The organism is Moritella sp. JT01 (assembly GCF_001574435.1).
Classification (GTDB): Bacteria; Pseudomonadota; Gammaproteobacteria; order Enterobacterales; family Moritellaceae; genus Moritella.
This window is the reverse complement of the sequence record NZ_LOCN01000013.1, coordinates 1-57,491: the sequence shown is the minus strand read 5'-3', so window position 1 is coordinate 57,491 and position 57,491 is coordinate 1. Positions and strand designations below refer to the sequence as shown.

Annotated in this window: 50 protein-coding genes and 1 tRNA gene; 15 read left to right on the top strand and 36 right to left on the bottom strand. The window is 40.7% G+C overall.

Annotated elements, in window-relative coordinates; genetic code table 11:
• Positions 1-73: 73 nt before the first annotated feature.
• Both AKG98_RS12440 and AKG98_RS12435 read right to left on the bottom strand, forming a co-directional pair.
• Entirely contained in the window at positions 74-1,150 is a 1,077-nt protein-coding gene (locus tag AKG98_RS12440; protein ID WP_067046183.1) for a methyl-accepting chemotaxis protein, read from the bottom strand.
• A gap of 260 nt (positions 1,151-1,410) precedes the next feature.
• Positions 1,411-2,049: a hypothetical protein gene (locus AKG98_RS12435; RefSeq protein ID WP_067046173.1), complete on the bottom strand. Its 639-nt coding sequence runs from the start codon at positions 2,047-2,049 to the stop codon at positions 1,411-1,413.
• A 472-nt stretch (positions 2,050-2,521) separates the two neighbouring features.
• On the opposite strand from AKG98_RS12435, the gene AKG98_RS12430 reads away from it, so the two are divergent.
• Complete coding sequence (locus tag AKG98_RS12430) at positions 2,522-4,993, top strand: plasma-membrane proton-efflux P-type ATPase (RefSeq protein WP_083543959.1); 2,472 nt, start codon at positions 2,522-2,524, stop codon at positions 4,991-4,993.
• 200 nt (positions 4,994-5,193) lie between these two features.
• On the opposite strand, the gene AKG98_RS12425 is transcribed toward AKG98_RS12430, so the two are convergent.
• Positions 5,194-5,745: a cytochrome b gene (locus AKG98_RS12425; RefSeq protein WP_067046171.1), complete on the bottom strand. Its 552-nt coding sequence runs from the start codon at positions 5,743-5,745 to the stop codon at positions 5,194-5,196.
• A gap of 309 nt (positions 5,746-6,054) precedes the next feature.
• Positions 6,055-6,139, bottom strand: a tRNA-Leu gene (locus tag AKG98_RS12420).
• A gap of 269 nt (positions 6,140-6,408) precedes the next feature.
• Here AKG98_RS12420 and AKG98_RS12415 point away from each other — a divergent pair.
• The gene (locus AKG98_RS12415; RefSeq protein WP_067046169.1) at positions 6,409-6,966 is read left to right on the top strand and encodes an RDD family protein; all 558 of its coding nucleotides are present in this window, start codon (positions 6,409-6,411) and stop codon (positions 6,964-6,966) included.
• A 114-nt stretch (positions 6,967-7,080) separates the two neighbouring features.
• Here the strand turns inward: AKG98_RS12415 and lptG are convergent, their stop codons facing one another.
• Positions 7,081-8,148 carry an LPS export ABC transporter permease LptG gene (gene lptG, locus AKG98_RS12410; protein WP_083543958.1) on the bottom strand — a complete coding sequence of 356 codons (1,068 nt, stop codon included), beginning with the start codon at positions 8,146-8,148 and terminating at the stop codon, positions 7,081-7,083.
• Positions 8,141-9,259, bottom strand: coding sequence for an LPS export ABC transporter permease LptF (gene lptF, locus AKG98_RS12405; RefSeq protein WP_067046166.1), 1,119 nt, complete (start codon positions 9,257-9,259; stop codon positions 8,141-8,143). Before lptF ends, lptG begins: the two co-directional genes overlap by 8 nt.
• A gap of 194 nt (positions 9,260-9,453) precedes the next feature.
• Between lptF and pepA the strand changes: the two genes are divergently transcribed.
• The 5 genes from pepA to AKG98_RS12380 all read left to right on the top strand — a co-directional run bounded on the left by pepA (position 9,454) and on the right by AKG98_RS12380 (position 17,379).
• The gene (gene pepA, locus AKG98_RS12400) at positions 9,454-10,977 is read left to right on the top strand and encodes a leucyl aminopeptidase (protein ID WP_067046165.1); all 1,524 of its coding nucleotides are present in this window, start codon (positions 9,454-9,456) and stop codon (positions 10,975-10,977) included.
• 219 nt (positions 10,978-11,196) lie between these two features.
• Positions 11,197-11,517: an EthD family reductase gene (locus AKG98_RS12395; RefSeq protein ID WP_067046164.1), complete on the top strand. Its 321-nt coding sequence runs from the start codon at positions 11,197-11,199 to the stop codon at positions 11,515-11,517.
• A 169-nt stretch (positions 11,518-11,686) separates the two neighbouring features.
• Positions 11,687-12,130 carry a DNA polymerase III subunit chi gene (locus tag AKG98_RS12390; protein ID WP_067046163.1) on the top strand — a complete coding sequence of 148 codons (444 nt, stop codon included), beginning with the start codon at positions 11,687-11,689 and terminating at the stop codon, positions 12,128-12,130.
• 33 nt (positions 12,131-12,163) lie between these two features.
• Complete coding sequence (locus AKG98_RS12385; protein WP_067046161.1) at positions 12,164-15,025, top strand: valine--tRNA ligase; 2,862 nt, start codon at positions 12,164-12,166, stop codon at positions 15,023-15,025.
• A gap of 236 nt (positions 15,026-15,261) precedes the next feature.
• Positions 15,262-17,379, top strand: a complete 2,118-nt coding sequence (locus AKG98_RS12380; RefSeq protein WP_067046159.1) for a GGDEF domain-containing phosphodiesterase — start codon at positions 15,262-15,264, stop codon at positions 17,377-17,379.
• 8 nt (positions 17,380-17,387) lie between these two features.
• On the opposite strand, the gene rraB is transcribed toward AKG98_RS12380, so the two are convergent.
• On the bottom strand, positions 17,388-17,750 hold the full coding sequence (gene rraB / locus AKG98_RS12375) for a ribonuclease E inhibitor RraB (RefSeq protein WP_067046157.1): 363 nt from the start codon (positions 17,748-17,750) through the stop codon (positions 17,388-17,390).
• Between the two features lie 311 nt (positions 17,751-18,061).
• Here rraB and mrdA point away from each other — a divergent pair, with 311 nt between their 5' ends.
• Complete coding sequence (mrdA, locus tag AKG98_RS12370) at positions 18,062-19,990, top strand: penicillin-binding protein 2 (protein ID WP_369814926.1); 1,929 nt, start codon at positions 18,062-18,064, stop codon at positions 19,988-19,990.
• A gap of 76 nt (positions 19,991-20,066) precedes the next feature.
• Here mrdA and AKG98_RS12365 read toward each other — a convergent pair whose 3' ends face one another.
• The 7 genes from AKG98_RS12365 to dusA form a co-directional block, all read right to left on the bottom strand.
• A complete protein-coding gene (locus tag AKG98_RS12365; protein WP_067046153.1) occupies positions 20,067-20,480 on the bottom strand; it encodes a phosphate ABC transporter substrate-binding protein in 414 nt (137 codons plus the stop codon).
• An 11-nt stretch (positions 20,481-20,491) separates the two neighbouring features.
• Positions 20,492-21,718 (bottom strand): porin, encoded by a 1,227-nt coding sequence (locus AKG98_RS12360; protein WP_067046151.1) that lies wholly within the window; start codon positions 21,716-21,718, stop codon positions 20,492-20,494.
• A 357-nt stretch (positions 21,719-22,075) separates the two neighbouring features.
• The gene (locus AKG98_RS12355) at positions 22,076-22,489 is read right to left on the bottom strand and encodes a substrate-binding domain-containing protein (RefSeq protein WP_067046149.1); all 414 of its coding nucleotides are present in this window, start codon (positions 22,487-22,489) and stop codon (positions 22,076-22,078) included.
• A gap of 11 nt (positions 22,490-22,500) precedes the next feature.
• Positions 22,501-23,685 carry a porin gene (locus AKG98_RS12350; protein WP_067046147.1) on the bottom strand — a complete coding sequence of 395 codons (1,185 nt, stop codon included), beginning with the start codon at positions 23,683-23,685 and terminating at the stop codon, positions 22,501-22,503.
• Between the two features lie 243 nt (positions 23,686-23,928).
• On the bottom strand, positions 23,929-24,072 hold the full coding sequence (locus AKG98_RS22250) for a hypothetical protein (protein WP_157534124.1): 144 nt from the start codon (positions 24,070-24,072) through the stop codon (positions 23,929-23,931).
• Positions 24,073-24,123: 51 nt separating this feature from the next.
• On the bottom strand, positions 24,124-25,743 hold the full coding sequence (locus tag AKG98_RS12345) for a methyl-accepting chemotaxis protein (protein WP_067046145.1): 1,620 nt from the start codon (positions 25,741-25,743) through the stop codon (positions 24,124-24,126).
• A 320-nt stretch (positions 25,744-26,063) separates the two neighbouring features.
• Positions 26,064-27,056 carry a tRNA dihydrouridine(20/20a) synthase DusA gene (gene dusA, locus AKG98_RS12340; protein ID WP_067046143.1) on the bottom strand — a complete coding sequence of 331 codons (993 nt, stop codon included), beginning with the start codon at positions 27,054-27,056 and terminating at the stop codon, positions 26,064-26,066.
• 409 nt (positions 27,057-27,465) lie between these two features.
• Here dusA and zur point away from each other — a divergent pair, with 409 nt between their 5' ends.
• Together zur and AKG98_RS12330 are read left to right on the top strand one after the other, a co-directional pair.
• Positions 27,466-27,906 (top strand): zinc uptake transcriptional repressor Zur, encoded by a 441-nt coding sequence (gene zur / locus AKG98_RS12335; RefSeq protein ID WP_067046141.1) that lies wholly within the window; start codon positions 27,466-27,468, stop codon positions 27,904-27,906.
• Between the two features lie 24 nt (positions 27,907-27,930).
• The gene (locus AKG98_RS12330; RefSeq protein ID WP_067046139.1) at positions 27,931-28,395 is read left to right on the top strand and encodes a chemotaxis protein CheX; all 465 of its coding nucleotides are present in this window, start codon (positions 27,931-27,933) and stop codon (positions 28,393-28,395) included.
• Positions 28,396-28,504: 109 nt separating this feature from the next.
• Here AKG98_RS12330 and AKG98_RS12325 read toward each other — a convergent pair whose 3' ends face one another.
• From AKG98_RS12325 to AKG98_RS12295, 7 genes are all read right to left on the bottom strand, one after another.
• Positions 28,505-29,107, bottom strand: a complete 603-nt coding sequence (locus AKG98_RS12325) for a peroxiredoxin C (protein ID WP_067046137.1) — start codon at positions 29,105-29,107, stop codon at positions 28,505-28,507.
• 261 nt (positions 29,108-29,368) lie between these two features.
• Positions 29,369-30,256, bottom strand: a complete 888-nt coding sequence (locus AKG98_RS12320; RefSeq protein WP_067046135.1) for a radical SAM protein — start codon at positions 30,254-30,256, stop codon at positions 29,369-29,371.
• Positions 30,257-30,409: 153 nt separating this feature from the next.
• On the bottom strand, positions 30,410-31,048 hold the full coding sequence (locus AKG98_RS12315; RefSeq protein WP_067046134.1) for a TetR/AcrR family transcriptional regulator: 639 nt from the start codon (positions 31,046-31,048) through the stop codon (positions 30,410-30,412).
• 346 nt (positions 31,049-31,394) lie between these two features.
• The gene (alr, locus tag AKG98_RS12310; RefSeq protein ID WP_067046132.1) at positions 31,395-32,468 is read right to left on the bottom strand and encodes an alanine racemase; all 1,074 of its coding nucleotides are present in this window, start codon (positions 32,466-32,468) and stop codon (positions 31,395-31,397) included.
• A 9-nt stretch (positions 32,469-32,477) separates the two neighbouring features.
• Positions 32,478-33,905 (bottom strand): replicative DNA helicase, encoded by a 1,428-nt coding sequence (gene dnaB / locus AKG98_RS12305; RefSeq protein ID WP_067046131.1) that lies wholly within the window; start codon positions 33,903-33,905, stop codon positions 32,478-32,480.
• Between the two features lie 181 nt (positions 33,906-34,086).
• A complete protein-coding gene (locus tag AKG98_RS12300; protein WP_067046129.1) occupies positions 34,087-34,407 on the bottom strand; it encodes a cytochrome c in 321 nt (106 codons plus the stop codon).
• Between the two features lie 119 nt (positions 34,408-34,526).
• Positions 34,527-35,555, bottom strand: a complete 1,029-nt coding sequence (locus tag AKG98_RS12295; protein ID WP_067046124.1) for an AraC family transcriptional regulator — start codon at positions 35,553-35,555, stop codon at positions 34,527-34,529.
• A gap of 173 nt (positions 35,556-35,728) precedes the next feature.
• On the opposite strand from AKG98_RS12295, the gene AKG98_RS12290 reads away from it, so the two are divergent.
• Genes AKG98_RS12290 through AKG98_RS12280 form a run of 3 tightly spaced genes read left to right on the top strand, consistent with a single transcriptional unit; the run spans position 35,729 to position 40,727 of the window.
• Positions 35,729-37,426 (top strand): FAD-binding oxidoreductase, encoded by a 1,698-nt coding sequence (locus AKG98_RS12290; protein ID WP_067046122.1) that lies wholly within the window; start codon positions 35,729-35,731, stop codon positions 37,424-37,426.
• A gap of 8 nt (positions 37,427-37,434) precedes the next feature.
• The gene (locus tag AKG98_RS12285) at positions 37,435-39,102 is read left to right on the top strand and encodes a glycerol-3-phosphate dehydrogenase/oxidase (RefSeq protein WP_067046120.1); all 1,668 of its coding nucleotides are present in this window, start codon (positions 37,435-37,437) and stop codon (positions 39,100-39,102) included.
• A gap of 20 nt (positions 39,103-39,122) precedes the next feature.
• Positions 39,123-40,727 carry an FGGY-family carbohydrate kinase gene (locus AKG98_RS12280; RefSeq protein WP_067046118.1) on the top strand — a complete coding sequence of 535 codons (1,605 nt, stop codon included), beginning with the start codon at positions 39,123-39,125 and terminating at the stop codon, positions 40,725-40,727.
• Positions 40,728-40,831: 104 nt separating this feature from the next.
• Here AKG98_RS12280 and rplI read toward each other — a convergent pair whose 3' ends face one another.
• From rplI to AKG98_RS12260, 4 genes are all read right to left on the bottom strand, one after another.
• Entirely contained in the window at positions 40,832-41,284 is a 453-nt protein-coding gene (rplI, locus tag AKG98_RS12275; protein WP_067046116.1) for a 50S ribosomal protein L9, read from the bottom strand.
• A gap of 48 nt (positions 41,285-41,332) precedes the next feature.
• On the bottom strand, positions 41,333-41,560 hold the full coding sequence (gene rpsR / locus AKG98_RS12270; RefSeq protein WP_006030173.1) for a 30S ribosomal protein S18: 228 nt from the start codon (positions 41,558-41,560) through the stop codon (positions 41,333-41,335).
• An 82-nt stretch (positions 41,561-41,642) separates the two neighbouring features.
• Entirely contained in the window at positions 41,643-42,017 is a 375-nt protein-coding gene (gene rpsF / locus AKG98_RS12265) for a 30S ribosomal protein S6 (protein WP_067046114.1), read from the bottom strand.
• A 453-nt stretch (positions 42,018-42,470) separates the two neighbouring features.
• The gene (locus AKG98_RS12260; protein WP_083543957.1) at positions 42,471-42,947 is read right to left on the bottom strand and encodes a GNAT family N-acetyltransferase; all 477 of its coding nucleotides are present in this window, start codon (positions 42,945-42,947) and stop codon (positions 42,471-42,473) included.
• A gap of 173 nt (positions 42,948-43,120) precedes the next feature.
• Here AKG98_RS12260 and AKG98_RS12255 point away from each other — a divergent pair, with 173 nt between their 5' ends.
• Positions 43,121-43,687: an RDD family protein gene (locus AKG98_RS12255; protein ID WP_067046112.1), complete on the top strand. Its 567-nt coding sequence runs from the start codon at positions 43,121-43,123 to the stop codon at positions 43,685-43,687.
• A 193-nt stretch (positions 43,688-43,880) separates the two neighbouring features.
• On the opposite strand, the gene rlmB is transcribed toward AKG98_RS12255, so the two are convergent.
• The 8 genes from rlmB to artP all read right to left on the bottom strand — a co-directional run bounded on the left by rlmB (position 43,881) and on the right by artP (position 52,538).
• Complete coding sequence (gene rlmB, locus AKG98_RS12250) at positions 43,881-44,633, bottom strand: 23S rRNA (guanosine(2251)-2'-O)-methyltransferase RlmB (protein ID WP_067046110.1); 753 nt, start codon at positions 44,631-44,633, stop codon at positions 43,881-43,883.
• A 41-nt stretch (positions 44,634-44,674) separates the two neighbouring features.
• Entirely contained in the window at positions 44,675-47,212 is a 2,538-nt protein-coding gene (rnr, locus tag AKG98_RS12245; protein WP_067046108.1) for a ribonuclease R, read from the bottom strand.
• A 183-nt stretch (positions 47,213-47,395) separates the two neighbouring features.
• Positions 47,396-48,193: a tetratricopeptide repeat protein gene (locus AKG98_RS12240; protein ID WP_067046107.1), complete on the bottom strand. Its 798-nt coding sequence runs from the start codon at positions 48,191-48,193 to the stop codon at positions 47,396-47,398.
• Positions 48,194-48,349: 156 nt separating this feature from the next.
• On the bottom strand, positions 48,350-49,288 hold the full coding sequence (gene mdh / locus AKG98_RS12235; RefSeq protein ID WP_067046105.1) for a malate dehydrogenase: 939 nt from the start codon (positions 49,286-49,288) through the stop codon (positions 48,350-48,352).
• A 252-nt stretch (positions 49,289-49,540) separates the two neighbouring features.
• A complete protein-coding gene (gene artM, locus AKG98_RS12230) occupies positions 49,541-50,206 on the bottom strand; it encodes an arginine ABC transporter permease ArtM (RefSeq protein ID WP_067046103.1) in 666 nt (221 codons plus the stop codon).
• Positions 50,203-50,877 (bottom strand): arginine ABC transporter permease ArtQ, encoded by a 675-nt coding sequence (artQ, locus tag AKG98_RS12225; protein WP_067046101.1) that lies wholly within the window; start codon positions 50,875-50,877, stop codon positions 50,203-50,205. The genes artM and artQ overlap by 4 nt, the downstream gene beginning before the upstream one ends.
• Before the next feature lie 135 nt (positions 50,878-51,012).
• The gene (locus AKG98_RS12220) at positions 51,013-51,756 is read right to left on the bottom strand and encodes a transporter substrate-binding domain-containing protein (RefSeq protein ID WP_067046099.1); all 744 of its coding nucleotides are present in this window, start codon (positions 51,754-51,756) and stop codon (positions 51,013-51,015) included.
• A 41-nt stretch (positions 51,757-51,797) separates the two neighbouring features.
• On the bottom strand, positions 51,798-52,538 hold the full coding sequence (gene artP / locus AKG98_RS12215; protein WP_067046175.1) for an arginine ABC transporter ATP-binding protein ArtP: 741 nt from the start codon (positions 52,536-52,538) through the stop codon (positions 51,798-51,800).
• A gap of 308 nt (positions 52,539-52,846) precedes the next feature.
• Between artP and argR the strand changes: the two genes are divergently transcribed.
• Complete coding sequence (gene argR, locus AKG98_RS12210) at positions 52,847-53,308, top strand: transcriptional regulator ArgR (RefSeq protein WP_067046097.1); 462 nt, start codon at positions 52,847-52,849, stop codon at positions 53,306-53,308.
• Between the two features lie 78 nt (positions 53,309-53,386).
• Here the strand turns inward: argR and AKG98_RS12205 are convergent, their stop codons facing one another.
• The 3 genes from AKG98_RS12205 to AKG98_RS12195 all read right to left on the bottom strand — a co-directional run bounded on the left by AKG98_RS12205 (position 53,387) and on the right by AKG98_RS12195 (position 57,236).
• On the bottom strand, positions 53,387-54,439 hold the full coding sequence (locus tag AKG98_RS12205) for an ABC transporter ATP-binding protein (RefSeq protein WP_369814925.1): 1,053 nt from the start codon (positions 54,437-54,439) through the stop codon (positions 53,387-53,389).
• Positions 54,439-56,070: an iron ABC transporter permease gene (locus AKG98_RS12200; RefSeq protein WP_067046093.1), complete on the bottom strand. Its 1,632-nt coding sequence runs from the start codon at positions 56,068-56,070 to the stop codon at positions 54,439-54,441. Before AKG98_RS12200 ends, AKG98_RS12205 begins: the two co-directional genes overlap by 1 nt.
• Positions 56,071-56,216: 146 nt before the next feature.
• Positions 56,217-57,236 (bottom strand): Fe(3+) ABC transporter substrate-binding protein, encoded by a 1,020-nt coding sequence (locus AKG98_RS12195; RefSeq protein ID WP_067046091.1) that lies wholly within the window; start codon positions 57,234-57,236, stop codon positions 56,217-56,219.
• Positions 57,237-57,491 lie beyond the last annotated feature (255 nt).

The window sequence follows — 57,491 nt, the reverse complement described above, 5'->3', positions numbered from 1 at the left end:
GCAATAATGACTTACATCACCGCCCTAAAGGACAGTGTTTTTCGTCAAAGGTGATAAAATGAGACCAAATACATTATAGATCATCAAGATATTTCATCACCATTTTGCTCGCCTCTTCCATAGCGAGTAAATGTTCAATTGCCCGTTTTTTATCACCGTTAGATATTAAAACTAAAGCAGCAACTCCGTTTTTATGTACTTCTCGATGTGGTTCATCTAGCTTTCTAAACGCTGATGTATTGCCATAAATTTCAGCTCCCACACTTTGATACCATTTACCTAATCGGCACATAGTATGATCTGTAAAGTCATCAATTGACTTATTACTAACACCCGATGCAACGGCATAAACCTCCCCCTTCCAAACAATATGATCTAATTTCACAGTCTGAATAAAAGTGCGTAATGAGGCATGGTTAATTGTTTGGTTCATTGAAGTGCAGTGGCTCACAATCGAAGTATAATCATCATTTAATTTCTCGACACCACCTGATAATTGGCTATTACTATTTTGGATATCATTTACTGAACCGACTGTCTCAGACGTCGATTCAATAATGCCATCCACCAATTCAGCCACCTCGTTTGCAGATGAATTAGTATTGTTGGCTAATGCTCTAACTTCATCTGCGACAACACTAAATCCTCTTCCAGCATCGCCAGCGCGCGCAGCTTCTATGGCAGCATTCAGTGCAAGTAAATTAGTTTGGTCCGAAATCTTTGAGATTGTCGAAACGAAAGTACTTATACTCGCGGCCATTTTTGACAGTCCAGAAATATTATCCGTCATCCCCCTCATTTTATGGGTTAAGCCTTGCATTTCAGAAACAATATGCTTTAAAGAATGACTTGAAACATCAAGTAACTCTTTAATATTGTCACTCGATTGATTTTCTAACTCAATTGCTTGATATGAAGATAATACGGTTTCTCTAACCCCTTCGACATGGTTGATACACTCAATCGTACATTTCAGAAGCATATGTTTAAATTCGATATCAGGATTATTCAATGCTTTATCCAACTGCTCAGATAGCTCTTGGTTTTTTAATTCCAAATTTCTATTTTGCAATTTTAAATCATTAACTTGATCCTTCAAATCCCCATTTTTTTGAAACAGAAAACTATATTTTGATTGTAAAACAAACATCTGACCCCATAAAATATATCGAAAAAACATAAAGATACCACTTTATATATATACACTTATAGTGAAATAAACAATTAAACATCAACAAAGAGGTGTTTATCACAATTATATAACATACATATAGCCGTCATCGAAGAAGCTTATATTGTCAGTTTTATTGGAGGGGGATTGGGGATGTGAATGAAGGGAAAGTAGCGTAAATGTTTGATTCTGCTAAAAATAACAAAGCCCCAACTAACGTTGAGGCTTTGTTATTTTAATTAAAATCTAACTTTAATATTAGCTCCAGCGTAAGTACTATCAAACTTATCATTAAACCCTGCAGTATAGAAAGCACCAACGCCAACATTTTTGGTCACATAATATGATATCTTTGTTGTCACGAGTGTTGTTATTAATGAATACGAAGAAGAATCAGATATAATCACTTGTGTCAGGCCTTCAAATTTATCGGTAAAACCATACCTGAGCCCAAGATGAGCACCTATGTCATAATTATCATAGCTATAATCAGTATCTGTATCTGTATCTGTATCACCACCTTCTAACGCTAACCAATCAAACTCAACTTCACCACCAAGTACAACGTCGACTTTTTCAGCCAGTGAGATTCGATATAATAACCCCATGTTTAAGCTTATAATTTTTGATACATCATTTATTTCTTCACCTGAAAATGAATACTTCATTATCACTTTTTCATTCAGCATTAATTCACTACCGATAGAAATAACTTTCATATTATCCTTATTGCCATCGGATTTATAAGTTTTATAGCCGACTTCGACTTCTGCGAAGTTATAATTAACAGGTGTATTGTAAGCCCTATAATCAAGATTTAAATCTGCATTAGCAACATTTGAAACTAATAATGCACTTAAGAATAATATCTTTTTCATAGAGTCCTGCTTGATGTTATGTATATTTATAAGTTAGATACGTTAGCGAATAAATTGAAGAAGTTAAACTACCACCAAATGGTATTAAAGACAATGAATCACATTTAAATCAATCGTATAGAAACTTAATAACTAACTACGACAAAATAACGCGACGACCTTCCGCATTAATAAACCCATCGAATTACGCATACCAATTCCAAAGGACAGAAGCTCTATTTTTATAGAAAAGGCCGCTAGTTGATTAAAATACTCATAATACAAAAAGCGACAAGTTTATTGATAACACCTAGCAACAAGAGTAAGGTAGTTTCACTTGAAACAATGACGAAAGGCCAAGCGAAATGTAAAGCGAATGTTTTAACCGTATAAAATAAGTAAAACGAGCAATTATAAAATGGATAACAATCAATACGGAAGATAAAAAACAGTCAATTGCATGTAATTAAAACTTTATGACACAGGCAAACCTATGAGTGACAAAGAAAGTAAAATCATAGACTTAAAAGCAAAACTGAAAGAGCATAATACATCGAAAGATGGCTTAACAAATAAAGAGGCCACAGAACGCCTCGCAAAGTTTGGTCGAAATGCGATTGAAGAAAAAGAAGAAAGTCGTTGGAAAATTTTACTTGCCGGATTTTGGGGGCCAATTCCTTGGATGGTTGAAGCGGCTGCTATCTTATCTGCTGTGATTCAACATTGGTCCGATTTCGCTATTATTTCATTTATGCTACTTCTTAATGTATTTATTGAGTTCATGCAGCACGGTAAAGCACAAAGTGCGCTGGCTGCATTAAAAAATTCAATGGCTTTAGAATCACGTGTAATGCGAGACGGGAAATGGGTAGACATCGAAGCCGCAGAACTTGTTCCTGGTGATATAGTTCAAATCGAAAACGGTGATATTATCCCTGCCGATTTGATCACATTAGAAGGCCAATACGTTAGTGTAGACCAAGCAGCATTAACAGGTGAATCGCTTCCTGTAATGCGACACCCTGGCGAAGAAATTTACGCCGGTACTATTGTAAAGCAAGGTAGTATGGTATGTATCGTTGATAAAACTGGCGGTAATACATTCTTTGGTAAAACAGCAACACTCGTTAGCTCTGCAGGTAACGAATCACACTTCCAAAACTCTGTAATGACGATTGGTAAGTTCCTCATTTATGGTTCTTTAATTCTTGCTGCTACAATCATCTTCAAAGAATTAGTAATAAGTAATAAATCACCGCTTGATGTAATAGAGATGGTATTAATTCTTATCGTGGCTTCAATTCCGGTTGCGATGCCAGCTGTATTATCGGTAACAATGGCCCTCGGTGCATTTATGCTATCGAAGAAAAAAGCGATTGTAACTAAGCTATCAGCTATTGAAGAAATGGCTTCTGTGGATATTCTTTGTTCTGATAAAACAGGTACATTAACGCTTAATGAATTAACATTAACATCGCCGGTATTATATGATGCTAAAAGCGAGTCAGAACTGACTTTAATTGCTTCTCAAGCGTGTAACTTTAACAGTTCAGACGCAATTGAAAACGTCATCATGGATGCGGTCGGTAAAGAAGAAATAGCTAAAATTAAACAGCTTGATTTTACGCCTTTTGATCCAACAAGAAAACGTACTGAAGCACTTATCGATTCTGACGGGGGTCAATACAGAGTACTAAAAGGGGCACCACAAATCATCATCGATTTATGTGACATGTCCGATGAAGAACGTACTGAAGCATTAGGCAATGTAGACGAGCTAGCAAGTCGTGGGTTACGCGGTCTAGGTGTGGCTCGCAGTTACCCTGAAAACCCAGATAAACTTGTATTAGTCGGTATACTTTCGTTATACGATCCACCGCGTCATGATACAAAGCACACCGTTGATGAAGCCCGTGCTCGTGGTATCGATGTTCGAATGGTCACTGGTGATGACTTGGCTATTGGTAAAGAAATTTCAAGACAACTCGATCTTAGTACTAATATGCTCGCTGCTTCAGACCTTTTCCATGGTGGATTATCTGAAGACGAAATTAATGAAAAAATCGAAAATGCAGGTGGCTTTGCACGTGTTTTCCCTGAACATAAATACGAGATTGTAAAACGTCTACAAGATATGGGTCACGTTGTTGCAATGACGGGGGATGGTGTCAATGATGCGCCAGCATTAAAACAAGCAGATATCGGTATCGCTGTTGACGGTGCTACTGATGCCGCACGTGGTGCAGCGGATTTAATCTTAACCTTACCTGGTTTGTCCGTTATTATTGATGCTGTAGAAGAATCTAGAAAAATATTCCAAAAAATTATCTCTTACGTGAAATACCGCGTCGCGATGACAATTAACATCATGTTGTTCGTGACACTGTCTATATTGTTCTTGGATTTCTCACCACTGAGCGCTGTAATGATTGTATTACTTGCTTTGTTTGATGATCTTCCTATCATGACAATTGCCTATGATAACGCAGGTGTCGAGCGCTTCCCCGTAAAATGGAATCTCAAGCGTGTTCTCACATTATCGTCAATTCTTGGTGTTGTATCTGTTGCTCAAAACTTTGGACTAATGGCTATTGCACAACAATTATATTCAACTTCAGCTCCTATTCAAACAATGTTGTTCTTACAACTCGTTATCGCTGGTCACCTACTACTATTCGTTGTTCGCAGTAAAAACCACTTCTGGGCTAAACCTCGTCCAGCAAAACCGCTACTAATTGCAATTTTTGGTACACAGATCCTTGCAATTATCATCGCTAAAGTGGGCTTCCTAATGGCACCAATAAGCTGGGAAGCAATTGGTATTGTTATTGTCTACGGTATTGTATGGATGTTTATTCTTGATATATTCAAAGCCGCATTTGAAAAAGCAGCTGACAAAAAAGAGAAACATGCAGTTTATACTGAAGGTCTAAACGTACCACGTAAAGAAGTATCAATTAACTAAATTAGACACAGTTAATTCACTCTACATCGAGTTAATAGACTTATATTAACTCGATGATCTACTTTAATTGCTGCCATTTAAACAGACACCATCACTACAACACCCTATGGCATAGACACTTCCCACAATAACCAATGACGAAACAATCACGCTGTAGCCTTCACTATTAATACATGTACCAGCACAGCTTAAAGTTCAAGCTACTTCTTAAACCAAAACATGCGTTTCAGTGTGCTGTCTTTATCAATATAATGATGTTTCAATGCCCCTACGACATGCATAACAATAGCAAAAATAATTATCGGCATTAAGGTACTATGTATATAGAGACCTATATTCACAACACTTTCATTTAACACCATCGGATTTTCAGTTACCGGATCAATACTGGCTGCAATCAACTCCAACCCAAAAACAGATAAACCATGACCACCGCCTACTGACATCATCAAACCTGATATAGGAAAGAGTAGTGTTGAGATAATCAAAACCCAATGAATCACCTTTGCTGCAATATGTTCAATCGCCTTGCCTCCAGCAACCTCTGATGGCCAACCCTCCCTAATACGCCAAACGATACGGATCGAGGCAAGAAATAAAACTAAAAAACCCAACGATTTATGAATATTATACAAAGGGTACGCTTTATTTTCGGTCATATAGATGCCAACTATGATCAATCCAATCATGGCAACAGCAATAATTATATGCAATGAACGAGTTACGGTTGATAGTTCTTGATCTGGTTTCATCTGCTTAATTCTCTCTCTTAAATTTACACCGCAAGATTACAAATTAATCTGGTTAAACTAGGGTTAAAAAAGCGAAGCAAGAGCATAACAAGCTAAAATTAATCTTAGTCGATATATTTGCTATAGGATAGTTAAGCTAGATTATAACAATGGTATTCACGATTCGAAGGTTAAGTGTATGGGGCGATTTTAGGACTAAGTTTAGGAATATGACGTAAGGAAAGACAGCTTAACTTGTTTTAGAAATAAATAGGATTGTGCCAGATACAACAAAGCCCCAACTTTCGTTGAGGCTCTATTACTTAAATATGGTGCCCGAGGGCGGACTTGAACCGCCACTCCTTTCGGAAGAGGATTTTGAATCCACCGCGTCTACCGATTTCACCACTCGGGCATAGGTCAACATTATACATAGCAAACGATGCCAAGCAAGCCGTTTTTCATGATCGTAAATCAACTGTTCAAAATTAAAGCAAAGCGCTGTATTAAGTCATGATTCTATACGCCAACAAACACTCAACATCTTAAATATCAGCACAGTTAGCTTTGCACTATGGCTATTGATATCCACCAGCACTAACTATTTAGCACGACTAAGACTCACTTTTTTTGCTACACTGTTTCCACTTTCGAGATAACCCTGAAGACATGGCTGGATTCATAATGGCGAAGAAAAACAAACTCAGAAAACCAAAACACACACCTAAAATTGAAACAGGTGAAACCGCATCCATTGCCACTTTTGGCCCGCGTATTGGTGCGCTTGTGTATGACGCACTTATTGTTCTTGGTATCGCGGCGATTGCCAGTGCAATAGGACTTGGTATTGCAGAAGCATTAATTGCATCGGGCATCGTCGATATTGCCGGCCGTTATGTTGATAGCGCCGCGTATGCAGGCAGCCAAATTTGGTTTGCGATATTAGTATGGGGTTCAATAGCAGGATTCTATTTATGGTTTTGGACGCACGGCGGTCAAACAGTTGGCATGCGCGCGTGGCGTTTACGCGTACAAAATGCCGATGGCAGCGCAATTAGCTTAACGCAAGCCCTTATTCGTCTCGCGACCGCTGCATGTGGTTTAGGTAACTTACAAGTACCGTTTGATATGAAAAACCGTGCCTTTCAAGATCACTGGTCAAACTGTAATGTATTACGTTTAAGTAAAGAGCAAAACGGTTCATTACTGCGTTATGCAGACAAGCTAAAACAGAAAAAATAATCGATGCTTAGTGCCTAACGCTAAGGTGATAAACCGAAACAAAAATGGCAACCAATTGGTTGCCATTTTTACATCCATCCCTAAAGATAGTCTATCTAAAGTAAAATCGTCACGTTAACCATGTTTCCTTAACTGCACAATCGCAATCAAGGTAAAGATGGCACTGGGGACAACCGCCCCAAGAAACGGAGGTAACGAATACACCAAACTAATCGGGCCAAAAGTTTCACTGGCGAGGTAGAAAGTAAAACCAGCAACCACCCCCATCAAAATACGCGCGCCCATGGTTACCGTTCGCAATGGTCCAAATACAAACGACAAAGCCAATAAAACCATGACACCAATCGATATCGGCTGGAATATTTTACGCCAGAAGGCTAACTCATAACTTCCCGAATCCTGCTTATTACTGTCCAAATAAGTCATATAAGAGTACAAGCCTGATATTGATAAATCCTCAGGATCAATCGTTACCACATCTAACTTTTCTGGTGTCAGCGTAGAATCCCAACGCAATTTAGACTGTGTTGTCACCGTAATACTGTCACTGTTGAAGTGCGTGATTCGTATTCCAGTTAACTCCCAGTGCTTGTCTGTATAAATTGCTTTACGCGCCTGGGTCGTTTTAACTAAACGCTGATTTTCTGAAAATTCATAAATCGTTACATCATGTAATTCACTGCCGTTATTCACTTTACCGATATTAATAAAGTTTTCTTTATCCTTTGCCCAGACCCCTTTTTGAGCCCGAATAATAGATTGACCAGAGATAGACTCAGCACGAAGCTGAATCGCTTTTTGTTCTGTATAAGGCGCGACGTACTCTCCCATAAACATAACGACTGCCATCATAGGGATCGCCGTTTTCATTGCGGATAACACAATTTTGAAACGCGACTGCCCAGCAGCTTGAATGACCACTAACTCAGAAGAACTTGCGAGTGCGCCCAAACCAATCAGCGCACCTAATAACGCAGCCATCGGAAAGAAAATTGTAATTTCGCGGGGCATTTTCAGCATCACAAACAATAACGCCTCAAGTAAACCATACGAACCACGACCGACGGATCTTAATTGTTCTACATATTTGATCACCGCAGATAAACCGACTAGGGTAAACAAGCAGATCATAGTGGCAAATAAAATAGCCTTACCAATATAGATGTCTAAAATTTTAATCACTGTTCTTACCTCGAGAAAAACGAACTTTCATCTTCTGCACTGCATGGTGATACCAAGAGTAATTAGCGAGGTTAAACCAAATAGCCAAACTCAGCACCCCGAGGTGCACGATCCAAAAACCAAACGCTAGCGGTAATTTTTCATCTAAAATAGATGAATGTGCGGCACTCAATAGCATGAAATAAGTTAGAAACAATAATAACGCAGGGAATAGTTTCGCATAACGACCTTGACGCGGATTCACCCTCGCCAGCGGTACTACTAATAACGTCAGTAAAGGAATAGCGACAACTTGGGCAATACGCCACTGTAGTTCCACTTTGTGTTCAAATTCAGTCGAATTCCATAACTCAGACGTAGGTAATGCCTTGGTTTTACGGCCACGCTCACTGACGTCTTGTTGCTGAATAAATACCCGGTACTCACTAAAATCAACAATACGGAAATCACGTTGTGAAAATTCACCTTCATAACGCAGACCTTGGCTTAACTTCAACCATTGAGAGCCATTGTCGTCAGACTCCACGTTGCCTTTATCTGCCAACACAATAGAAGGACGCTCTCCCTCCTGCGAAGGGGATTTAGCAATAAATATCTTACGCATCGATTTATCACTATCATAAGACTCAACATAGACCACCGCGAGACCACCATTAAGCGACTCAAAGCGCCCTTGTTTCAGTGTCGCTAAACCGACATCCGCGTCTACATTTTCTAATAATTGAACACGGCCTTCTTCCGCTATTGGTGCATAAATGAACGCGTTAAAAACCACCAGACCAATTGTCACCGATGACACTAACAATGACGACATTAATATCCGGCTCGGGGTATACCCACAGGCCGTTAAGATCACCATTTCACTTTCGGCGTACAATCGCCCATGTGCAAACAAAATACCAATGAATAAACTCACGGGTAAAATTAATGTGCCTAACGTTGGCATGGTATACAACAACATCTCTATCACTAAATTAGCAGGTAAAGCCCCTGTCATTACCTTTGAGAGCAGTGCAACAAACTGCTGGCTCACAAAGATAAGTGATAAGATGAATAAAACAGCAATTTGTGATTTCACTGTCTCAGCAAATAAATATCGGAAAATTATCACTTAAAACCTATATTAGACTAATGTTTTGTATGAAATGCAGCTCATAATTAGGTAAACTCAGCTACAAATGCAGTTTAAATAGTTAACTGCACACCCATTTTATCTGAAAATGTTAGTTTTTAATTAACTAAATACGTATAACCCCCTATTATGTTATAAATATTTGATTTTGTCTTTAGGAAACCGGAGAGTCCATGGAGTTCAATGTAAAAAGTGGTAGCCCTGAGAAACAACGCAGCGCTTGTGTTGTTGTCGGAGTATTTGAACCACGTCGTTTATCACCTGCAGCAGAACAACTAGATAAGATTAGTGACGGCTATTTAAGTTCCCTACTACGTCGCGGTGATATCGAGGGTAAACCAGGTCAAGTATTATTGCTTCATCATGTGCCAAATGTACTTAGCGAACGTGTATTATTAGTTGGCTGTGGTAAAGAACGTGAATTAGATGAGCGTCAGTACAAGCAAATCATCACCAAAACAATGAATACCTTGAACGAAACTGGTTCTATGGAAGCAGTTTGTTTCTTACCAGAACTCAATGTTAAAGGCCGCGATACCTACTGGAAGATTCGTTTTGCTGTTGAAACAGCTCGCGAAAGTCGCTACCGTTTCGATCAGCTAAAAAGCAATAAAGAAGAAACACGTCGTCCATTACGCAAAATGGTATTCAATGTTACTTCGCGTCGTGATTTACCAACAAGTGAAAAAGCCATTGCTCACGGTTTAGCTGTAGCCAGTGGTATGCGTCTATGTAAAGACGTAGCAAACATGCCACCAAACATCTGTAATCCCGTTTACCTTGCTAATCAAGCACGCCAACTTTCTGATGAAAGTGACAAGATCACAACACAGATCTTAGGTGAGCCTGAAATGAAAGAGTTAAAAATGGACTCTTACCTTGCTGTATCACAAGGTTCAGCGAATGAAGCTAAGATGTCGATTATTAATTATAAAGGTAATCCAGATCCTGACGCAAAACCGATTGTACTGATTGGTAAAGGTCTGACATTCGATTCAGGTGGTATTTCATTAAAACCAGGCTTAGGTATGGACGAAATGAAATATGATATGGGTGGTGCTGCAGGCGTACTTGGTACCATGAAGTCACTCGCTAAACTAAATTTACCACTTAACGTTATCGGTATTCTGGCCGGTTGTGAAAACATGCCGGGTAGCAATGCTTACCGCCCAGGTGACATCCTTACTACCATGTCAGGACAAACCGTTGAAGTACTTAATACCGATGCTGAAGGCCGTTTAGTATTATGTGACGTATTAACCTATGTTGAACGTTTTGATCCAGAGCTTGTTATTGACGTCGCTACCTTAACGGGTGCGTGTGTTGTTGCACTTGGTCATCACATCACAGGTTTACTATCTACGCATAACCCACTGGCACATGAATTATTAAATGCGTCGGATCAAGCCGCAGATAAAGCATGGCGTTTACCAATTACTGACGACTTCCAAGAACAAATTGAAAGTCCATTTGCTGATTTAGCGAACATTGGTGGCCCTGCTGGCGGTACGATCACAGCAGCCTGTTTCTTATCACGCTTTACTAAAAAGTATAACTGGGCGCATTTAGACATCGCCGGTACTGCTTGGGTAAGTGGCAAAAACAAAGGGTCTACAGGTCGTCCTGTACCAATGTTAACGCAGTTCTTACTTAACCGTACAGAACGAAATGAAGTGCAGCAAGCTGACGAAGCTTAATTAATTTCATATCATCAATATCCAAAGGGTCGCTGTAGCGGCCTTTTTTATTTCACTACTGATCTAAAACCCCACCTTATTAATCAACTTTAGTATGAAAAAATACTGAATTAAAGGTTTCTAAAATGGTTGTCATATAAAGTTAGCGTATGGTAATAAATACATAAAAAGTATAACGATTTATACTAATGCCATTAATAAGGATATTAAGGTTACATCATGATAAACATCGCTAGTATTTATGAGAAAATGGACAATTACCACTTCGATTTTGACTATTATCTTAATACCCATATGCCAATGTCGATTGAGATATTATCAAACGCAGAAGGATTTAAAGGCGTAAAAGTGGAACGCGGTATCGATATATCTAACACTATCGACTCAACTTATGTCGCGATGTGCTATTACTATTTCGATACCTTAGAAAATTTCATGGCCGCTTTTATTCCTCACGCCGAAGAACTACAAGGTGACGTGAGAAATTACACTAATATCGAACCAACAATTCAGATCAATGAGGTTGAAATAACCCTTTAACGTCTCCCTCAACACAAGGAACAGACTTGGTTTAGTATTAATTCCCGTAAATAACACAAAACACAGTATTCCCGCCGACAACTCTATTTTTCATCACTATCCTTTGTGATACTATGTGCTGTTATATTTATAATTGGTAAATGACTCAGTCATTGGCGCAAAACTACAGATGAAAAAAGTCACTTTTTATATCATGCAAGACCCCAAGAATGACGTTGAGGCGAGTATGCCCCGACATCATGAACTTGCCTGTAAACTGGCTGGTGAGTTTTATCAGCAAGGACAACGCGTCTATATTTACACCAACGATGAATCGGCAGCCAACCAGGTTGACGAATACCTTTGGCAATTAGATGCGAGCAGTTTTGTACCACATAATTTACAAGGTGAAGGTCCACGTAATGGCGCGCCCGTTGAAATCGGTTTTCAACCACCTCGCCATCGCTATCAGGTACTAATCAACCTACACGACCAGACACCGCAATTTGCAGTCAACTTTAATCAGATTATCGATTTTGTACCGCATCCAGACGAGCTAAAACAACAAGCTCGAGAGCGTTACAAACATTATCGTCAAACAGGGTTACAACTGTTAACTGTGAACGCCGAATAATCAATCAACCATTGAGAATTAGAAAGCAGACCTATGGAAAAAATATACAATCCCCAAGCCATTGAGCAAGCGCTTTACCAAAACTGGGAAGAGCAAGGTTACTTCAAGCCAAACGGCGATCTAACTAAAGATGCATACAGCATCATGATCCCACCGCCAAATGTCACTGGTAGCCTGCACATGGGTCATGCCTTCCAACAAACAATCATGGATGCGTTAACGCGTTATAAACGTATGCAAGGTAACAATACGTTATGGCAGGTGGGTACCGATCACGCCGGTATCGCAACGCAAATGGTTGTTGAACGTAAGATTGCTGCTGAAGAAGGTAAAACACGCCACGATTATGGCCGTGATGCTTTCATCGAAAAAATCTGGGATTGGAAAAACGAGTCAGGCGGTACAATCACTCGCCAAATGCGTCGTTTAGGCACATCGGTAGATTGGGATCGTGAACGTTTTACAATGGATGACGGTCTGTCTGAAGCAGTAAAAGAAGTATTCGTACGTTTATTTAAAGAAGACCTTATTTACCGCGGCAAACGCCTGGTGAACTGGGATCCAAAATTCCACACTGCAATCTCTGATCTTGAAGTTGAGAGTAAAGAAAAACAAGGCAGCATGTGGTACTTCCGCTACCCACTAGCAGATGGCGCAACAACTGCTGACGGTAAAGATTACATCATTGTAGCAACCACACGTCCAGAAACGATGCTAGGTGACTCTGCTGTTGCAGTACACCCGAAAGACGAACGCTACCAAGCGCTTGTAGGTAAAGAAATTATTCTGCCTATCGTTGGTCGTCGCATCAAGATCGTGGCTGATGATTACGCTGATATGGAAAAAGGTTCTGGTTGTGTGAAGATCACACCAGCGCATGACTTTAACGATTACGAAGTTGGTAAGCGTAACAACCTAGTGATGTTCAACATCCTAACTGAAAACGCTGATATCCGTGAAGAAGCGGAAATCATCAACTCAGACGGCACAGAAAACACCGAACTAACTTTCGTGATCCCTGCTGAATACCAAGGCCTGGAACGTTTTGCTGCACGTAAAGCTATCGTGGCTAAGTTTGAAGAACTTGGTTTATTAGACAAAATTGAACCACATACTCTGCAAGTACCTTACGGTGATCGTAGTGGCGTGGTAATTGAGCCACTACTAACAGACCAATGGTATGTAAGTGTTGGTCCAATGGCGAAAGTAGCCACTGACGCAGTAAAAGACGGCGAAATCCAATTCGTACCAAAACAATACGAAAACATGTACTTCTCGTGGATGAACGACGTACAAGACTGGTGTATCTCGCGTCAACTTTGGTGGGGACATCGTATTCCAGCTTGGTACGACAACGAAGGTAATGTATTCGTCGGTCGTGATGAAGCTGAAGTACGTGCAGAAAACGATTTTGGTCCTGAAGTCGAATTACGTCAGGACAATGATGTGCTTGATACTTGGTTCTCATCTGCGCTTTGGACATTCTCAACGCAAGGCTGGCCACAGCAAACGCAAGATCTTAAAGTGTTCCACCCAAGTGATGTTCTGGTAACGGGTTTCGACATCATCTTCTTCTGGGTTGCACGTATGATCATGATGACTATGCACTTCATCAAAGATGAAAACGGCAAACCACAAGTACCATTCAAAACGGTTTATGTGACTGGTTTAGTACGTGATGAAGCTGGCGATAAAATGTCAAAATCAAAAGGTAACGTACTTGATCCACTCGACATGATCGACGGTATCGACCTTGAGTCGCTAGTTAAAAAGCGTACTGGCAACATGATGCAGCCAAAACTTGCGCAGAAGATCGAAAAAGCCACGCGTAAAGAATTTGAAGGTGGTATCGAAGCTCATGGTACTGACGCACTACGTTTCACATTAGCAGCAATGGCATCAACTGGTCGTGACATTAACTGGGACATGAAACGTCTTGATGGTTACCGTAACTTCTGTAACAAACTATGGAACGCAAGCCGTTACGTATTAATGAACACAGAAGAACATGATTGTGGCCAAAATGGCGGCGACATGGAATTCAGCCTAGCTGATCGTTGGATCCAAGGTCAATTCCAAGAAACCATCAAAACATACCGTGAAGCAATTGATACTTACCGTCTCGATCTTGCTGCAAACATTGCTTACGAATTCACTTGGAACCAATTCTGTGATTGGTACTTAGAATTGACTAAACCCGTATTCGCACACGGCACAGAAGCACAACTGCGTGCTACGCGTCATACGCTAGTAACAATTCTAGAAGAGTTACAACGTTTAATGCACCCAATCATGCCATTCATCACTGAAGAGATCTGGCAGCGTGTTGCACCACTTGCAGGTAAGCACACTGAAGGCGCAACAATCATGCTACAGGCATTCCCTGAATATGATGCGGCTAAAGTTGATGCACAATCAATGCAAGATCTAGAATGGGTTAAACAATTCATTATCGCTATCCGTAACATCCGTGGCGAAATGGACATCAGCCCAAGCAAGCCAATCTCAATTTTGCTTAAAAATGTAGGCACTGAAGAACAACGTCGCCTAGACGAAAACCAACAGTTCCTTAGCTCACTAGCAAAACTAGAAGCAATCACATTACTTAGCGAAAATGAAGAAGCACCAATCTCAGCAACATCACTATTAGGCAACATGGAAATCTTAATTCCAATGGCTGGTCTAATCGATAAAGATGCTGAAATTGCGCGTATCAACAAGCAAATGGAAAAAGTACAAAAAGACTTAGACCGTGTTGCAGGCAAACTAAACAACGAAAAATTCGTTGGTAAAGCGCCAGAAGCTGTTATCGCGAAAGAACGTGAGAAACAAGCTGAATTTGAAAATACGATTGCTAAATTTAAAGCACAAAAAGCACGAATTGAATCGATCTAATCGTTAATATCGTACTTACCTACAAAGGGAAGGTTGAACACTCAGCCTTCCCTTTATTATTTTTAGATTCCGCTAAATACTAAATCAACGTCACAATTACCTATACCTTTCCCGCAAAAACATTTCCATCCCTCGACATACAATGTAACATCTTTGTTAATAACAGTGAGTTATGGTTATGGAAGACAACATCGCTTAACTATAAATGTCGACACCAAGGAATGGAGTGATAGATTATGGGCAACAAGGATCCGCTGAATCACGTATTAATTGCCGCTATTCAGCATTTACCCATAGGTATATTCTGGAAAGACATACATGGCCAATATCTCGGCTGCAATAAGCACTGCCTAGAGTTATTCGATCTGCCTTCTGAACAATTTATTATTGGGAAAACAGACGCTCAGCTAAAACCTGCATTCAAAGAAAAAAAACTCCCCAACGACGAACTCTATCAAACCGACCAGCAAGCGTTAAAATACGGCCGTAGTGTCATTGCAAAAAAAATGACAATGGAAACCATATACGGCGATGGTCAATATGAAATAACCAAGATCCCCCTTAACAACAAAGCAGGTAAAATCACTGGCTTACTTGGCATCGCCGTGGATGTCTCCAGTAAATTTCGCTCCGAGCAGAAGCTACAAGAAAAAACCGCATTACTTAATTCTATTTTTGATGCCCTGCCTGATTTTGTCATATATAAAGACATGCAAGGACGAGTGGTCGAATGCAACCGTGCAGCGCTTAAGTTGGCCAACAAGAAAAAAGCAGATGTGATTGGTAAAACCATTGAACAATTATTACCTGAAACAACAGCTAAAATAAGTATCAGTTATGATAGCCAGCTTAAATCAAATTATAAAAGTGCCAACTACAAGATGGAATTCACGCTCGAAGGCCGAGACGTATACGTGGATGTACATAAGCACCCAGTCATTAAGAATAATGAATTAGTCGGGACGGTCAGTATATCTCGCGACCTTAAAGAACGCCGTATAACCTTACAAAAAATTGATGCATTAACAAAACACGACCAACTAACAAACCTATTAAATCGCACCACATTCCTGAAAAAACTTGATAAAATAAAACCCGATTCTAAGTGGGGTATACTACTCATCGATATCAAAAAGATGGGGTATATAAACAGCCATCATGGTACCGACATTGGGGATCAAGTACTTTTTTATGTCGGCGAGGCCATTAAAAAAATAGCACCTGAACATGCTCACTTAGCGCGAATTCAAGGTGATCGCTTTTCGATTCTCAGTGACCAAGTCAGTTCCTCTCAACAACTTGATGATTTATGTAATACATTAACGAATAAGCTTAACAAAAAAATTGCGATTCAAGGACATGTGATTGATCTGGCTATTTGTATTGGCGCAGCCAATTACCCCGATAGTATTCAAAATACCAAACAACTGCTGACTTGCAGTGAACAAGCCTTACAGCGTTCACGTAAACACCCTGAACAGAGCTACAGTTTGTTTGATCCCGTCTTAGAAGCGCATGCCGACGCAGAAAGACGACTGACAGAAGACTTAAAATACGCCATACAAAAGAAGAATATCGACTTATATTACCAACCCATTATTGATAGTAAAACGAAAGTAGTATTGGGTGTTGAAGCGCTTTCGCGTTGGCATCATCCTGAACAAGGGCTGATAATGCCGATTAAATTCATTGCACTTGCCGAAAAAAACAACTTAATTGGACAGCTTGGTGAGCTCGTATTAGAAAAAGCCTGTCAACAATTGGCCCAATGGCGCGCCCACGATATCGATATCTTTATGGCGGTCAACTTGTCACCGATTCAATTTAACGACCCACAACTGATCAATAAAATTAAACACTGTATCGACTATTACCAGATACCAGCACACAGACTCGAAATAGAAGTCACTGAAAGCGCCTTAATGGAATCAAACAAGACCGCAGACCAAATGCTAGAAGAATTAATAAAACTTGGCGTGCGTCTTTCTATTGATGATTTTGGTACAGGTTATTGTTCATTGTCTTATCTAAAAAATATGCCAGCACATAAAATAAAAATAGATAAATCCTTCATCGATGAATTAGAAATCGATAAAACGACAACAGCAATAACACGCTCTGTGATCAGTTTGGCAAGAGAATTAAACATTACAGTAACAGCAGAAGGGATCGAAGAACAATCACAAATGGAATGGCTACAAGCACAACAATGTGATCAACTTCAGGGGTATTTATTTAGTCGCCCGTTACCGAGCGACACATTTTGTCTATGGTACAAAAAACATCATGCCACACACAATAATATGACTTATCTACAACACACAGACACAACGCTGTCTATGCCAGTACTATGATGTAAATACTATGATGCGTCGTCTTCGAAGTGAGTACCCCAACCATCATAAGTAACATCTTGTTCGATAGACATTTTAAGTAGTGCTTCGATATCACGGGTAATTGTATCGATATCAAGTTCAGTTTCAACAATACAATCGAATGCGAATACTGTTTGTCCGTCTTCAAGTTCAACTTCTTCTGGATCTGATACATCGTAGCCCAGTTTAAATGCTGCAATAGCGGCTTTTTCTAACTGTGCAAAATCATCCCCAGCAAAGTGATGCTCAATTGAATACACAGCATCAGGATCACTGCCATCTTCTAATAAGTTATCAATGATCTCTTCAGCTTCTACTTTCAGCTCGGCAAATTCTTTTTCAAAATCCACTAGGTTAATCTCTTTAGTTATGATGTATGAAAGAATACTCTGGTTTTAATATTCATGCCATTAAATTATACCCAAAAAAAATGCTAAACATAGGGCTACATAACACGGCAGCACTAAAGTAAAGGTCATAATGCCGTGGATAAATACTGGTAATAGCGTAGCTTGAGAGTATTATTAGAACTCTTTATATCTGTGACGGCACTTAAGTAAAACAATATTGTCTATACCTCAGATTTATATTGTTTCACATTATCCAAATACAGACATAAATGATTTGGTGTGTTGCATAATGTATTAGAGTAAGAGTAATTGTGATAAAAAAACGCATTGAAATCCCAAACCATCAAGCAGAGTTAGCACTTTTTTCACGCAGAACGGCAGCTTCTTTTGTTATGATACTGCTAATGACTGCTGCTCTCTTAGCCAATTTATACCATTTACAAGTATCTGGTTATCAAAGATATATTGGTCGCGCGAATAACAACCGAATTAAGATCGTGCCAATAGCGCCCAACAGAGGGCTAATTTACGATCGTAACGGTGTGCTGTTAGCGAAGAATGTGCCTATTTATTCTCTTGAAATCATACCTGAAAAAATAAAGGATATAGAACCGACCTTAATTAAATTAAAAAATCTGCTTGGGTTGAGTGATAACGATATCATCGAATTTAAACAATCGATGAAGCAAACAAGGCACTTTAAATCCATTACGTTTGCAGGTCAGTTAACAGAAAAACAAGTGGCAATGTTTACCGTTCATCAACATCAATATCCTGGCGTGTTCGTTGATGCTTTTCTTGAACGCTATTACCCGTATAGAGAAAATTTAACGCATATTTTGGGCTACGTAGCAAAAATTAATGATCGGGATATAAACCGATTAAAGCAACAACATAAATATAAGCAGTATAAAGCGACGAGAACGATCGGTAAATTGGGTATTGAACGGTCTTATGAAGATATTCTTCATGGTCAATCAGGCTTTGCTAAAGTCGAAGTTAATAGCCAAGGCAGAGTAATACGGACATTAGAGACAGTACCGCCAATTCCGGGTAAAGATATAAAACTGAATATTGATATTAACCTGCAGCTATATGCAAATAAATTACTTACCGAGAAAAAGATTGACCCAGCAACAGGAAAACTAATTCTGAAGCATAAACGTGGTGCCTTAGTGGTATTAGATCCGAGAGATGATTCAATTCTCGCGATGGTATCAAGTCCAAGCTATGATCCAAATTGGTTTGTTCATGGTATTTCATCTGCAAGGTATAAAGCCCTGTTATCTGACCCCGATAAACCTTTATTCAATCGCGTTACTTTAGGCGCTTACTCGCCCGGTTCTACTGCTAAACCTATGATTGCAGCAGCAGCCTTAACCGAAGGGGTAATTACACCAAATACAACAAGAAATGACTCAGGTTGGTGGCGGATCCCCAATACGAAGAGTCGAAAGTGGCGTGATGATGTGCGCAGGGGGTTTGGTGAGGTTGATATTTACAAAGCGATAGAGAAATCGGTGAACACCTACTTTTACCCAATCGCCTTTGACATGGGCATTGACCGATTATCGGTCTGGATGAATAAATTTGGCTATGGGCTACCCTCAGGGATTGATATTAAAGAAGATAGCCGCGCGAATATGCCGACCAGAGAATGGAAACGTGCTCATTACCATCAATCTTGGTATCAAGGCGATACTATCCCGATTGGCATTGGGCAAGGCTATTGGACGGCAACACCATTACAAATTGCCAAAGCGACATCCGTTATAGCCAATAAAGGCTTGGTACATAGACCCCATATCGTCAGAAGTATTATTGAAAACGATGTTGAAACCGATATTGTATTCAATGATTTTTCTAAAATGGACAGTGTAAAACAAGAAACATGGAATATTGTGCAAGAAGGGATGCGACGTGTACTTGTGACAGGTACCGGTCGGCGAGCGTTTAGTCATATTTCATATGACGCAGCGGGAAAATCAGGTACAAGTCAGGTATTTGGTCTTGCTCATGGAGAGAATTATAATGCAGAGGAATTAACGGAACGTTTGAGAGACCATGCATTATTTACTGCATTTGCGCCACTAAAATCACCTAGAGTATTAGTTACCGCGGTTTTAGAAAATGGCGGCTGGGGAAGACATGCTGCGCCAATGGTCAGAAAGATAATGGATTATGTGTTAATTAAACCGACACTGGATCCGCAATCTACACTTGGGCATAAAACAAGTTGAATAAAAAAACCTCCGTATTAAGCGGAGGTTTTATCGTAAAAATATGCCAAACCGATAATTTAGCAATACACTAATATTACGGTGTAAAGACCACTTTTACTGAGTCATCGACTTCTGACGAATCGATATAAGCAATTGCATTAGCACGTGATGCCACTTGGCTTTTGATCAGTGCTGATGAGCCAATTGTCTTCGGCGGCTTGCCTTTACCAGTAAATATTAAACGTGACCAATAAGCTTGTAACTGTGAATCACTCTTACCTGTAACACTGGCGTGAAATTCACCGCGGATAAAACTACCTGTCGCTTGCTCAATCACTTCAGCTTTTGCGCCGTTTGGTAATTTTTTCGACTTACCTAAATATAATTTAGATACTTGTGATTTCGATAACGAGTCAGGACCAGTTGGGTTAGCAATAACCACAACACCCGCTTGTGCTACGCCAGATATCAATGCTGCTGTTAAGGCAACTTTAGCTAATAATTTCATCAAAGTTCTCCTTAAAATACTGCATCAAATGATACGGTGTAAACGATAGTGTCTTCATGATTATCAATACTATGAGGTAATGCACCATCAGTATCACCAAAATCAGTTGCATAAGTCACATCTAATTTTAACGCTAAGTTCGAGTTGATGTCGTAACGGCTACCTACGCTGTAAGTCGTGCGTTCCCAATTAAGGGCTGTTTCAGCATGAACGTCTCCTTCCCTATCTTCATTGTCCGTTGTTTTCAAGAACGAATAATTAACATAAGGGGTAAACGCATCAATGCGATAACCTAATGTGATATAAGCTGATTCGGTATCCGAGTAACCGCCTTCTACTTTAGATAGCGTATATTCAGAAATTGCTAACAATGAACCGTTATCATAGCTAATCCCAACACCCGCAAATTGCGCTTTCTCATCTTCAAAGCTTTGTAATGAACTTAAAGAACCAACATTAGGTGTTGATGGATCACCATCATGATCAACAGGTTTTATTAACCCGGATTTCAACTCACTTTGGAAATAAGTACCACGGAATACCCACTCTTCATAAGAAAGCGTCGCAGAAAAACCGATCGTATTATCAAACTTAACATCCACACCTAATGGGTTATGCTCAGCATCATCGGTATCATGACCATAACTCGCTTGTAATGATAAACTTGCATCACCTAGGTCAGTATCATAAATAATATCGATACCGTCATACGAGCTTACTGGAACAATTGAGTAAACATCAGCCGGTGGATTAGCCCAAGGTTGTGCATAGCCTACTTCTAGGTAATCTGAATACATGTACAGTGGCACACGTAAACGACCGATACGCGTAGTGAAACCGTTATCAAATTCATGGCTTAAAAAAGCCCATTCCATCTCAGGTGTCCAATCATCAGCTCCGCGCGAAACAAGTTGGCCCACAATTTTAGTTTGCTCTGTTAGCGAAAACGTACCTTGTAAACCAAGCTTACTGCCTAACGAGAAATTAGGATCCGAAGTGTAACCTTCTACACCAGGACGGTTACCGTAACCCGCATCATTATTCGCAACACCCATTTGGCCAGTGAAGAAACCATTAATAGACATGCGGTCAGATAACGAATCATAAGTACTCGCCTCTTGTAAGATCGCAAGTTCTTGTTCGAGCTGGGCAAGACGCTGTGCATCCGTTGTTGCCGCAATCGCAAATTGCGAAGCACAGGCAACGGCCAGCGGTAGCATTATAAATGCTTTTTTCATCAAAACACTCCTTGTATTAAACATTTCATCCATATGGAATTTATCAGCAAGTCGCCGTAAAACATATAAACTTACTATTAATCAATTCATTAGTATGACGGGATTGTTGATGGTTATCGAGTTTACTTGCGTGATATAGATCACACAGAGACAAGTTGTGATGAAATCATCAGTATTTAAGTTGAACTTATTGCAATTTACTTCTAAGGGCTACCATTTAACCTACTGATTTTAAATACCACCAACGCGATAACCAACAAGTTGATAACAATCATGCTATCAAAATACAGAATCAGATAAAAAAATACCGCGCATAAAGCACGGCATGTTAAAAATACAAAGCATTAAATCAAGACGTTAAAGCTTGAATAACACTTTAACAGAACCATCAACGTCAGCTTCGTCAATATAACCAATCGCCGCAGAATTCGCTGCAACCTGATTTTTGATTAATGATGCCGAACCTAATATTTTAGGCGGTTTGCCTTTGCCAGTAAAAATAAGACGCGACCAATACGCTTGTAACTGAGACTCACTCTTTCCTGTTATCGCAGCATGAAACGCTTGACGTTCTGCACTGCCATTAGCGCGCTCGAACACTTTAACTTTCTCACCACTCGGTAACCTTTTAGACTTACCTAAATACAGCTTAGAAACCTGTGATTTAGATAATGTATCCGGACCTGACGGATTAACAATAACAACCAATCCAGCTTGTGCAACACCCGAAAATAACGCTGTCGTAAGTACGATTTTAGCTAAAAATTTCACTTTTACTTTCCTTAAAATACAGCGTCAAAAGAAACGGTATAAACGATAGTGTCGTCGAATTCTTGCGTATTCGCATACGTTTTAGAATCAATGTTTGATGTTAACGCACCGCTCGTATCACCAAAATCATCCGCATAGGTTACATCTAGTTTTAACGCTAAATTAGCGCTAATATCATAACGTGTACCTGCACTATAAGTCGTACGCTGCCAATTAAGTAACGCCATATCAGGAGGACTTCCTGCACGCTTCTCATCATCCGTGGTTTTCAAATAAGAATAACTCACATACGGAGTGAAAGCCTCAATGCGATAACCTAGTGTAATATAAGCAGACTCAGTGTCCGCATACGCACCTTCTACTTTTGATATGGTATATTCTGAAATAGCAATTAACGAACCGTTATCATAGCTAATACCGGCACCAATAAACTGAGCTTTATCCTTTTCGAATGCACCAAGTAAAGGCAATCCTGTATCTTTCGAATTTAAATCGGTTTGGAAATAAGTCCCGCGAAATACCCACTCTTCATAACTTAATGTTGCAGATAGACCGGCAATATCGCTAAAATCAACATCAGTACCCACTGAGTTATCTTCGCCCGATGAACTGTCATTACCGTAACTTGCTTGCAGCGCCAGTGTCGCTTCACCCACATCGCGTTGATACGTAACATCAACGCCATTAAATGAGGTAATAGGTGCAATGGTATAAACATCAGCAGGAGGTGTTGCCCAAGGTTGTGCATAGCCCACTTCTAAAAAGTCAGAATACATATATAGCGGTAAACGTAAGCGACCCACACGCGCCAAGAAACCGTTATCAAAATCGTGACTTAAAAAAGCCCATTCCATTTCAGGTGTCCAACCATCTGAGCCACGACCAACAATTTGAGCGACGACTTGAGTTTGATCTGAAATCGCAAATGTACCTTGCAGACCCAATTTACTACCGTCGCCAAAGTTTGGGTTAGTAGTGGCATGTTCAAAACCAGCATCATTATTAGCGGCAACCATTTTACCGGTAAAGAAGCCATTAATAGACATACGATCGCCTAATGAATCATACTCATTTTGTTCTTGTAACATCGCAAGCTCTTGTTCAACTTGCGCTAGGCGCTCTGCATCCGTTGCTGCATGAGCAAATTGCGTTGCACAAACTACAGCCAGTGGTAACAACGTAAATACTTTTTTCATCCATCTATCCTAGGTATATAACGAATATAAATGACTTACTCACCTCATAATAAAAATATATAAAGATGAATATAGCCATTCCAAACAATAACTTATACTAAGATAACAGAGGTCACAGGTGAGGTGACACCCGCTTACAAAAATGTTGTATAATTACTCTAAACATACGCTATACGCATATAAAACAAACAAGGAAGTTAACGGGGTAGCACTAGATAAGTCGAGTAATTGAACGCGACGTAGTTACTCTGCCGAGGTATAGGTTGAGAATAGCGCTGCTGAAATACAAGCAGCTAAAGATAGTGTTGCGGTGGTGTTCTGTAATAGGGTTGATCTAACTGTTTTTGATAAAATGTTTGATCCATCAATAGCAATTTGCTTGCTCATAAAATTTCTCTCCTTAGAAATTTCGTGTAGCAAGCAAATTGTCATTACTCACTACACACTAAATTGATTTGTCGCTTGCCTTAAATGTTGTGTTGCAACCTCGATAGCGCGTGTTATCTCGTCAAGCACTTCGGTATCTTGGGATACTTTTGTTGCTATCGCATGGGTTTCATCGATATAACCATTTATCAATTTGCTGGTTTGCGCTTGCTCTTCCGTCGCCGACGCAATTTGCTCGTTGACTACGTTAATCGCTTCAACTTTACTCGAAATACTGATGAGAGAGTCACTCGCACTTGATGATTGCTCTACGCCTATCTCCGCTTTACTCATCCCACGTTGCATCGCTTCCACAGCACCTCGTGAAGCGCGTTGCAATTCTTCCAGTACTTGTTGGATCTCTTGGGTTGAGTCTTGTGTGCGAGATGCTAAAGTCCGTACTTCATCAGCAACTACAGCAAAACCACGTCCTTGTTCGCCCGCACGCGCCGCTTCAATGGCAGCATTTAATGCTAACAGATTGGTCTGATCGGCGATACCACGGATAGTGTCAAGAATAACCCCTACATTACTAGTATGAGAGTCTAATTCGTCAATCACTTTTGATGCTGTTTTAACCTCATTAGCCAGGTCGTGTATGGCTTCAATGGTCTTCTCTACAACCACGGTTCCGGTCTCTGCTTCCTTGTTTGCACTACTCGCTTCTAAAGAAGCATTAGATGCATAATCAGCAATGTGCCTGACAGTATCAAACATTTCGTTCATCGAGCGAGATACCTGATCAATCGACTTGCTTTGCTCTTGAATTCGAGATTTAGACGTGCTGCTTGATGCCGCTAATTGCGTCGACACTTGTGATAACGAATCAATCGATTGGATAGTTTCGGAGATACTGCCATGCAGCTTATTCAAGAACTGATTAAACCAATGCACTAGGTCACCGATTTCATCTTTATTGGTGTAATCAATACGTATTGTCAGATCACCATCACCTTGTGCGATCTCTTTTAAAGAATCAGATACTTTACGAATGCTACCCGTAATAGACACAGTTAGCCAATAACATACTGCAAGCACTAAAATAATAACGCCAACACCCAATAAAATCCCTTTATTACGGCTGCTATCTGAGCTTTCTAATGAGGCATCAATTAACGCGGTAAAGTCAGATTGGCTGTCTTGTTTAAATTGATCCAGCTCCGCCAATAATTTTTCTAATTTAAGACTATTTCGCTCTGCTAATACAGATAAGCTATCAATAGAAATCGAGCCACTAATCAAGCCATTAGCCAAATATTTAGCTGATTTGTAATATTCAGCCGCTTCATTTTTAATTAATAGTAATTCACGATTTTTATCGGGATGGATCGAATTAATTAAATCGAGTTGCGCAATCAGATCAACATAAACATCGTCTGCACTCAGCAGCATATCTTCATCGCCAATCGTGACTGATGTTTCAATTGCTTGCGTTAATTCAGCAATTTTACTGTTACTAATCGTGGCGGCTTCAAGTACTGGATAATAAATAGCAGACAATTGTGATAAACGTTCTTTGTTTTCTTTTACAACGAGAATATTCGCGAAAAGATAAGTTAAAAAACTAACGACAACAACCGCCGAAAGAATGCCGATTTTATGCTTAATTTTTAGTTGGGTTGATAGTCCCATTTAATACCTCTGTAGCGTTTACAAGTTAGTTTGATAGCATCATTACAATACCAATCCCGTCCCTCTGATCTAACTTATAGATCGGACAACGTCCTTAGAATCCTAATAGCTTATCGGCCTCATAATCAAAATCATGACCATTTTTTGGATCTTTATCTTATTAAACCATTAGCATTAGTGCTTTCATACTACCTGAATAAACTAGCCCAAACGAGAGACATTAGTTAATAAGTAACCTTACTCTTACAATTCATACAAAAAAAAGCTTATTATATAAATCATAATAAGCTTTTTTATTTTTGAAGTTTTAAATCAATGCGTTAGCATTTCGGCACTAACTTTAGCGCGGCTTCAACAACATCAACACCCGCCCCTTTTTTATGCCCTTGTTCACTTAAGTAACGTTTCCACGCTCTCGCGCCAGGCTGACCAAGGAACAACCCCAATATATGACGATAAATATGCGTTAAGCTCCCGCCATTGCGAATATGATTATCAATATACGGTAGCATCATTTCAGCATAATCATGACGACTATAAGTCGACTTCTCAGCACCGTAAACAAGTTCATCAACTTGGCTCAATAAATAAGGATTATGATACGCTTCACGCCCCATCATCACACCATCAATGTGCGTAAGGTGCGACTCTGTCTCTGCTAACGTTTTAACGCCACCGTTGATCGCAATAAACAATCCCGGAAAATCCTGCTTAATATCGTAAACACGTTGATAATTAAGTTCTGGGATCTCACGGTTTTCTTTCGGGCTTAAGCCACTTAACCAGGCTTTACGAGCATGTAACGTAAAGTCTTTACAACCCGTTGCCGCAACGGTATCGATAAATGTTTGTAAAAATTCATACGAATCTTGATCATCAATACCAATACGGGTTTTAACGGTAATTGGTATATCAACGACGTCTTGCATCGCTTTAACGCAATCCGCCACCAGCATAGGTTCCGCCATTAGACAGGCACCAAATTTACCACTTTGAACCCGATCTGACGGACAACCCACGTTCAGGTTAATTTCGTCATATCCACGTTCTTGTGCCAATTTCGCGCTTTGTGCCAGATCCAACGGGTTGCTGCCACCTAACTGCAAAGACACAGGGTGCTCTTCTTGGTTATAGGCAAGATAATCACCTCGGCCGTGAATGATTGCACCGGTTGTCACCATTTCTGTATACAGTAAGGTGTTTTTGGTCAGAAGGCGATGAAAGTAACGACAATGACGGTCTGTCCAATCCAACATAGGGGCAATAGAAAAACGCCCAGGGGCATGAACACGGGTGGTAACTGGCTTAGTCATTGCTTTATTATCTCTTATCTCGATGCGCGTCGCGCTAAATTACGTTAAATTGCTTTTAAATTCGTGCAGCAGCGTGGTAACTACGACGAAAAACAAGGGGGCGATCATACACCTTGCGCGCTGAACTTTCAAAAATAAAGATCTTGATCAACAATGGGGCCCCACCACAAGCCCGCGTTAGCTTAAGGCAACGCGAGTTCTCTGATGAAAACAGTATCTTTTATGCCAAAGGTGGCAACTCAACTATAAACTGAACCACCACTAATTTATTAATACGTTAAGTAATCCAATAAATCACCCACAAAACCACTATAAAGATCGCTTGCTTTGCTATTTTTAGTGTATTGCAATTAGAAAAGCCCTTCTAGTGTGTTAGCATTATCCTTTCTCAGCTACTTGAATGATCCCTATGACAGATTCAGCGAACAATTTACTCTATAGAGCACAACAACTCTGTATTACTCGTGCAGTTCGCTTCACCCCAATTAGGCAGCAAATTTTTCTGTTAATGGCACAGCACAACGCTATGATCAGCGCTTACGATCTGCTTGCTCAGCTGCAGCAATTAGAACCAAACGCAAAACCACCGACCGTCTATCGCGCGCTCGATTTTCTACTCGAAGAAGGTTTTATTCATAAAATAGAATCGAGTAATGCATTTATTTTGTGCCCACATTTTGGTGAAAAACACCCTTCTCAACTACTCTTATGTAAGAGTTGTGGTGGTGTTATTGAATTACATAATGAAGAAATAGAAGAGTTACTACAATCACTTGCCGATGAGCACGGTTTTGCAATTACGACTAAGACAGTCGAAGCACACGGTATCTGTGCTGATTGTCGTGAATAATTAAATTTTCAGGAACAACAAACTATGCGCGTAGAGTTTATCAATCCATTTATCTCATCTTTATTAAATGTATTAAATACCATGGCACAAGTGGAATTAACACCCGGTAAGCCAAGACTTAAAAAAGATGATAAAGCCAAAGGTGATATCACTGGTATCATGGGCATGATGTCAACGCAAGCAAAAGGCTCATTTTCACTCACCTTTGATGAGTCATTAGCTTTAGCGATCATGAATAATATGCTGGGTGAGAAACCCGCTAAAATTGACGCCGAAGTCATTGATATGGTAGGTGAGATCACCAACATGGTCACAGGTGGTGCAAAGCGTATTTTAGCTGATAAAGGCTTTGATTTTGATATGTCGACACCGATTGTGGTATCAGGTAAAGGACATACCGTTACTCACAAAGCAGAAGGGCCTAAATTATTACTGCCACTAACCAGTGCATTCGGTAGTGCGTCTATTGAGATATGCTTTGATAGCTAACTCAACTTAAACGTTATTTTTAAAAAAATCATTCAATACTAAAAAGCCAATCTCACTGAGATTGGCTTTTTTATTAGACTTAATTTTTACTTAATAAGTTAAGTATAAATTATAGGCCTTTGGCATTTTTGCTTAGGTATTTAGCAACGCCTTCTGGAGATGCTTCCATTGCTTCTTTACCAGCTTCCCATTGTGCAGGACAAACTTCACCGTTTTTCTCGTGGAAGTTTAGTGCATCAACCATACGTAGCATTTCATCGATGTTACGGCCTAATGGAAGGTCGTTAACAACTTGGTGACGAACAACGCCATTAGTATCGATTAGGAAAGAACCACGGAAAGCCACACCAGCTTCTGGATGTTCAACACCATATGCTTGACAAATATCGTGTTTAACGTCTGCTACTAGTGGGTATTTAACTGGACCGATACCGCCATCTTCAATAGAAGTGTTACGCCAAGCGTTGTGGCTGAATTGTGAATCGATTGATACACCGATAACTTCAACACCACGTTTTTGGAATTCTTCTAGACGGTGATCAAAAGCGATTAGCTCTGATGGGCAAACAAATGTGAAATCAAGTGGGTAGAAAAATACAACCGCTGATTTACCTTTAGTGAATTCAGCAAAGTTAAAGCTATCAACGATTTCGCCGTTACCTAGTACTGCTGCAGCTGTAAAGTCTGGTGCTTGACGTCCTACTAAAACCATTTTAATCTCCTAAATTAATTAAATATTTGCTTATTTACGGCATAATTTTTACATTAAATATAATCTTAAACCAATTGCTTTAGACAATCGTTTTGATAGGTAAAAGCTATCGACTACTTGGTGATTATAAGATAAACGTTATTGAAATATAACCATAGCACCGCACTTTCTGGTTGTCATCTTGTGTAGTCTATTTTTGTTAACGTTGTGATAATAGCAGCGCTTAATGTTGTTATTGTGACAATGCCTGTAATCGTAAAATTACAATCCACGTTGCCACTCTTTTCGTAGCGGGCTCAGCTCTGGCGCTTCAATGGCACTGCGTACTTGCGCTAACAACTGTGCTTTATCCTTCCCTAACGTTCCTTTTAAAGACAGGTAGTTAGAGGCGTGATCAGATCTGAACACGGTATTTTTTAGATCTAGATTTTCGAGCAACATTTGCATTTCCAAAAACAAGCCATGCTGATCAGGTAACTGGAAACCATTAACAAAATTTTGGGAAAACTTAGCTTGCCCTAATGGAAAAGACACCACTAACGTCGATAAATAGTCAGGCTGTGCAGCATTCATTAAGCGCGCAGAGTTTAATGCATGTTGCTCGGTAAACTCAGTACCTCCCAGACCATTGAGTATCATCACTGACGTTTTAATACCCGCACCTTTCAGCTTGTACAGGGCGTCAAGTTGCGAATCATAAGTCTCCCCTTTCTCTACTAATGCGAGAACCTCATCATCACCGCTTTCACAACCAACATAAACAATGCCCAAACCTAAATTACATAACTCATAAAGCTCTGCTAATGATTTGCTTTTAATATTACGTGGTAAGCAATATGCACTGACTCTTTGCACATGTGGCATGTGTTTACGAATAAGTAACAAGATCTCTTTTAACCGTTTAAACGGTAATGTCATGGCATCACCATCAGCCAGGAAAACGCGCTGATGTTTTTGCCCGCTGGCAACCACACTCAAAATTTCGGCTTCGATATCAGCTATCTTTTTAGCCCGAAATTTTTTCTGAGGTTGCGTATACATATCGCAAAAAGTGCAGTTATTCCAAGAGCAACCATTTGCGACTTGTAAGATCAACGATCGCCATTCACTCGGCGGACGAAATACGGGTTCAACATAAGAGATAGGCATGTCACAGTTCCATAATTTGAGAGTCAGCATCCACTGCTAATTTTAGATGAGAATCTAGCAGCGACTATATTATTCAGCACTGCTAGTTTATTCGGTTTTAATGCTCACATAGAGTGTAATGATAAGGGTAATTGCAAACTGATTATCTTAATATTAGCCTAAGTTAGCCTTAAGATCGTAACCCGTAAGATGAGCATAATGAGTCAAGTATACCGTCGCTAACACTTTTGCTTCGCGTACGTATTTATCTGCCGATTCAGGTTCTTGCACTGCCAAGCGTAAAATAGAACCTACGGTACGTGGTAGGATAACCGAGATCATTTTAACTTGCTCGCTACTGATATCATCAGAAACAATACTCGCCATTTGCTTTTGAATGACAGTAGAATGAAAATCAAGTGCTGACTGATCAATACTTTTCAGTTCTGGCAGTGAATCAACGCCCGACCAAACGGCCATGTAACCCGGTTCGTTACGATAGAATTCAGCGTATGTTTCGATAACCAACTCAATACGCTCTTCAAGCGGTAAATCACTTGGCACTGCTGAGAAGCGTAATTGCAACGCTTGTAAATGGCGTTCTGCCAGCGCACGGATAATCGATGCTTTGTTCGGAAAGTAACGATATAGCGATGTTCTCGTTAAACCCGATGCTTTGGCAATATCTGAAGGCGTCGCATTAGCAATACCAATTTCATCAAATAAGATTGCTGCTGAATCAATAATTTGCTTTACTCTTTCAAGGCTTCTTTCTTGTCTAGGAAGATTTCTTTGTATCGTATTATCTGTCATATGCCGCCTCTTACTGCTATACAAACTAAATGATAAAGGTGAGATTAAATAAGTTTAGTCGTAGCTACTAGTCACATAAATCAATTTTATACTTATTAGTAAATTCAGAAATAAAACAATAAGTTACTTTATAGATTCAAATCCCTGTCAAACCCACGATAGAGCTTGAACTCTAGTTAATCATAACGTAATTAATCAGTAAATTGCAGATGGAGTGCGCATATTTTAATCTACTTAAATGTATTTTAATTCATGACTCTATGTTACCTATAACATAATGCCTTGATATAATTTAACTTTCGTTGGTCGAAGTAATAAAAATTAAGGCTCCACGGTCAACTAATTTTTATAAATATTTAAGTGTAACCCGTTGTGTAAGCTTAGTAACAAGTTCATATGCAATGGTTCCTATGTGTTCTGCCACTAATTCTGCTGGTAAACCAGCACCCCACATAATCACTTTATCTCCGACTTTATCTTGGCATTCGGCCCCTAAATTAACCGTTAACATATCCATAGAAACACGGCCAACAATTGGCACAATACGGCCATTAATTAACACCGGTGTACCTTCTGGTGCCATGCGCGGGTAGCCATCACCGTAACCCACCGCAACAACGCCTAAGCGTGTATCTTCCGATGCACTCCAGATTCCGCCATAACCCGTTGTTTCACCTTTTTTAATATCGTGAACGGCAATCAAGTCTGTGGTTAATGTCATCACTGGCTTCAGGTTATGTTCTACCGCAGTAGCACCGATCATAGGTGACACGCCATATAGCATAATGCCAGGACGGATCCAGTCCCTATGTGCACTTGGCCAAGCCAACACGCCCGCAGAGTTAGCAATAGAATGTTCCCCCTCTTCACCAGCAACTAACTCATCAAATAAATCAATTTGGCGTTGGGTGATACTTGGATCGGCTTCATCAGCACAACTAAAATGCGTCATCAACCGTGCAGGTTGCACTACATTAGTATTATTCTTTAATCGCTCAATCGCACGTTTACAGTTGTTAGGACGTATGCCCAAACGATGCATACCGGTATCCATTTTCAACCAAACATGAATAGGCGCATCTAAATCTGCTTGTTCTAATTCATCAAGTTGTTGTTCGATATGTACCGATGTTTGGATATTATTCGCCACCAAGATCGGTAATTCATCAGTCGAGAAGAAACCTTCCAGTAATAAGATCGGTTTTACAATACCGCCACTGCGCAGAGTTAAGGCTTCTTCAACACGAGCAACCGCAAATGCATCGACATCAGTAAGCGCAGATGCGACTGCAAGTAGACCATGGCCATAAGCATTCGCCTTCACAACAGCCATTATTTTACTGCCCGGGGCAATGTTTTTTATTTGTTGAACGTTATGCTGCAATGACTGCAAGCATATTTCAGCCGTTGCTGAACGCATAGCTATTCCTTAATAATCATCATCATAAGCAGGACCGGTAAAGTTGTCAAAGCGCGAAAACTCACCGTTAAAGGTCAATCTTATTTTACCAATCGGGCCGTTACGTTGTTTACCGATAATGATTTCGGCGGTGCCTTTATCTGGTGAATCGTCGTTATAAACCTCATCACGATAAATAAACATAATTAAGTCGGCATCCTGCTCAATAGAGCCTGATTCACGAAGATCCGAGTTAACCGGGCGTTTATCTGCACGTTGCTCCAACGAGCGGTTCAACTGAGATAAGGCAATCACAGGACATTTAAGTTCCTTAGCAAGGGACTTCAATGAACGAGATATTTCAGCGATCTCCAAGGTTCTGTTTTCACTTAATGCTGGTACCCGCATTAATTGTAGGTAGTCAATCATGATCATACTGATGCCGCCATGATCACGTGCAATACGACGTGATCGCGAACGCACTTCGGTCGGCGTCAAACCAGAGCTGTCATCAATGTACATTTTACCCTGCTCAAGCATGCTCTTCATGGTCGCCGATAAACGCGCCCAATCATCATCATCTAATTGACCAGTACGTACTTTGGTTTGGTTAATTTTACCCAGTGACGCGAGCATACGCATCATAATCTGTTCTGCAGGCATCTCTAGTGAGAAAATAACTGCGGGTTTATCTTCATTTAGTGCAGCGTGTTCACATAAATTCATCGCAAAAGTCGTTTTACCCATGGATGGACGCGCAGCAACAATAATCAAATCTGATGGTTGGAAACCAGTCGTCATGGCATCGAGATCGCCATAACCAGAAGCAACACCTGTCACACCGTCATGCGGGGTCTGATAAAGTTCTTCAATTTTATCGACGGTTTCTTGCAGTACGCTTTCAAGATTTTTAGGGCCTTGTCCTTCACTCTGTCTCGATTCTGCAATTTGGAATACTTTACTTTCAGCTAAATCAAGTAGGTCGGTACTTTTACGCCCTTGCGGCTCATAACCTGATTCACTGATATCACTGGCAACCGCAATAAGTTCACGTATCACCGCTCGCTCACGCACAATATTAGCATAAGCAGTAATGTTCGACGCACTTGGGGTATTTTTAACAATATCACCCAGATAGGCAAAACCACCAGCATCATCAAGCAGTTCTTCATTATCTAGCCATTCAGAAACGGTAATAATATCCAGTGGAATATGTTGATCCACCAGCTTTGCCATTGCTTCGAAGATAAGTTGATGTGGGCGACTGTAAAAATCTTTTGCTACAATAAATTCAGTTACACGATCCCAGGCTTCATTATCAATGAATAAGCCACCTAAAACCGATTGCTCAGCCTCAAACGAATGCGGCGGCACTTTTAGCGCATCAACAGCACTGTCTTTTCTATTTTTATCTTTTGAAAACTGATTTTGAAACTGGTTTTGACGTTTTTCGGCCATGCTAGCACTCACGAAATTTAGTGTGATTAACCATTATCCTAAAAATATCCCTGTAGGGGAAATGAAATAACCAGAGAAGTGATAAAAATTTATTTGAAGGAATCGTTTGCTGGTTTTTTAGTTAATAAAAAAGCCTCATAATGAGGCTTATGTACTTATTAACCTAGAGGTTAACTCAATGCTATTTAAGGCTTGAGAAGTACGCTGCAACGTTATTAATATCAGCATCTGATAATGCGGCAGATTGACCAGCCATCACAGGTGCCATACCGCCAGTACGTTGACCCGCTTTGTATGCTTTTAATGCATTAACTAAATACATTTCTTTTTGACCCGCTAGATTTGGGTACATAGGAATAGCAGAAATACCTGCCGCACCATGACAAGCAGCACAAACGGCCGTTGCTTTCGCTTTACCAGCAGCGATATCACCACCCGCAGCCATAGTCAAAGAAGGAAATAAACATGCTAACGCAACGATCATTGTTGTAATTTTTTTCATCATATACTCACTAATTGCATCCTGCTGTGAAGCAGTATAAAGGTTAATTTTATTATTTTTCGCAAATATTAGTCCTCATACTCTAAGAATGAAAGCATTGCGTACTATAAATGACTGACTTAACCTGATTTATGTGAACTGCACTCTCTATAAACACTCGGTGTTTTTCCTGTCCAACGCTTAAAACTACGAAAAAAAGAACGCGTTTCACTAAATCCCAATTGCATGGCAATATCATCCACCGCCAGCTGTGTTTCAATTAAATACTGCTGAGCCAGTGATAAACGCGCTTCATCCAATAATTTCTGATAACTGGTTTGCTCTTGCTGCAATTTCCGCTGCAGCGTTCTTTCGCTCATGTTTAACTGCCCAGCAACCATATCTTTGCGGGTAATGCCCTTCGATAATAAAATACGAATAATATCTTTAACTTGGACACTAAAATTGTGCGTATCACCAAGGGCTGAAACTTGTCCAGCGGCATGTAACTCAAGGGTTTTCAATAGACTATGATCGGGTTGCCGTAACGGAATATCAAGATATTCACGCGGTAAAATAAGGCTATTACTTGGTTGTGAAAATAGTACCGGACAAGAAAATACCTGCTGATAGTGATGCATAAGTTCTGGCGCTGGTGCTGCGCGTTGCAGATGTACTTCCAGCGGCCCTAAATCTTGCCCAGATAACCAACGGACATAAGCAAGCCAAGAAGCAAATACATTGTCGACCATTTGCTCTCGCACATCTTCAACGGTATAAGCACAATGCCAATTGATACATAACTGCTTAGATTGATAGTTAATTGAGGTCACGCCCATGTCACCCACCAATTTTTCATAAGGCTGAATACGTTCAAGCGCTTGTTCAAGCGTCGCACACGTCATCGTGATATAACCCAGAACACTGTACGAACTCGGCTCAACAAAGGCACCACTCTTCAATCCGAATAAGGGGTCATCAGTGGCGATAATAAGGTTGGCCAAAAATGCCTGTAATTGCTCACCAGTGATACGTTCACTTTCTTGGGCAAGCGTTGTTACTGTAATATTGCTGCGTGACAATAACGCCGGTACATCGATATCCAACGTTTCCACATAGCGTAAATACTGTTTTATTACTGGCACTGATACTGAACCTAGCCCTACCATAACTGAATCATCCTTATTCAATACGTATTTATGAGTATAACGAGCTTTACCCTGAGGTATTGTGAGTTAGTCCTAATTTGATACTTATCTTGGCTTAATACGACAATGCTATCAACCGCCCTTTACATCTAAACTAGATGACATACCGTAATATTACAGAGGAAGATGAGATTATGAAACGTTGGAATGGTTGGGGCGATGAAGCCAATAAATTAGATCTACCGAGTACTGCTGATGCTTTTTTACTTTCAAAAGTCGGGGCAACAACACCACTTGTCGATGCGCAGCTTGAGGATGTGATGAAACAAGTACCAGCCTCCCGATTGCCCCATCACCCGTTATTTAATCTCGATCCTGAAGTACGTATTCGTCACGCTCGGGGGCAGAGTTTACCGGACTGGTTAGCCATGCGCAGTGGTGATTTTGAATATTTTCCGGATGGGGTCGCCTTTCCAGAAAACAGTGATGATTTAGTCGAGATTCTCCACTTTTGTCAACAGCACAATATTCTCGTCATCCCCTATGGTGGCGGCACCAGTGTAGCAGGTCACATAAACCCATTTGCTTCAGAACACGCTATTTTAACTGTCGATATGGGGCGTATGAACCGACTCATAGCACTTGATACCGAAAGCCAGCTCGCCACATTTGGTGCAGGTACACCGGGACCACAAGTCGAAGCACAGTTACGTGCGCAAGGTTATACCTTAGGGCACTTCCCACAATCTTTCGAACTTTCGACCATTGGCGGCTGGGTAGTCACGCGATCGAGTGGTCAACAGTCTCTACGTTATGGCCGCATTGAAGAGCTGTTTGCCGGAGGTGAAGTCATCACCCCTGTTGGTCGATTAAATATTCCAACTTTCCCCGCTTCGGCAGCAGGTCCTGATATTAAAGCGTTGTTAATGGGGTCAGAGGGCCGTATTGGTATCTTATCCGAAGTCAAAGTCCGGGTGCGTAAACTCGCAGCACAAGAGAATTTCTACGTGACCTTCTTCCCAAGCTGGCAGCAAGCCAAAGAAGCAGCAAAAACACTCGTCCAGTCCGATATACAACTGTCTATGCTGCGTTTAAGCAATGCTATCGAGACCGAGACCCAACTTGCCTTAGCCGGACATGAAAAACAAATCGCCTTACTCGAAAAAGCCCTCGTTGTATTTGGGGCAAAAGAAGGTAAATGCATGATGACCTTTGGCTTAACAGGGACCAAGTTTCAATGTCGCAGCGCATTAAAGCAACTAAAAAAGATCACCAAAGCGTACAAAGGTTTATACACAGGGTCGTTCATGGGTAATAAATGGGCTGAAAAACGCTTTACTATGCCCTACTTCCGCGAAGCGTTATGGCAAAAAGGCTATGTCGTAGATACCCTAGAAACAGCAACGGACTGGCATAACGTCGATAATCTATTAACCAAAATAGAAACCAATCTACGCACAGTATTAAATCAGGATCCAACCGCTGGCTCACCGCAAATGCATGTGTTTACTCATCTGTCTCATTTTTACCAACAAGGCTCTAGTATTTACACCACCTATATTTTCAAAGCCGGTGACAACTACCAGCAAACCCTAGCGCAATGGGCAAAGTTAAAACACACAACCTCAGAGATCATCGTTAACAACCAAGGCACCATTAGTCATCAGCACGGTGTGGGTAAAGATCACCAACCTTACTTAGCTACAGAAAAAGGCGAATTGGCGATCAAAGCCATTCAGTCTTTGTGCGACACATTTGATCCACAGCAGATAATGAACCCACATTGCCTCATTGCATCAAAACCAGCATCCGCAGTCGTACCACAACAAGCATCAACACTGAGTGTGCAATCAAGCGGTGATAACACACAACATCAAGAACAGGTCAGCTAGGAGGTAATATGAGCCATATATTAACCAGCTTGAGTCGTAAGCAGCATCTCTCTCAGATCCAACAAAGTGCTGATAATACTGTTTGGGATATGATCGTTGTTGGTGGCGGCATCACGGGGGCTGGCATATTGTTAAGCGCCAGCCAGGCTGGGTTGAAAGTATTATTAGTTGAGCAACAAGATTTTGCTTGGGGGGCATCCAGCAAGTCTTCAAAAATGGTACACGGCGGTCTGCGTTATCTTGGTAGTGGTCAATATAATATGACCAAAGATGCCGTGACTGAACGTGAAAAACTGCTTAACGAGTTACCCGGTTTAGTGAACCCACTGCAATTTTTGATGGGCCATTATAAATCTCAATTTCCTGGACCCTTTGTGTTTAATAGCTTGCTGACCATCTATGATTGGATTGGTGGGAAACGTAATCACAGTTATATTAATCACGGCATTGGTGATTTTCATGTGCCGGGGATTGAGCAGAACAAATTGCAGGGTGCGACACAGTTTGCCGATGCGGTCACTGACGATGCTCGTTTGGTCATGCGGGTATTACAAGAAGCGCAAGAACTTGGTGGTCGTGCCATCAATTATCTCAGCGCAGAGCATCTTATTAAAACTGCCGATAGAGTCACTGGCATTACAGTGTCTGATCAGGTATCTGGACAAGTATTTAGCTTAAAAGCCAACGTGGTGATCAATGCTACGGGCCCTTGGACAGACAAATTACGCCAGCAACTGCAAGCCAAAAAAGCGATTAGGCCATTGCGAGGCAGTCATTTAATTGTCCCAAGTTGGCGCTTACCACTCGCCTATTCAGTTAGCTACTTCCACCCCGAAGACAAGCGGCCTATCTTTGCTTTTCCTTGGGAGAATAGCACTGTGATTGGTACCACGGATCTTGATCATGACACCGATTTAGATCAACAACCTTGCATTAGCCAAAGCGAGGTTGATTATTTACTTACCGGGATCAACAAGCAGTTTCCGCAAGCTAATATTAGCGAAGCCGATGTGATATCCACCTACGCCGGGATCCGCCCTGTAGTCAGCAATAGTACAAATGGCAATGCCAATACCAGCAGTAAGGTAAAAAATACCAAACCGTCAGATGAAAAACGTGAACATTCGATCTGGGATGAACAAGGCTTGATCAGTGTCGCAGGCGGTAAGCTCACCACCTTCAGGTTGATCGCTCTCGATGTATTAAAGGTCGCGCAGCATTACTTGCCAGATATAAATCTAATCGAGTTACAAACAGCCAAGCTATTTCAACCTATCACAGCTAAACCAATCGACAATATCTTGCACCCGCAGCAAATACAGCGTTTAAAAAGTCAGTACGGTAACCATTATAGCCATTTGATCAATAACGCCAGTCACGATGAGCTCAAGTTAATTGGTAGCACAAATACGTTATTCGCTGAACTAAAGTGGGTATTACAGCACGAAATGGTGATTCATCTTGATGACTTATTACTACGTCGTTGTCGCATCGGGTTATTATTGCCAAAAGGTGGTGAGCAGTTATTCGCAGAATTACAGCCGCTTTGCCAAGCAGTATTGCACTGGAATGAAGCACAATGGCAGCACGAAGTCAGTCGCTATCAAGCTATTATTCAGCGTTACTATAGTTTGCCAAAACATCACGATAGCTCACCTCACGTAGTGGCAAGCTAGATCAGTCGGAGAGAATTTACATGGATAGTCTTACTCCAACATCATCACCATTAGCATCGGAGCAGCAACGCTATTTGTTGAGTATTGATAATGGAACCCAAAGTGTTCGCGCACTACTTTTTGATCACCAAGGCAATTTGATCGCCAAAGGCCAACAAGTGATCACCCCTTATTTTTCAACGCAGCCTGGTTGGGCAGAGCAGGATCCAGATTATTACTGGCTAGCCGTCAAGCAGGCCTGTGATTTACTTTGGCAAGATCTTAAACAATACCCCACGATCGATAAACAGCATATTGCTGGTATGTCGATCACGACTCAACGTGGTACGGTGATCAATCTTGATGCTGAAGGCAAACCATTACGGCCGGCGATCATCTGGTTAGATCAACGTCATGCGCAACAAGAAAGCATTCAATGGCCTTGGAACTGGTTATTTAAAATTGCCCGTGTCGAAGATATTATTCAGCGTTTTCAAGAAAAGTCACAAGCCATTTGGATCCGTCAAAATCAACCCGAAGTATGGCGAGATACATCTAAATACTTACTGTTATCAGGCTTTTTAAATTATAAGTTCACCGATAACGTGGTTGATTCAATTGGTAGCCAAGTGGGTTATATCCCGTTTGATTATAAAAAGCTGGCTTGGTTAAAAAAATCGGATTGGCGTTGGGATATGCTAGCGATAGATCCGAAAATGTTACCTAATCTGGTCGAACCTGGAGAGCTTGTTGGTCATGTCACCGAAGACGCTGCCGCCTATACAGGTATTCCAGCCGGATTACCCGTGATAGCTTCGGCATCAGACAAAGCTTGCGAAATTATCGGCTCTGGCGGCAATCGCACCAACATTGCGTGTTTAAGTTATGGTACTACCGCAACGATTAACATAACCACAGACAAATACGTAGAAGCCACACCACATTTACCGCCCTTTCCTTCCGCGATACCGCGCCACTATTCTTCAGAGGTGATGATTTATCGTGGTTTTTGGTTAATCAGTTGGTTTAAGAAAGAGTTTGGTTTACGGGAGCAACATCTCGCTGATGCCGAAGGTATTGCACCAGAAGTATTATTCGATCGCTTAGTCGCAGACATTCCAGCCGGTTCTATGGGGCTGATGTTACAACCCTATTGGACACCTGGCGCGCGCGAACCGGGACCTGAAGCTAAAGGCGGTATTATTGGTTTTGGTGATGTGCATACTCGTACCCATATTTACCGCGCGATCTTAGAAGGGCTTGCCTATGCGTTACGCGAAGGTAAAGAGCGTATCAGCAAGCGTAACAAGGTCAAAATAACCACATTGCGGGTATCAGGTGGCGGTTCTCAAAGTGATGTGGCGATGCAGTTAACGGCCAATATTTTTAATATGCCAGCAGAACGCCCACATACATTCGAAACATCGGGCTTAGGAGCTGCGATTGTTACCGCGGTTGGGCTTGGTATTTATGCTGATTTTGATCAGGCAATTGCAGCGATGACCCGAGTAAATAAAGTATTTCAACCGCAGCCAGAAATTGTGGCGACTTATGATGCGCTTTATAATCAAGTCTATTTGAAAATGTACAAACAGTTACAGCCGTTATACCAGTCTATTCGTACCATCACTGGCTACCCAAAATAGTACCGGTTATCCAAAATAGCGATGCCCTCAAATTACAGGCATAAAAAAAGCCATGGCATATGCCATGGCTTTATACTGAGATTAATCTAAAGTTAAACTTTAAATTAAGCTGCAGCTACAACTTCTAAGTTCACTGTAGCGAATACTTCGCTGTGTACTTGGATGCTGATTTCGAACGCACCAAGAGTACGTAAAGCGCCTTCAGGAAGACGAACTTCACTTTTAGCAACTTCAACACCAGCAGCAACGATCGCATCAGCGATGTCACGAGTACCGATAGAACCGAAAATCTTACCTTCGTCACCAGCTTTAGTTGCAATTACAACAGCTTCTAGAGCGTTGATTGTTGCAGCTTTAGCTTCAGCAGTTGCTTTAACAGCAGCTACGTTAGCTTCTAGTTCAGCACGACGTGCTTCGAAAGATTCTACGTTTGCTTTAGTTGCTAGAACCGCTTTACCTTTCGGTAAAAGGAAGTTACGAGCATAACCAGCTTTAACGTTAACAGTCTCGCCTAATTTACCTAATTTAGCGATCTTGTCTAATAAAATTACTTTCATTACCTTTCCTCAAATATAGAGAGTTAGTCTTGACGACCAAACAATAGCTTACTTATGTAAGTCAGTGTATGGAAGTAGAGACAAGTAACGTGCGCGTTTAATCGCACGACCAAGTTGACGTTGGTACTTAGCACGTGTGCCAGTAATACGACTTGGTACAATTTTACCGCTTTCAGTTACGTAATTTTTTAACGTAGCGATATCTTTATAATCAATCTCCGTAACACCTTCAGAAGTGAAACGACAGAATTTACGACGACGGAAAAAACGTGCCATAATGAAAATCTCCTAAAATCTTCTCAACAAATTGGATAACTAAATGTTATCCAACAAACAAATACCTATAGCTAAAACGCTATTATTTAGCAGCTGGTGCTTCTGTAGTAGTAGCAGCAGGCGCTTCACGGCGTTCTTCTTTAGCTTTAGCCATTGGAGAAGCTTCAGTAACAACACCTTTAGTACGTAGGAACATGCTACGGATAACAGCGTCGTTAAAGCGGAAGTTATTTTCTAGCTCATCAATAACATCTTGGCCAGCTTCAATGTTCATAAGAACATAGTGAGCTTTATGAAGTTTGTTGATTGGGTATGCTAATTGGCGACGACCCCAGTCTTCTAGACGGTGGATAGTACCATTTGCTTCAGTCACAACAGCGCTGTAACGCTCAATCATGCCTGTAACTTGTTCACTTTGATCTGGGTGAACCATAAATACGATTTCGTAATGACGCATCGTAAGCTCCTCACGGGTTTAATCAGCCTCGGCTCTGGCTTAGTCGGTCCATCGAGGCAAGGAACGTATAGAAAATTGACTAATTTTGAGACCGCGAATTATATAGTGTCACTCCCCACAATACAACTAGACAGCGAAGATAATCGTAAATATTTACATTTATACTTGAAGTAACTTGGGTATCATCCCTGCCTACGAAAGAATTAAGTCTAAAGCATCAATTCAAATTCATCTTTTAATTATTGATAAATAAAAGTATTAATAACAAATGCTGATTTATATTTTTATCATCAAACCGTAAAATAAAATGAATAATATGTACCATATTAAATAATGAATACGCTATAACAATAAACATTATCACGGCAACAATATACTGCCATTAACAAGGACTTGTTATGATCAAAACACTATCACCGTACATGCTATCGTGCATGTTATTAGTCTTGTTTGTTATGAGCTTTTCAAATGCTCAGCACTCGCTTGCCAGCGCATACCAACGTGGGGAATTCCATCTTCCAAATATTCTGCCGTCACAGTAGCAAACTCATAACGTTGATAATAACGCTGTAAATGAGCTTGTGCAGAAAGGTATAAATCTTGATCCGGCCATACTGATTTGGCCGCACTAATACCACGTTCAAGTAACTGATGACCAAGTCCTTGTCCACGGGCTGATGTAGCAGTGACAACACGACCAATCGCGACATCGGGGTAACTAACTCCCGCCGCTAAAATACGCAGATAAGCAAGTAACTCACCTTTCGTACTATAATGCAGAATATGACGCGTATCTGGATGCATATCTAAACCATCGATATCTTGATAAGCGCAATCTTGCTCGACAACAAAGATAGCTGCACGTAATTGCAATACATCATAGAGTTGCAAACTGGACAACTCACTAAACCGATAACACATCCAAGTCATAATCAATCCCATATACTAAAATTAAAATCACCTAACATAATAACAATATTATTTACGCTGTGAATTAAAACTTTAATTCGTAAATAAGTGCGAGTAAATCTTGATTATTACGCTAAGGATTGATTATTATCTATGTCTGAATTCCAGTTAACTCACTAATTTATAGAAGTCATATGCAACCTGAACCTTCGTCATCACGTCAATATGTTGAACTTGCCACGTTAGCTCAACGCTTCCAAGCCGCAATATTAGATAAAGTCATTTTTCCGACTGTAATGTTAGTCCCGTTTATTCTCGGTTTTGATTTACTGAATTTAAGTGCCGGTATCGATGAAAATTTCACGATTTCCTTTGCCACTCAAGTCAAAGTATCATTGCTTGAGATTCTGCTATTCATGGCGTTAAACAGTTACTTACTTAAAGAATATGGTCAGACCCTAGGTAAACGCATTGTTGGTATTGCAGTGGTCGGCGAAAATGGCCAACGCCTCAGCTTACAAGACATCATCCTCAAGCGTTACCTGCCATTTTGGGTTGTCGCTTATCTACCATTTTTTGGTTTTGTAATTACGATCAGTAATTTTTTAGCTATTTTTAGAGGTGATCAACGCCGCTGCCTACATGATGACTTAGCGAAAACATTAGTCGTGAAGATGCCAAGAGGCCGTAAAATTGCGAGTAGCGGAGTCCATGTCGGTAGTGACGGTAAAACGGAAGCGTCTGATGTAATGGATGCTTAATCGCTAGCGCATTACGCTAAATAGTGGCAGCACACGATAGTCGATAAAAACTTTAGGTGATAAAATAGAGTTAATAAAAAAGCGTCCATTGATTGGACGCTTTTTTTATATCAACTCATTGTTGTAAACCGATTGGTTAAACCGATTTACTAAGCCTATTTACTAAACCTATTCACCAAACAAGCGCGTAGGATTATTTAGCCTGACGTTGACGTACAACTTCAAACAAACAAATACCAGTCGCTACTGATACGTTCAAGCTTGAAACGCTACCCGCCATTGGGATGCTAATTAGCTCATCACAATGTTCACGCGTTAAACGACGCAGACCTTTCTCTTCCGCACCCATCGCAATAGCTAATGGGCCTGTTAGTTTAGGCTGGTATAAATCTTGTGTTGCTTCGCCCGCAGTACCTACAATCCAGATACGACGTTCTTGTAGCTCACGCATAGTACGTGCAAGGTTTGTCACGGCAATTAGTGGCACTGTTTCTGCGGCGCCACAGGCTACTTTACGCACCACAGACGTCAGTTGTACTGACTTATCTTTAGGCACGATAACAGCATGAACACCAGCCGCATCAGCACTACGTAAACAAGCACCTAGATTATGTGGGTCAGTAACGCCATCAAGAATCAATAATAATGGCTGTTGTTCTTTCTCTTCAAGACGATTAAGTAACGTATCTAGATCAGATTCGTTTAATTTCTTACCTTCTTTAACGCGCGCTAATACACCGTTATGACGGCCGCCGTCGCACTTCTTATCCAGTGTGTTACGGTTAACCAATTGCACTGCAATACCAATATCATTTAATTCTGCGATTAATGGTGTTAGACGATCATCTTCACGTCCTTTTAATGCATATACTTCAATGAAGCGCTCTGGTTCATGCTCCAATAATGATTTAACTGCATGAATACCGAAAATTAGTTCACTGCTCATTGTATCTCTCTACCTTGTCACTATTATTACTATTGCTATTACTATTTATTAGTATTTGCTTTTTGCTTTGAACGTTCAGCTCTGCCTGGGCGTGATTTAGCCTTGGCTTTTACTTTCTTCTTCGCTGGTTTAGTCTTACTTTTAGGCTTAGTCGTCTCAACAGGCGACTTACCTTGTTCAGTAGATGCATCAGCTTGCGGCTTCAACTTTGCAGCAAAGCGGGCTTTTTCTTCCGCGCTCACGACTGCATCATCATTCGTATTAAGCTTTAGCTTGTCACGTTTTTTAGCTTTAGGGTCAGATTCTTTGGCCGCTGTTGCCGGTTTACGCTTACCTGAAAATTCAGCTGGTTTACGTTTACTGCGACGGCTGTGTTGTACTGCACCCGCTATCTCAAGATCAATTTTCTTATCGTTCATGTTGATCGCTAAGACTTTCACCTCGACTTGATCACCGATGCGATATTCAACACCGCTTTTCTCGCCACGTAAGGTTTGGCGTCCGCCATCAAAGTTATAATAATCACCGCGTAAGCTAGATACATGTACCAAGCCATCGATGTTTAAGTTTTTGATACGCACAAAGAAACCAAAGTTAGTTACCGCAGCAATCACACCGTCGAATGTATCACCAAGGTGATCTTGCATATATTCACATTTCAAGAAATCGGATACATCACGCGTTGCATCATCGGCACGACGTTCTGTTAATGAGCAATGCTCACCGAGTGTCTCAACATCCGATACTTGGTAGCAATAACCGCCAGTGCTAGTCCAACGCTGGGTTAATGGCTCGCCTGCTTTAACTGCCGCTTGGTTCGCAATTTCAAACTTGATTGCTCGGTGTAATACTAAATCAGGGTAACGACGAATTGGTGACGTAAAGTGACCATATGCTGTTAATGCTAAACCAAAGTGACCGTTGTTCTCAGCTTGGTATACTGCTTGTTTCATTGAACGTAACAGCATCGTTTGGATAAGTTCTTTATCCGGACGATCTTGAATACGACTAATCAAATCAGCGTAATCGAGTGGTGTTGGTTTCAAACCACCCTTTAACTCTAAACCCGTCTCACTTAAGAAACTTCTGAAGTTAACTAACTTTTCTTCACCTGGAGTATCATGCACACGTAATAATGCAGCTGCTTTATGCTTGCTAACAAAACGTGCCGATGACACGTTCGCTAAGATCATGCATTCTTCAATCAGTTTATGCGCATCGTTACGTACAACCGGCACGATCTTATCGATTTTACGGTGTTCATTAAATACAAAACGCGTTTCTAACGTTTCGAACTCAATCGCACCACGTTCAGAACGTGCTGTTTTCAACACTTTGTACATGTTATGTAATTCGTGAAGATGTGGTACTACCGCTTGATATTCATCACGCAATTCAGTATCACCATCAAGAATGTTGGCCACTTTGGTATACGTTAAACGCGCATGTGAGTTCATCACCGCTTCGTAAAATTTATAACCAGACAAACGTCCAGCATCAGAAATGGTCATTTCACAAACCATACATAGACGGTCAACATGTGGATTTAGCGAGCATAAACCATTCGATAATACTTCTGGCAGCATAGGCACTACTTGCTCAGGGAAGTAAACCGAGTTACCACGGCCTTGTGCTTCTAAATCTAAATCAGAATTCGTTTGTACGTATGAACTTACGTCAGCAATCGCTACCCATAAACGCCAGCCACCGCTTTTTTTACGTTCACAGAATACCGCGTCATCAAAATCTCGGGCATCTTCGCCATCAATCGTTAATAACGGTAAGTCACGTAAATCAACACGATTTAATTTTGATTCTTCAGGTACTTCTGGAGACAGTTTTTCCATGTCTTCAAGAATATGTTCAGGCCATACATGGGGAATATCGTGGGTACGGATCGCTACTTGAATTTCCATACCAGGTGCCATATTTTCACCCAATATTTCAATCACTTTACCTAATGCAGGTAAGTTATAAGTCGGACGTTTTAAAATTTCAGTCACAACCATTTGACCAGCACGAGCACCAAGACGTTCTTCGTCGCTAATACGCACTTCTTGTTTAATACGGCTGTCATCCGGACGTACAAAGGCAATGCCTTTATCCAGATAAACACGACCAACAAGTTGCAGTGGTTCAGCATCTAATAAACGTACAAAACGTGCTTCTTTACGGCCTTTAAATTCTTCTTTTACAGGTTGTGCAAGAATACGATCGCCATGGAATAACGTCGACATTTGACGGATAGAGATAAATAAATCTTTACCACCATCATCAGGGCGGAAAAAGCCAAAGCCATCGCGATGACCTAATACTAGGCCTTCCAATAGATCTAAATTTTCAGGTAACTCATACGTTCTGTTACGAGCAAAAATTAACTGTCCATCACGTTCCATCGCACGTAAACGACGACGTAAAGCTTCTTCGTGTTCTTCACCTGCTAATTGTAATCCAGCAAATATTTGCTCACGATTAATCGTTTTATCAAGGCTACGAAGATAATCAAGAATAAATTCTCGACTAGGAATAGGATTGCTGTATTTTTCCTGCTCGCGCGTATGGAAAGGGTCTTTACTCATAGAAGGTCCAAATTGGTAGGTATATAGCTCGGATTATATACCCAAAGCACATTAGGATACAGTTTTGTACCCTAAGTAACTCGGTATACGAGAAGGATAGTGATAAATGAACATCGAATCGAATCGAAACTAACTCTAATTGACTATTCAGTTAGCTTTAATGCCGTTATTAATTAGTCATGCTTACTGATATTTAGCGGCATTTTTTGCTGCTGTAACCACACGCTCAGGCATTAAGTTTTCTAATTGCGCTAATAATAGGGTTAATTTTTTGTGCATCTTAACATCAGCCGTCACAGTATTATATAAATAACTGTACGCCATTTGATAATCATAAGGGCTACCGTAGCCTCGCACTAATAGCTCGGTCCATTGTATTTTCGCCGGTAGAAAACCTAATTTAGCCGATTGCTCAAATAACGGCAAAGCACGTTCAATATCTTGCTGCACAAATTTCCCTTGTACATAGTAACGACCCAGTTGTTCCAATGCCCGAGGTAGACCCTGTCTGGCGGCTTCACGCATATAATAAACACCGAGTTCGGCATTTTTATCAACACACACTCCCCAAGCTAACATGTCACCCCATAAAAATTGATACGTCGGTAGTCTCACTAATTCAGCACGCGCTTTAATATCAGCAACAAGTTGACAGTCATCTGCTCGCACCCGTTTAAGATGAGTATTTTCCGCAATGAGCTGATTAAGTTCATCATCACTATATAACTCAATCGCACTGGGATATTCGCTGAATGCAGATGCTGTTTTACCTGCTTTTTCCGCCGCAACAGCACGTTCGCCGCTGTCGGTAATACGTTGCTCTTTTTCACCAACAGGTTTGCTGAACACAACGGGCTTGGTACTTGTTTCTGCAAATACTGGCATTGCAGTAGCCAAAGACACACTCGTCGCTATGACTAATAATGCCGTTTTCACATAATGACCAATTGTCGTTAACCGAGCTGTCGGTGTTATAAGCATATCAATCAACCTAAAAGAAAATTTTCAGCGATAATAACTACTGTGGTAATAGTTATATCGACCGACGTGTCGTTTTCTTAAATAAAAAAGCCCAAGTTAAAAATAACTTGGGCTTCAATTGTCATCATCTTTAACCTAACAGGCTAAGTGTAATGATTAACCAGCAACGAATTCTTCACCTAATGTGATGTTCGCTTTTAGTTCTTCTAACATCGCATCGCGTGCGTTCGCTTCAAATTCGCTTAAGTCACCGTATGCTAATACTTCTTCAACGCCGTTTTTACCTAGTAGTACAGGTTGTGCGAAGAATGTTGCGTGCTCAGAACCACCGTCAACATAAGTACATTCAACGATACCTTTTTCGCCTTGTAATGCGCGAACAAGAGAAAGACCGAAACGCGCAGCTGCTTGACCCATAGAAAGTGTCGCAGAACCGCCACCCGCTTTAGCTTCAACAACTTCAGTACCAGCGTTTTGAATACGTGCTGTTAATGCCACAACTTCTTCAGCAGTAAATTCAACGCCTTTAACTTGAGAAAGTAGCGGCAGAATTGTTACACCTGAATGACCACCGATAACCGGTACTTCAACGTCAGCAAGTGAAATGCCTTTAAGCGCACTAACGAAAGTTTCAGAACGGATAACATCCAGTGTCGTAATACCGAATAGTTTACGCTTATCGTAAACACCCGCTTGCTTAAGTACTTCAGCAGCGATTGGCACAGTCGTGTTCACTGGGTTAGTAATAATACCGATACATGCGTTTGGACATACTTCAGCACATTTAGCTGCTAAGTTTTTGATAATGCCAGCATTGATATTGAATAGATCTGAACGGTCCATGCCTGGCTTACGAGCAACACCCGCAGAGATAAGTACCACGTCAGCACCAACAAGTGCTTCAGTAGGATCTGTACCAGCAAAACCAGCAATAGTAACGTCTGTAGGGATATGGCTTAAATCAACAGCAACACCTGGAGTTACTGGTGCGATATCATAAAGTGATAAATCAGAACCAGCAGGTAGTTGAGTTTTCAAAAGTAGGGCTAAAGCTTGACCGATACCACCAGCAGCACCTAATACAGCAACTTTCATAGACGTCTCCATTATCTTAATTGTTTATGTAGAATACAATATTCACACATTCCTTTAATCACTGCTACCTTACTGCAACATTGACTAAAAAACAATTAACAACACGAATATGCACGGTAAATAAATGAATGACGCATGGGTTTTAAGAGTTTCGCTTTCTATCTATTAGCGATTCACTTTCAGGTGAAATAATACAATTTACTCACTGATATCGGTATCAATAACGATATCAGTGAGTAAGTAACGCAGAAGTTAAGATTGGAACGCGAGCGCTTTTTTCTCTAACTGTTTAAAGATCAATACCAAGATACCATTCATGCCTAAGTAGATAATACCCGCAGCAGAAAAGGCCATTAATGCATCATAGGTTTGACCATTGATTTGATTGGCATAACCCATCACATCCATAATCGTGATCGAGCTGGCTAATGATGTACCTTTGAGTACCAAGATCACTTCATTAGAATAAGACGGTAATACACGGCGTATCGCATGGGGCACAATAACCGCCAGGGTTTGCCAACGGTTCATACCCAGCGCATTACAGGCATCCCATTCGCCACGTGGTACCGATTCAATCGCGCCTTTAAAAAGTAGCGATGAATACGCTGCCGTATTAAACGATAACGCAATGATGGCGCAAACCTTAGCCTGGCGCAGGTAATCCCATAAGAAGCTGTCTTTGATCCACTCAAACTGGGACGGCCCACTGTATACCAAGAAAATTTGGATCAATAACGGGGTACCGGTAAAGACCAAAATAATAGCCCGAGCTAATAAGTTTAGCCCCGGGATCTTATTGATCATCGCCAACGTTAACAACACCGCAATCATAGACCCAAACAATAAGCTGAAAAAGGTAATTTCAAGGGTGGTACTCAAGCCATTAAATAATAACCAGAAGTGATCTAAGGTCATTTTGCAACTCCAACATCAAAACGGTTAATGTAACGATCAAGGTGCTTTAACATCCACTGACTAATCAGGGTGATAATCAGGTAAATAGTCGCGGCGGCAACTAAGAAGGTAAATGGTTTGTAAGTGCTACCTGATAATAAGTCGGCTTGCTTCATCAGGTCCGTTACCCCAATCAAAGATACTAACGCAGTATCTTTTAGCAGTACCATCCACTGATTGCCTAAACCCGGCAGTGCTAAACGCCATGCTTGCGGTAAGGTAATACGCAGGAAACAACGCACTGGCCCCATACCAAGTGCTTGCGCGCCTTGTTGCTGGCCTTTTGGTACCGATTGAATTGCCGCACGTAACGTTTGCGAAGCATAAGAAGCAAAGATAAGCGACAGTGCCACCACACCACTCCAAAACGGACTGATATCATAAAATTCATCGGTTAATAGAAATAGGATATGCGTACCACCGAAGAAAATGAAAAATACGATCAATATCTCAGGTAAACCACGTAATACAGTAACAAATAAGCTAATCGGCTTGGCAATAAGTGGGTTCTTTTGCATTTCTGCAACACAAAATAAAATAGCGAGAACCAAGCCAACCAACAATGATGTTAGCGCGAGGCCAAGGGTGATTTTTGTTGCATCCAATAATAATTGAAGCTGCAAAAGATCCATAAAAACTCCGGACGTAAAAACAAAAAGTGCCCCTAAAAGGCACTTTAAAATAAATTATCTCGTTACCACAATAACGGGTCTATTATGCCCTGATATTGCAATGCAACTCAGGTCGAGATTAAACACTGTTATCTATTATTTAGCAAAGTATGTTGCGTAAATCTTATCGTAGGTGCCGTTCGCTTTAATCGTTTGTAAACCTTTGTTCAATTTAGCTAATAATTCAGTATTACCTTTACGTACTGCAATAGCAAAACCAGCACCAAAGTATTTCGCATCAGTCACGGCTTTACCGACTGTTTCGTAGTTACCACCGCTGTGCTTAGTTAACCAATCGTGCGCCACTGCAGAGTCTGCAAATACACCATTGATACGACCATTTTTAAGGTCTAAAAACGCTTTTTGGTATGATGGGAAGTTAAGTAGCAATACTTTTTCATCTGCGTAAGTATCTATCATGTAAGCTTGGTGTGATGTACCATTTTGTACACCCACAGCTTTACCTGCTAAATCAGCAACAATATTGTATTTGCCTTTTTCAGCCACTAGTACCGCTGAATTCTCATAATAGACATCAGAAAAATCAACTTGTTTTTGACGTGCTGGCGTTACGTCCATTGCTGCAATTGCCGCATCATAACGACGGAACTTTAGGCTTGGGATCAAACTATCAAATGACTGGTTAGCAAAACTACACTCAGCTTTTAATTCAGTACAAACTGCGCGGGCGATATCAATATCAAAACCTTGGAATTCGTTGTTTTCATCCATCATTTCAAATGGAGGATACGTCGCTTCAGTGACAAATTTTATTTGTTCTGCCGCTGTTACTTGTGCTGCAGCTGAAGTTAGAATTAATGCTGTAAGTAATTTTTTCATTTGGTACGACCTTATTCCTAATGTTTAAAATAATTTGTAAACTAATGCTTTAAGTAATTTGTAAACTGTGGCGTTTGTGGTTTCTGGAAGTGCTCAGCACCACCAAATTCAACAATTTCACCGTTTTCAAGATAACAAACCTGACTAGCGACTTTACGTGCGAAGTCCACTTCGTGCGTAACAACAACTTGCGTAATACCTGTGATGGCTAATGATTTAATGATTTCAGCCACTTGATTAGTTACCTCTGGATCTAACGCCGCAGTCGGTTCATCAAATAACAATACTTCTGGTTTCATCATTAAAGCACGTGCAATCGCGACACGTTGCTGTTGACCACCTGATAAGGCTAATGGAAATACATCGGCTTTATCCGTTAGTTGTAATTGCTCAAGGATCTTCATGGCCTCTTCACGAGCGTGTTGTTTTGTTTGTTTTAAAATATTAACGGGTGCTTCAATTAAGTTATCCATCACAGACATATGCGGCCATAGGTTGTATTGTTGAAATACCATGCCTACTTTCTGTCTTAGCATCTGGCTACGTTTAGCTAATGTTTTATCATTAAGTGTGCCAGAAAAATCAAATGTTTCACCGGCAATACTGATAGAGCCATTATCTGGCGTATCAAGTAAATTAAGTACGCGCAATAGAGAGCTCTTACCGGCACCACTTGGACCAAGTAGCACTAAGGTCTCGCCTTTCGCACATTTAAGGTCGATGTTTTGTAATACATCAAGTTGACCCCAAGATTTACAGATGTTTTTTAGTTCGATGCTCATAATGGTAACTGAATATAATTGCACTAGATACGAATATAATAACCGAATAAACTTCAAGATCAACATAAATATTCACTTTTATTCGGTTTTTATGCATACTAGCCACATTAACCAAATAAACTAGATAAAATATAGCCTGCTGGTATCATATGCATAATTATTCAGTTCATCGCTTCATTGCATTAATAACTTAGTAGCGAACTTTATAAATGAACGATAAAATTAGTGACGGTATCATTATATAACCACATTGATTTTAAGATTAGCAATCTTGAATTATAGATGAATCAACTGACATGGTAACAAGTATGAGTGAAAAACAAGATCAGTTAGTAAAAGCATTTAAAGGATTATTAAAAGAAGAGCACCTGGGTTCACAAGGTGACATTGTAGATGCGCTTAAAGAACAAGGGTTTGACAGCGTAAATCAATCGAAAGTATCAAGAATGCTGAGCAAATTTGGTGCTGTACGCACACGCAATGCCAAAGATGAAATGGTTTATTGCCTACCTGCTGAGTTAGGTGTGCCAACGATTAGCAGCCAATTAAAAAGCTTAGTATTAGATATTACCCATAATGAATGTCTGATTGTGATCCAAACTAGCCCAGGCTCGGCACAATTGATCGCACGTTTATTAGATTCATTAGGACGTACCGAAGGTATTTTGGGGACAATTGCAGGCGATGATACTATTTTCATCACCCCGACTAGCACCACGATTATTGCAGAAGTAGATAGTGCAGTAAAAGAGTTGTTTGAATATCTGTAATCAGCGTATTAATGTTTGGCGCAGCGACGATTCGCACGCCAAAAATTACTATCATTAATCAGTTAATCAGTTAATCAGTTAATCGCGATCAAATAACACCAGATCATGATTTTCAACGGTTACATTCACCACATCACCGATGACCATTGGCTGCTGCATTGATACCGATAACGCCATGTTGTTATCTATTAAAGTGATAGTACAATGTGTGGTCATCCCTAAGAACTGTTGTTGACTGATCGCTGCCATCCCCCGCTCTACGAGCGCTAATTTTAACTGCTGAGGTCGAAGAGCTAACAGTTTTTGTTCACCAACAGCCACGCTTAACTTGTGCTGACTGCGAATAACACCTAATGCTGTTTGTACACTATAGTCATCAACGACCACTGCATCTAAATAATTAACCTTGCCTAAGAAGTCTGCAACAAAGCGTGTCGCAGGTTGGTTATATAGCTCGCTTGGTGTCCCTAACTGCTCAATCTTACCTTGATGGAAAACAGCTAAACGGTCGGCAAAAGCAAACGCTTCTTCTTTACTGTGGGTAACAAAGATAGCGCTCATGTTGTGCGATTTAAGTAAACCGCGCATCTCTTCAATCAAGTGATGACGAACCTGACTATCAATATTAGAAAAAGGTTCATCCAGTAATAACAACTCTGGCGAACTTGCCAACGCCCGCGCAATCGCAACACGTTGCTGTTGACCACCCGATAACTGATGCGGATAACGGTCAGCGAATTCGGTCAGATTAACAAGCTTAAGCACATAATCCAGTTTCTCTTTTTGTTTAGTTTTACTTTGTTTATGCAAACTAAACACGACATTGTCAGTCACTGTTAAATGTGGAAATAACGCATAATCCTGAAAGATCATACCGACATTACGTTTTTCTGGTGCCAGATTAAATTCACCATTATCAACGATATTACCGTTAATTTCGATGCTACCTTGCGTGGGTGGTAATAACCCTGCGATCAATTTTAACGTTGTCGTTTTACCACAACCACTTGGGCCTAATAAACACAGAATTTCGTTTTTACCTAAATTCAGATCAAGCCCCGTTAAAATATCGACGCCTGCATAACTACAATGCAGATCAGAAATACGTAAAGCAGATGAAGAAGATGTCATCAGTGCTGTTGCTCCAAAGAACGGTTCAAGAAAATAAGCGGGATTAATCCAACTAACACAATCACAATGGCCGCTAATGCAGCCTGCTCTAACATTTCATCAGAAGCAAACTGAAACACGTAAGTCGCTAGCGTTTCATAGTTAAATGGACGTAATAGCAACGCGGTTGGTAATTCCTTCATAGATTCAATAAATACTAACAGGAATGCAGCCAAAACCCCTTTCCGGATCAAGGGAATATGCACTTTTCGGATCATACTGTGCGGGCTATGCCCTAAGGTTCGCGTGACCATATCTAATGACGGCGATATTTTATCAATACTACTTTCAATAGAGCCAACCGCAATCGCCGAAAAACGGATAAGATAAGCAAAAACAAGTGCAAAACTCGTACCGGTAAAGACCAGTCCCGGCGTCCAATCCCATAATAATTCAGTTAAATCATTTAATAAGAAGTCTGCCGACGTCAGCGGAATAATAATACCAATAGCCAATACCGTACCGGGTAATGCATAACCCATGGTGCTGATACGTGCAGGAATAGTCGCATATTTAGAACCGACTAAACGACGGTATAAACCCAATAATATCGCACAAAGAACCGCTAAGCCGGCCACCACAACCGCAAGAATTAAGCTGTTTGCACTGTATTGGAAGAACTCCTCGGTCCAAGATTCAGCAAAATAATGCCATGCATAATTCACTAATACCGCAAACGGCAATAAGAAACCAGCAAACACTAATAACCAACACCAAACCATCGCCAGCAACTTGGCACAGCCCGTTAACTGATAACGCACCTCTTGCTCATGTAACATGCTTTTTTGAAATACTTGTTGCTTACGGCGTGCAAAGCGCTCTAAACCGACAAACAATAAGATCACCGATAACGTCATTACCGATAACTGCGCCGCTGCCGTTAAACTACCGTGACCAATCCAAGTATCATACACCGCTGTCGTTAACGTATTTACCGCGAAATAATTCACCGTCGCAAAATCGGCGACAGTCTCCATCGCGATAAGCGATAAACCGACAGCAATTGCAGGACGCGCAAGGGGTAATGACACTCGAATGCAGCTCGACAATGCCGAACTGCCAAGTACACGACTGGCTTGAATAAGACTGGTTGATTGTTCCAGAAATGAAGTACGAGCTAATAAATAAAGATAAGGATATAACACCAGCGCTAACACAGTCGCAGCACCCGGTATTGTTCGGATATCAAAGAACCAATAATCACTGGCACTCTGCCAGCCAAACAGTCCGCGTAAGGCAATTTGTACCGGCCCAGCATAATCAAACATGTCAGTATAAATATAGGCAACAATATAAGCGGGCATAGCCATTGGTAGCATCAATGCCCATTGTAAACTTTTACGTCCTGGAAAATTACACATAGCAATAAGCCAAGCGGCAGGTAATGCGATGATGCTACTGATTAAACAAACAAGGAAAACAAGTGCGAGGGTATTTTGAACATAGTCGAGAAGTACAGTATCAATAAGGTGTTGAAAAACATCTGCACTGGGGCCAATTGCCTGATAAAACAACGCGGCAATAGGTAGCGCTAACATGATCGCAATAAACCAACTACTAGAATGCCAAGAAAAGGCTAACTTATGATTCATGAACGGAAAAATAACTCCTGTTTAGATACGCGAAAAGGCTGGTCAGTTACGAAGTAACTATACCAACCTTTAAATCAGTCTGTTAACAACTAAATCAGTCGTAACATTCACTGTTAACCCAATGTATTATAGGGCTATACGCTATTCTACAAGTCGAATTTAACTTCATCAAGTAGTCTTAGTGCAGCTTTACGATGTTTTGCAATCTCTGCTACAGGCATGTAGTCAGCATTGAACTCACCCCAAGATGAAACTAGCTCAGATGCTTTGATACCCGCTTTAACTGGGTATTCCATGTTAACTTCAGCATACATTTGTTGTGCTTTCGCGCCGGACAGGTATTCCATCAGTTTAACTGCGTTACCTTTGTTCGGTGCGTATTTCGCTAATACCATACCAGAAACGTTTACATGCGCGCCGTGGTTTTCTTGATTAGGGAAGTTAATGTTAACAGATTCAGCCCAAGCAACTTGTTTTGGATCTTTTAACATTTTGCCTAGGTAGTAGCTATTACCAAGCGCAACAGTACAAACGCCTTCTTTAATCGCTTTAACTTGCGCACGATCGTTACCTTGTGGTTTACGTGCTAAGTTAGCTTTAACACCTTCTAACCATACTTTTGCTTCAGCTTCACCGTGATGCGAGATCATTGATGAGATAAGTGCTACGTTGTATGGGTGTTTACCTGAACGCGTACAGATTTGACCTTTATATTTAGGGTCTGCAAGTTCTTCATAAGTGATGTTAGCAACGTCGCCATAAACTTCACGTGAAGTATAGATATTACGTACACGTGTTGTTAGTGCAAACCATTCGCCATCTGGGTCACGGTATTGCGCTGGAATGTTATCTTCTAATACATCGCTTGATACAGGCTGAGTAACGCCGCTATCAACAGCTTCAACTAAACGGCTGATATCAGTTGTTAATAATAGATCGGCTTTTGATAAACGACCTTCACGTTTCATTCTATCTGCAAGTCCTTTCTTCGCAAATACAATGTTCACCTTTACACCAGTATCTTTCGTGTATTGTTCAAGGATCGGATTAAGCAAATTCGCTTGGCGATTTGAATAAATATTAACTTCTTCACTAGCAAAAGCAGTAGCGCTCATTAGTGACGTTGTTAATGCCAAAGCAGATAAACCAAATATTCCCTTTTTCATCCTTACCTCTAAATACGAATTGTTTACATTATGGAATGGAGTCTATAAGAATCACGCAGCTAGTACAAGTCTAAATGATAACAATTATCACAAAGATTTAATCTAGTTCACACAGGTCGTCACATTTAAGGTATATAAGAAAACGAGGTTGAAGCTCCCCCACCTCGCTTCGCGCCCGACAAGTCGGGGAAGGAAGGGGGATTCTTGTCGTCAACGGCTTAAGCATTGCAATATTAAATTGCGTTAGTCTTCCAA

What these genes read in the sequence shown, in the direction of transcription:
- AKG98_RS12440 (WP_067046183.1), bottom strand. Translation starts at nt 1,150, where the DNA reads ATGTTTGTTTTACAATCAAAATATAGTTTTCTGTTTCAAAAAAATGGG.
- AKG98_RS12435 (WP_067046173.1), bottom strand. Translation starts at nt 2,049, where the DNA reads ATGAAAAAGATATTATTCTTAAGTGCATTATTAGTTTCAAATGTTGCT.
- AKG98_RS12430 (WP_083543959.1), top strand. Translation starts at nt 2,522, where the DNA reads ATGAGTGACAAAGAAAGTAAAATCATAGACTTAAAAGCAAAACTGAAA.
- AKG98_RS12425 (WP_067046171.1), bottom strand. Translation starts at nt 5,745, where the DNA reads ATGAAACCAGATCAAGAACTATCAACCGTAACTCGTTCATTGCATATA.
- AKG98_RS12415 (WP_067046169.1), top strand. Translation starts at nt 6,409, where the DNA reads ATGGCGAAGAAAAACAAACTCAGAAAACCAAAACACACACCTAAAATT.
- pepA (WP_067046165.1), top strand. Translation starts at nt 9,454, where the DNA reads ATGGAGTTCAATGTAAAAAGTGGTAGCCCTGAGAAACAACGCAGCGCT.
- AKG98_RS12395 (WP_067046164.1), top strand. Translation starts at nt 11,197, where the DNA reads ATGATAAACATCGCTAGTATTTATGAGAAAATGGACAATTACCACTTC.
- AKG98_RS12390 (WP_067046163.1), top strand. Translation starts at nt 11,687, where the DNA reads ATGAAAAAAGTCACTTTTTATATCATGCAAGACCCCAAGAATGACGTT.
- AKG98_RS12385 (WP_067046161.1), top strand. Translation starts at nt 12,164, where the DNA reads ATGGAAAAAATATACAATCCCCAAGCCATTGAGCAAGCGCTTTACCAA.
- AKG98_RS12380 (WP_067046159.1), top strand. Translation starts at nt 15,262, where the DNA reads ATGGGCAACAAGGATCCGCTGAATCACGTATTAATTGCCGCTATTCAG.
- AKG98_RS12365 (WP_067046153.1), bottom strand. Translation starts at nt 20,480, where the DNA reads ATGAAATTATTAGCTAAAGTTGCCTTAACAGCAGCATTGATATCTGGC.
- AKG98_RS12360 (WP_067046151.1), bottom strand. Translation starts at nt 21,718, where the DNA reads ATGAAAAAAGCATTTATAATGCTACCGCTGGCCGTTGCCTGTGCTTCG.
- AKG98_RS12350 (WP_067046147.1), bottom strand. Translation starts at nt 23,685, where the DNA reads ATGAAAAAAGTATTTACGTTGTTACCACTGGCTGTAGTTTGTGCAACG.
- AKG98_RS22250 (WP_157534124.1), bottom strand. Translation starts at nt 24,072, where the DNA reads ATGAGCAAGCAAATTGCTATTGATGGATCAAACATTTTATCAAAAACA.
- AKG98_RS12345 (WP_067046145.1), bottom strand. Translation starts at nt 25,743, where the DNA reads ATGGGACTATCAACCCAACTAAAAATTAAGCATAAAATCGGCATTCTT.
- dusA (WP_067046143.1), bottom strand. Translation starts at nt 27,056, where the DNA reads ATGACTAAGCCAGTTACCACCCGTGTTCATGCCCCTGGGCGTTTTTCT.
- zur (WP_067046141.1), top strand. Translation starts at nt 27,466, where the DNA reads ATGACAGATTCAGCGAACAATTTACTCTATAGAGCACAACAACTCTGT.
- AKG98_RS12330 (WP_067046139.1), top strand. Translation starts at nt 27,931, where the DNA reads ATGCGCGTAGAGTTTATCAATCCATTTATCTCATCTTTATTAAATGTA.
- AKG98_RS12325 (WP_067046137.1), bottom strand. Translation starts at nt 29,107, where the DNA reads ATGGTTTTAGTAGGACGTCAAGCACCAGACTTTACAGCTGCAGCAGTA.
- AKG98_RS12320 (WP_067046135.1), bottom strand. Translation starts at nt 30,256, where the DNA reads ATGCCTATCTCTTATGTTGAACCCGTATTTCGTCCGCCGAGTGAATGG.
- AKG98_RS12315 (WP_067046134.1), bottom strand. Translation starts at nt 31,048, where the DNA reads ATGACAGATAATACGATACAAAGAAATCTTCCTAGACAAGAAAGAAGC.
- alr (WP_067046132.1), bottom strand. Translation starts at nt 32,468, where the DNA reads ATGCGTTCAGCAACGGCTGAAATATGCTTGCAGTCATTGCAGCATAAC.
- dnaB (WP_067046131.1), bottom strand. Translation starts at nt 33,905, where the DNA reads ATGGCCGAAAAACGTCAAAACCAGTTTCAAAATCAGTTTTCAAAAGAT.
- AKG98_RS12300 (WP_067046129.1), bottom strand. Translation starts at nt 34,407, where the DNA reads ATGAAAAAAATTACAACAATGATCGTTGCGTTAGCATGTTTATTTCCT.
- AKG98_RS12295 (WP_067046124.1), bottom strand. Translation starts at nt 35,555, where the DNA reads ATGGTAGGGCTAGGTTCAGTATCAGTGCCAGTAATAAAACAGTATTTA.
- AKG98_RS12290 (WP_067046122.1), top strand. Translation starts at nt 35,729, where the DNA reads ATGAAACGTTGGAATGGTTGGGGCGATGAAGCCAATAAATTAGATCTA.
- AKG98_RS12285 (WP_067046120.1), top strand. Translation starts at nt 37,435, where the DNA reads ATGAGCCATATATTAACCAGCTTGAGTCGTAAGCAGCATCTCTCTCAG.
- AKG98_RS12280 (WP_067046118.1), top strand. Translation starts at nt 39,123, where the DNA reads ATGGATAGTCTTACTCCAACATCATCACCATTAGCATCGGAGCAGCAA.
- rplI (WP_067046116.1), bottom strand. Translation starts at nt 41,284, where the DNA reads ATGAAAGTAATTTTATTAGACAAGATCGCTAAATTAGGTAAATTAGGC.
- rpsR (WP_006030173.1), bottom strand. Translation starts at nt 41,560, where the DNA reads ATGGCACGTTTTTTCCGTCGTCGTAAATTCTGTCGTTTCACTTCTGAA.
- rpsF (WP_067046114.1), bottom strand. Translation starts at nt 42,017, where the DNA reads ATGCGTCATTACGAAATCGTATTTATGGTTCACCCAGATCAAAGTGAA.
- AKG98_RS12260 (WP_083543957.1), bottom strand. Translation starts at nt 42,947, where the DNA reads ATGACTTGGATGTGTTATCGGTTTAGTGAGTTGTCCAGTTTGCAACTC.
- AKG98_RS12255 (WP_067046112.1), top strand. Translation starts at nt 43,121, where the DNA reads ATGCAACCTGAACCTTCGTCATCACGTCAATATGTTGAACTTGCCACG.
- rlmB (WP_067046110.1), bottom strand. Translation starts at nt 44,633, where the DNA reads ATGAGCAGTGAACTAATTTTCGGTATTCATGCAGTTAAATCATTATTG.
- rnr (WP_067046108.1), bottom strand. Translation starts at nt 47,212, where the DNA reads ATGAGTAAAGACCCTTTCCATACGCGCGAGCAGGAAAAATACAGCAAT.
- AKG98_RS12240 (WP_067046107.1), bottom strand. Translation starts at nt 48,193, where the DNA reads ATGCTTATAACACCGACAGCTCGGTTAACGACAATTGGTCATTATGTG.
- mdh (WP_067046105.1), bottom strand. Translation starts at nt 49,288, where the DNA reads ATGAAAGTTGCTGTATTAGGTGCTGCTGGTGGTATCGGTCAAGCTTTA.
- artM (WP_067046103.1), bottom strand. Translation starts at nt 50,206, where the DNA reads ATGACCTTAGATCACTTCTGGTTATTATTTAATGGCTTGAGTACCACC.
- artQ (WP_067046101.1), bottom strand. Translation starts at nt 50,877, where the DNA reads ATGGATCTTTTGCAGCTTCAATTATTATTGGATGCAACAAAAATCACC.
- AKG98_RS12220 (WP_067046099.1), bottom strand. Translation starts at nt 51,756, where the DNA reads ATGAAAAAATTACTTACAGCATTAATTCTAACTTCAGCTGCAGCACAA.
- artP (WP_067046175.1), bottom strand. Translation starts at nt 52,538, where the DNA reads ATGAGCATCGAACTAAAAAACATCTGTAAATCTTGGGGTCAACTTGAT.
- argR (WP_067046097.1), top strand. Translation starts at nt 52,847, where the DNA reads ATGAGTGAAAAACAAGATCAGTTAGTAAAAGCATTTAAAGGATTATTA.
- AKG98_RS12205 (WP_369814925.1), bottom strand. Translation starts at nt 54,439, where the DNA reads ATGACATCTTCTTCATCTGCTTTACGTATTTCTGATCTGCATTGTAGT.
- AKG98_RS12200 (WP_067046093.1), bottom strand. Translation starts at nt 56,070, where the DNA reads ATGAATCATAAGTTAGCCTTTTCTTGGCATTCTAGTAGTTGGTTTATT.
- AKG98_RS12195 (WP_067046091.1), bottom strand. Translation starts at nt 57,236, where the DNA reads ATGAAAAAGGGAATATTTGGTTTATCTGCTTTGGCATTAACAACGTCA.